Here is a 57,671-nt window from a genome sequence, read left to right as displayed (position 1 = left end):
TCGCCGGGCTGTTCCTGCAGTCCGGCAGCTTCTTCCGGCCGCGGTACGACCGGCACGAGTCCGGCTTCCGGCGCTACCTGCGCATCGTCCGGTTCACCGGCCGGGTGCTGCGCGACCCGCGACCGCATCCGGTGCCGGCCGTGCTGACCTGCGGCGTCGGCGAGGAGAACCTGGCCAACAACCGGGACATGGCGCTTGCGCTGCGCGACCAGGGGTATCCGGGCAGTCTGGAAGAGGTGCCCGACGCGCACAACTGGGTCGGCTGGCGTGACGCGCTCGACCCGCACCTGACCACCCTGCTCCAGCGGGTGTGGGCGTAGCCGTATCGACCGGGGAGGGGCGCCAATGGCGGACGTCGAGCACACCATCGGACTGCTGCTGGGCACGGAGGACGACTGGCCGCGGGCGTACGAGGCGCTGCTGCGCCGGGTCGGCGTGGTGTCCGACGACGACGGCCGCAAGCACCGCACCCGCAGCGTGCGGGTCACCATCGAGCCGTTCAACCTGCGCGACAAGCCCCGCCATGACCTGGTCATCGACCGGCTGGCGTACTGGTACTACCACCCGCGCGAGTGGCTCAAGAAGATCGCCCTGATGGACGACGTGTACCTGCTCAACAGCCCGTTCACGTTCCAGTCCATGGAGAAGCACGCGGCCTACTGCGCGATGATCCGGCTCGGGCTCAAGGTGCCCGAGACGGCGCTGGTGCCGTTCAAGAACCCCCTGGACAATTCCCGGTACGCCTACACGTCGGGCCGCTACAACCAGCCGTTCGACCTGGAGGCGGTGGCCGCGTCGATCGGCTATCCGCTGTTCATGAAGCCGTACGACGGCGGTGCCTGGGTCGGCGTCTCCAAGATCCGTAACCCGGACGAGCTGCACGCCGCGTACGACGCCTCCGGGGAACGGCTCATGCACCTGCAGGCGTCGGTCGAGGACTACGACGTGTTCGCCCGCTCGCTCACTATCGGCCCGGAGACCATGGTGATGAAGTTCCGCCCGGACCTGCCGATGTACGAGCGGTACGCGGTCGAGCACAACTTCCTGGACGCCTCCACCGGGGACGAGGTGATCACCATCTCCCGGTTGATCAACGCGTTCTTCCGCTGGGAGTTCAACTCGTGCGAGTCGCTGGTCCGCGGCGGCGAGGTGTACCCGATCGACTACGCCAACGCCTGCCCGGACGTGGCGATCACGTCGCTGCACTACTACTTCCCGTGGGCGATGTCGGCGCTGCTGCGCTGGACGATCTTCTGCGTGGTCACCGAACGCCGGCCGCGGCTGGACCTGGACACCGCCGCGTACTTCGCGATCGGCGACCGCGACGATCTGCCCTACGCGGACAAGCTCGCCGGCTACCGCAAGCTCGCCGACGAGTACTTCGAGGTGGAGCGCTACCAGGAGTTCTGCGACCGGCACCTGGGCCACATCGACGAGATCGTGTACGGGTGGATCAGCTCGGACGAGTTCCGGTCGCTGCTCGCCGAGACGGTCCGGGCGACGTACCCGGTGCACGAGCACGAACGGTTCCTCGGCCACTTCGGCGGCCTGATCGACGCCTGGGTGCGTGACCAACGCTGAAGTGTCGTACCCGCGGCCTAGAGTGCGGGGGGTGCACATCCGGATCGAGGGGACCGACCTGCCCGGCGGCCGCGGCGGCGCCGAGGCCGACCGGCTGCGCCGTGACCACGTGCACGTCGGCGTCCAGCGGCGCGCCGAGGTGGTCGACCGGGTGCCCGCCGACGCGCCGTCGGCGGTGTGGCGGCTCGAGGTGACCAGCCGGGAGATCGACGGCCTGCTCGACGTCGGTGGGCCGTGGGTGCACGGGCGGCCCGGGGCCCGGTTCCTCTACCTCAGCTGGGGCGCGGTGTCGGACGGCGGGTTCGCCATGTTCCGCCGGGCCAAGCTGCTGTTCGGCGACGTGCCGACCGGCCTGCTGCGCGCCGCCCACGACGGCGAGGCGGTGCTGGTGGGACGGCTCGGGCTGACCGACGTGGACGGCGGGCCGCGGTGCGCGCGGGTGCGGCCGCCGGACATCACCTGGTCACTGGCGTGACCGAGCCGGTGCGGCCGGCCGGGTCCGGGCTGGGTGGATCTGAGCCGAGCGGGTCCGGGCTCAGTGGGTCCGGGCTCAGTGGGACCGGGCTGGACGGGTCCGGGCTGGACGGGTCCGGGCTGGACGGGTCCGGGCTGGACGGGTCCGGGCTGGACGGGACCAGGCTGGACGGGACCAGGCTGGACGGGTCCGGGCTGGACGAGTCCGGGTCGGGCGGGTCTGGGCTGGGCGGTGACGTGCGGGTTCTGCACGGCTTCATCGCCCGGGACGGCGGCCTCGCCCTCTGGGCCGAGACCGACCTGCGACCGGTCGCGCCGCACGCCGCGCCCGGCGGCGGCGCGGAGCCCGGCCGTGCGGGCGAGCCGGTCCGGTCGCGGACCCGCCGGGGCGAGGCCCCGGCGCACCCGTTCGCGCTCCCCGCCGCCCGGCTGCCGGCCGGCGAGCCCCGCCCCGACGGCATCCTGCTGCTGCCGTCGACGTCCGCGGCGCCGCTCCCGTCACCCCAACTGGGACTCCCGCCCCGGCGCGGACGGCCACGGTTCCGGCCGTGGCGGGTGCCCACGGTGGCCGCACCGTTCGTCACCGACGACCTGGCCGACACGATCGGCGCCCGGGCCGCGCCGTCCGTGCTCTACCTGGCCGAGGTGTGCGCGTTCGCCGCCGACCTGGTCGGCCGGGGCCGGGTGCTGCCCGGAGTGCTGCCGGACGGACCCCGGCCGCGCAGCCGCTGGCGCCCGGTGCTCACCGGTCCGGACGTCACCCGGCACGCCGACCTGCTGCGCCGGATGCCGGCGGCCTGCCGCGCCGAGCGGTCCCGCCCCGGCGACGTGGCCGGGCTGCCCGCCGCCGACGCGCTGTACGCGGCGCTGGAGCGGCTGGTCGACGGCCTGGTCCGCACCCGGCTCGCGGAGGCCGGCGTCACGCTCGGCGGTGCCGGATGGCTGGCCGCGCTGACCGGAGAGGCCACGTTCGACGCGCCGCCGGACACGCTCGCCGGCCTCACCGACGCGCTGGACGCCTGGCACGCGGACGCCTCCACCGGTGCCGCGGTGCGGGTGTGTTTCCGGCTCAGCCACCTGCACGAGCTGGAACCGGACGAGCCGGACGCCACCGGGGCGCCCGCCGAGACCGGCGGCCCCGGCGACGCCGGGGACGCGTGGCTGCTGGAGTTCCTGCTGCAGCCGCTCGACGAGCCGAGCCTGCTGGTGCCGGCCGCCGACGTGTGGCGGGACCGCAGCGCGCCGCTGCGCCGCTGGACGCACCACCCGCAGGACCGGCTCCTCGCCGGGCTCGGCCGGGCCGCCCGGCTGGTGCCCGACCTGGACGCGGCACTGCGCGTGGCCCGCCCGGCCGACCTGGTGCTCGACACCGAGGGGGCGCACCGGTTCCTCAGCCAGGCGGCGGTGCTCGAACAGGCCGGGTACGGCGTGCTGGTACCGGCGTGGTGGCGCCGGCCGCAGAGCCTCGGACTGGCCCTGGAGGTGCACACCCGCGACGAGGTGCCGGCCGTGCTCCGGGACGAGGCCAGCGACCTGCGGCGGCTGGTGGACTACAACTGGGGCCTGGCGCTCGGCGGCCGGGTGCTCACCTCCGACGAACTCACCGAACTGGCCGCGGCCAAGGTCCCGCTGGTCCGGCTGCGCGGCGAGTGGGTGTACCTGGACCCGGAACGCCTCACCGCCGGGCTGGCGTTCCTGCGGCGCGGCGGCGGCACGATGACCGCCGGCGACGCGCTGCGGACCATCCGGCTGCTGCCGCCCGAGGAACTGCCGCTGCCGGTGACCGCGTCCGGCGGCACCGGCTGGCTCGCCGACCTGCTCGCCGGTGACCTGGACCAGCGGCTGGAGTTGCTCGATCCGCCGGCCGGGCTGGCCGGGGAGCTGCGGCCGTACCAGCGGAGGGGTCTGTCCTGGCTCGCCTTCCTGGACCGCCTGGGCGTCGGCGCCTGCCTGGCCGACGACATGGGTCTGGGCAAGACCGTGCAGCTGCTGGCGCTGCTGCTGCACGCCCGGCGTGGTCCCACGCTGCTGGTCTGCCCGCTGTCGGTGCTGGGCAACTGGCAGCGGGAAGCGGCCCGCTTCGCCCCCGGCCTGACCGTGCGCGTGCTGCACGGCGCCGACCGGCCCGATCCCGCCGGCCTGGTGGACGGCTGCGACGTCGTGCTGACCACGTACGCGACGGCCACCCGGGACGCCGACGCGCTGGCCGCCGTGGCCTGGGACCGGGTCGTGCTGGACGAGGCGCAGCACATCAAGAACAGCGCGAGTGCGGTGGCCAGGGCGGTGCGCCGCTTCCCGGCCCGGCACCGGACGGCGCTGACCGGCACCCCGGTGGAGAACCGGCTCGCCGAGCTGTGGTCCATCATGGACTTTCTCAACCCGGGCCTGCTCGCCTCGGCGTACACGTTCCGGGCCCGCTTCGCGGTGCCGATCGAACGGTACGCGGACGAGGACGCGGCGGCCCGCCTGCGCCACGCCACCCGGCCGTTCCTGCTGCGCCGGGTCAAGTCGGACCCGGCCATCATCACCGACCTGCCGGACAAGCGGTACGTGCGGCACCTGTGCGGGCTCACCCGGGAACAGGCCACGCTGTACCGCGCCGTGCTCGACGACATGGTCCAGCGCCTGGCCGAGACCACCGACAAGCGCCGCAACGGCGTCGTGCTGTCCGCGATGACCAAGCTCAAGCAGGTCTGCAACCACCCGGCCCAGCTGCTCGGCGACGGCTCGCCGCTGCCCGGGCGGTCCGGCAAGCTGGACCGGCTGGAGGAGATCCTGGACCGGATCCTCGCCGACGGCGAGCGGGCGCTGTGCTTCACCCAGTACGCCCGCTTCGGCGCCATGCTCGCGCCACACCTGGCCGCCCGCTTCGACGTGCCGGTCCGCTACCTGCACGGCGGCACGCCGCGCGGCGCACGGGACGCCATGGTCGCCGAGTTCCAGGCCGACGAGCGGCCCGGCATCTTCCTGCTGTCGCTGAAGGCCGGCGGCACCGGGCTCAACCTGACCGCCGCCAACCATGTCGTGCACGTGGACCGGTGGTGGAACCCGGCCACCGAGGCGCAGGCCACCGACCGGGCGTTCCGGATCGGTCAGGACCGCGACGTGCAGGTGCACACGCTGGTCTGCCTGGGCACCGTCGAGGAACGCATCGACCGCCTCATCGCCGACAAGGGCACCCTCGCCGAACGCGTGGTGGGTAACGGCGAGGGCTGGTTGACCGCACTGTCCACCAGCGAGCTGCGGGACCTGCTCGCGCTGTCCCCGGAGGCCGTCGGTGACTGATCCGTTCCGGACTCCGCCGAGCGGAGCGGTCGTACCGGCCGGCGCGCCCCGGCGATCCGGCGCGACGCCGTTCTCGGCCCCGTTCGTCGCCATGTTCGAGGCGCTGCGGATGGCACCCACGTTCGCCCGCGGCCGGCGCGACGCCCGGTCCGGCCACGTCCGCCACCTCACCGTCTCCGGCAGCCTGGCGGTGGCCCTGGTACGCGGCCCCGACGAGCCCGCCGCCCACCGGTCCCGCATCGCGGTCCGCGCCCTCGGTGCCGCCGAATGGTCCCGCGTCGAGGACACCCTCGCCTCCCAGGCCCGCTACGTCGCCGACCTGCTCGCCGGCCGGATGCCCGCGGACATCGACGCCGTGTTCGCCGAAGCCGGGCTGAGCCTGCTGCCGCTGTCCATCGGCGAGATCGCCATGGACTGCAGCTGCGAACGCTGGCCGATGCCGTGCGTCCACCTCGCCGCCACCTGCTACGCGCTGGCCGCCGCGTTCGACACCGACCCGTTCGAGGCTTTCGCCTGGCGCGGCCGTCCCCGCGACGAACTGCTCGAACGCCTGCGCCGGCTGCGCGGCGCGGCCGCCGTCGAGGCCGCCGCCCCACCGGCGGCCACCGCCACGGACCCGGCCGAGCTCGGCGACTGCGCCGACTTCTGGTCCGGGGGTACGCCGTCCGGCACCTCCCCGCCGGTCACGCCGGGTCGCCCGGACGCGCTGCTCGACCAGCTCGACCCGCCTCCGCTGGCGGTGCACGGCCGGCCCGTGACCGACCTGCTGCGTCCCGCCTACCAGGCGCTGCCGCCGGACTGACCAGCGGCGACTCCGCACCCGCCCACCCGGCTCGCCGGACCCGGCTCGCCGGACCGTCCGGCTGGAGTGGCTCGCTCGAGCGCCTCGGTGGACTCGCCTTGCGGGAGTGGCTCGCGCGCTGGCTGTCGAGCAGCGCCGAAGTGCGACCTGAGTCCCTTCCGGGTCCCCCGGATGGTTGACCGCCGAGGTTACCGTCCGATCGTGATCATCTCTGGGGTGACCGAGCGGCCCGGCCTGCTGGCGATCCGGGCGGCGGCCCTCTTCGACGGCGTGACGGAGACACTTCAACCCGACCCGTTGATCATTGTGGACGGCGTCACCATCGTCGCCGTCGACAGTGCCGTCGCTCCGCCGCCCCACGCGCGCGTCCTGGACCTTCCGGGTGCCACGCTGCTGCCGGGCCTGATCGACACCCACATGCATCTGGTGTTCGACGGGGGCGCCGACCCGGTCACCTCCCTTGCCGCCCGTGCCGGAGACGAGGACGCCGTCGTCACGGCCATGGCAGCCGCCGGCCGTACCGCCCTTCGGGCCGGCGTCACCACGGTGCGGGACCTCGGTGACCTGCACCATCTCTCGCTGCGGCTGCGAGGCCGCGACGACCTGCCCACGATCGTGGCATCCGGGCCACCGATCACCACCCCTGCGGGGCATTGCCACTTCCTCGGTGGCGAGGTGGAACCGTCGGAGGACGCGGTGCGGGCGGCCGTGGCCGAACGCGCCGATCACGGGGCCGACGTCGTCAAGGTGATGGCCAGCGGCGGCCGGATGACACCGGGTACCCGGCAGGAGCTGTCCCAGTTCCCGCCCGCCGTGCTGCGGGCCGCGGTGGACGGGGCCCACCGACTCGGGTTGCCGGTCGTCGCACACGCCCACGGGACGGCGTCCATCCGTGAGTCACTCGACGCCGGTGTGGACGGTCTAGAGCATGTCACGTTCTGGAGCGCCGACGGGGTCGACGAGCCGGGCGACCTCATCGGCCGCATGGTGCAGAGCGGGGTTGCCGTGGGAATCACCGTCGGCAACGTTCCCGTGCCAGGAGCGACGACTTCCCCTGCGGTCCGGACGCGTACGCCGGGGATCATCACCAACTTCCGCCGTCTGCACGAGGCCGGCGCGCGTCTGCTCGTCGGCACGGACGCAGGAATCGAGATCACCAAACCACACGACGTCCTGCCCTTCGCGATCGCCCAGGCGGCTGCGGTGCTACTCGGCCCGGCCGGTGCTCTGCGCGCCGTCACGTCCACCGCGGCCGCGGCGTGCGGCCTGGGATCGCGGAAAGGCCGGATCGCCCCGGGCTTCGACGCCGACATCCTGGCGGTGGACGGCAACCCCCTCACCGACATCACGGCACTGCGCCGTGTCCAGGCCGTCCTCGCCCGCGGACACCAGGTCAACCAGGATGTTCCTGACCGCGACCGGCGGAACGGCTGATATTGCCTCTGGAGACCGGACGGGCCGCGGGGATGCCACCTCGGTCCGGATGGTGCCGACCCGGTGCCACCCACCGCCGGACAGCCCTCCACCCACCGGGATCACCGCAACCGAACGGCCCCGCCACCGCCCCGGGCCGGCGCGGTGGTCAACCGTCGCGCCTGGAGCCGTTCGGTGAGCGGAACGGGGCCAGGGTGGCACGGATCGTGTCGGCCGCGCCCCAGTCGTCGTCGAACTGGGCCAGCACCGCGAGATGCTGCCGCAACTGGATGATCGGCATCCGGGCCGGCCAGTCGGCGTCCAGCGAGGTCAGCTCCGCGTAGACGGCGAAGAACCGGTGCGCCTCGGGCGGCGGCGAGGTGGACCACACGTGGGCGAGGTCGACCTCGGCCCACATGTAGGACACCGCGGGGTCGATCAGTGCGGGCCGGCCGTCCGGGGTGGCCAGGAGGTTCTGGGTCCACAGGTCGCCGTGGGTCAGGCAGGCCGGCCGGTCCGGCAGCAGGTCCGGCAGCCGGTGGCACAGCCGCTCCAGGGCCGCCCGGTCGGCGGCGTCGAGTGCGGCGTCGACGCGGGGTTGCCCAAGCCAGCGGAGGAGCCGATGTTCGGCGAAGAACGCGAAGCCGTCGTCGTTCCAGGTGTTGACCTGCCGGCGGCGGCCCAGCCAGTTGTCGCGGTGCCATCCGAAGCGGGGATGGACCGTGCCGGCGTGCATTCGGGCCAGATCGTGGGCGAACTGTTCCCAGAACGTCTCGCTGTCCGGTCTGGGCCGCAGCACCGAGAGCACGAGCAGGTCCCGGCCGGCCCGGATCACGTCCGGCGTCACCATGCCGCCGAGGTCCCGCAGCGCGGTCAGCCCTTCGGCCTCGGTGGCGAAGACGTCGACGTCCGGGGTGTCGGCGAACGCCTTGACGAAGACCGGTGGCCCGTCCCGGCGGGTGGCGATGCCGGCCAGCGCCGCGAGTCCGCCCGTCGCCGGCTCGACCGCGAGCACGTCGCGCATCCCGGCCCGGTGCAGGCGGTCGAGCAGGTACGCCGCCGAGCGCGTCACGGAAGGGCTCCTCTCGTCCGTAAGATCGCGGCCGGCCACCGGGTCGTGGCGCCGTCGGTGGGGTGACCGATCGCTCAGGCGACGCAGAACTCGTTGCCCTCGGGGTCCAGCATGACGACGTGCCCGAGGTCGTCGCCGTACCAGTGCTCACGGACCACCGTCGCACCGGCGGCCACCAGTTCGGGCACCTTCCGCCGGATCAGGCGGGCCCGTTCGGCCATGTCCCACGGGCCCGGCCCGGCCACCCGGATGTCGACGTGCACGCGGTTCTTCGCGGTCTTTCCCTCGGGCACCTTCAGGAAGGCGATGGCGGGGCCCCGGCCGTCGGGGTCGACGATGGACGCGTTGTCGGGCTCGTCGAAGCCGGGTTCGCTGACGTAGCCCAGCGCCAGCGCCCAGAAGGCGGCGAGCCGCTGCGGGTCGTCGGCGTCGGCGCCCAGGGTCCAGAAGGTGGCCACCCCGCCAATCTACGCGGGCCACCCCGCCCGGTCCCGGGAAGGCGGACCCGGGCGGCGGTCGGTCAGGTGTGCGGAGCGGGCCGTAGGGTGCCGGTGTGGACTGGGTCGACTGGCATGCGGACTACGACGTACCCGACTCGAAGCTGGCGCACCGCCTGCGCATCGTGCAGGCGCGGATCCGGACCGCGCTGGACGCCATGCCGGCCGGGCCGCGGACGGCGGTCAGCCTCTGCGCCGGGCAGGGCCGCGATCTGATCGGGGTGCTCGCCGGCCACCCGCGCGGGGGCGACGTGCGTGCCCGGCTGGTGGAACTCGACCAGCGCAACGTCAACGCCGCCCGGGCGGCGGCCCGCGCCGCCGGCCTGGACGGTGTGGAGGTGGTGCGCGGCGACGCCGGGCTGACCGACTGCTACGCCGGCGCGGTGCCCGCCGACCTGGTCGTCGCGTGCGGCGTGTTCGGCAACCTCACCGACGAGGACGTGCTCGCCACGGTGGACGCCTGCCGGGCGCTGTGTGCCCGCGGCGGCACGGTGGTCTGGACCCGGCACCGGGGCGCGCCGGATCGGGTGCCGGCCACCTGTGCGAGGTTCGAGGAGGGCGGCTTCGAGCGGCTGTTCCTGACTCCGCCGGAGGTGGGCTTCTCGGTGGGCGCGCACCGCCACGCCGGGGATCCGGTGCCGCTGCGGCCGGGCCGGCGGATGTTCACGTTCGTCGGGGCGGCGACGCTCCGGGCGATGGTGGATCCGTGACCGGCGCCCGCCGGGAGACCGTGACGCCCGCGCTGGCCAGCATGACCAGGACCAGCGCCAGGATCTCCAGCGGGCGCAGGCGCTGGTCCAGGACCAGCAGGCCGGCGATCGCGCCGCCGGCCGGTTGCAGGCTCATCAGGATGCCGAAGACCCGGGTGGGCATGCGGCGCAGCGCGTGGAGTTCCAGGCCGCTGGGCAGCACCGAGCAGAGTACGGCGACCACGGCGCCGCCGAGCAGCAGCGCGGGATCGTCGAACGCGGCACTCGCGCCGCCCGCACCGAACGGCAGGACCAGCAGCGACGCCACGGCCAGCGAGACCGCCAGGCCCCCGGTGCCGGGTACCAGCCGGCCGAGGCGCGCGCTGAGCAGGATGTAGCCGGCCCCGCACAGCCCGGCGGCGAACCCGAGCAGCAGGCCGCCGGCCGGTGCGGTGGCGCCAGGGTCCCAGCCGAGCAGCACGACGCCGACGGCGGCCAGGGCCGCCCAGGTGAGGTCCGGCAGCCGGCGGGTCTGCACCAGCGCGAGCAGCAGCGGGCCGAGGGACGCGACGGTGACGAGGATGCCCAGCGGGACGGTGCGCAGCGCCAGGTAGAACAGCAGGTTCATGGTGCCGACCGTGACGCCGAGCAGCGTCGCAGCGGTCCACGCCGCGGGGGACCAGGTGCGTACCCGCGGACGGGTCGCGACGGCCACCACCAGCGCGGCGATGGTCAGCCGCAGGACGGTGACGCCCGCCGCGCCGAGATCCTCGAAGAGGGTACGGGCGAACGCGCCGCCGAACTGGATGGACGCGATCGACGTCAGCACCAGCAGCGGCGCCGGCACCACCGGCGTCCGCACCGTCACCAGGGGATGGGCCGGTAGTCCTTCAGGAAGCAGCCGTACACGTCCTCGCCCTGTTCGCCGCGGACGATCGGGTCGTACACCCGGGCGGCGCCGTCGACCAGGTCCAGCGGGGCGTGGAAGCCCTCCTCGGCCAGCCGCATCTTGGTGGGGTGTGGTCGCTCGTCGGTGATCCAGCCGGTGTCCACGCTGGTCATCAGGATGCCGTCGGCGAACATGTCGACGGCGCTGGTGCGGGTCAGCATGTTCAGCGCGGCCTTGGCCATGTTGGTGTGCGGGTGGCCGGCCCCCTTGTAGCCGCGGCTGAACACGCCCTCCATGGCGGACACGTTCACCACGTACCGGCGCGGGAACGGCGACGCCTGCATCGCCGCGCGCAGCCGGCTGACCAGGACGAACGGGGCGGTCACGTTGCACAGCTGCACCTCGAGCAGCTCCACCGGGTCGACCTCGTGCACCCGGTCGCTCCAGCTGTTCGTGGGTGCCAGGTCGGGCAGCAGGCCGCCGGCGTCGATCGCGTTCGTCCCGGCGGTGAGCGCCAGCGTGGTCACCGCGTGCGCGGGCACCGAGGCCGGACCGCCGATCTCGCCGGTGGACCGGCCGCCGAAGTACTCCACCTCGGGCAGCGGGCCGTCCGGCAGCGGCTCCGACTCCGCCGCGGCCAGCGCCGAGTAGCTGCCGGGCGACCGGCGTACCGTCTGGGCCGCGTTGTTGATCAGAATGTCCAGCGGCCCCCGGGCCGCGACCGCGTCGCTGAGCGCCACCACCTGCGACGGATCGCGCAGGTCGATGCCGACCACCCGGAGCCGGTGCAGCCAGTCGGCGCTGTCCGGCATGGCCGCGAACCGGCGCATCGCGTCGTGCGGGAACCGGGTCGTGATGGTGGTGTCCGCGCCGTCGCGCAGCAGGCGCAGCGCGATGTACATGCCGATCTTGGCGCGGCCGCCGGTGAGCAGCGCGCGACGGCCGCTGAGGTCGGTCCGGGCGTCGCGCCGGGCCCGGTTGTGCGCGGCGCAGTCCGGGCAGAGCTGGTGGTAGAACGCGTCCACCCGGTGGTATCGCTGTTTGCAGATGTAGCAGCCGCGGGCCTGGCGCAGGATCCCCGCGGTCACGTCCTCGGTCGCGGTCCGCAGCGGCAGGCCGGCGGTCTCGTCGTCGATCCGGTTCGGCGCGCCGGTCGCGGTGGCCTCGGTGACCGCCCGGTCCGCGGCCAGGATGGCGTCGCGCCGTTCCCGGCGGCGGCGCAGTTTCGCGGTCTTGAACAGTCCCGCGGTGGCCCGGCGCACGGCGACCGCGTCCGGGTGCTCGACCGGCAGCGCCTCCACCTCGGCCAGGACGGCCAGGCACGCCGCCAGCCGTGCCGGATCCACGCCCGGCGCCTGCTCCCGGTCCTCACCCGCCGTCATCCGTGCTCCCACCACTTCCCACCGACCACTGCCGCCAGGCACTGTACTGTCCCGGCCCGGCGGACTCACCCGTGGTCCGGGTGCTCCGGGGCGCGGCGGGCGGACAGATCGACGGTGGTCGGGCCGTCCAGCACCACGGTGGCGGCCGGGTCCGGCGTGTTCTCGTCGCCGGTGAGGAACCGGACGGACGGCCGCTCGGTGCGGGGCGAGGCGGACCGGTCGCCGGTGCCGACCCGGATGGCCGACCGGTCGCGGTCGGAGACCGGCTCGGCGTGACCGGGCGCGGGGCCCGGTGCCGCCGGGCGGGGGTCCGCGTCCTCCGGCGCGGCGTGCCGGCCCACCGACACGGTCGGGAACAGTTCCTCGTCGGCGTACTCCGCCAGGCCGGCCCGCTCCTGCAGGCGGCGCAGCGGCCCCGGCGCCCACCAGGCCGCGGCGCCGAGCATCCGCAGCAGCGCCGGCACCAGCAGCATCCGGACCACGGTGGCGTCCAGCACCAGCGCGATGATCATGCCGACGCCGACGAACCGCATGGTGGTCACGGAGGACAGCGCGAACGCGCCGGTCACCACGATGAGCAGCAGCGCCGCCGCACTGATCACCCGGCCGGTGCGGGCCAGGCCGGTGGTCACCGCCTCGGCGGTGGTGGCGCCCCGGGTCCGCGCCTCGACCATCCGGGACAGCAGGAACACCTCGTAGTCGGTGGACAGCCCGAACACCACCGCGGCCATCAGCACCACGATGCCGACCTCCAGCGGTGCCGGCGTGACCCGCAGCAGGCCGGCGCCATGGCCGTCGGAGAAGATCCAGACCAGGATGCCGAACGTGGCGGTGAGGCTGAGCGCGCTCACCACCACCGCCTTGACCGGCAGCAGGATCGAGCCGAAGGCCAGGGACATCAGGATCAGGGTGGCGCCGACCAGCAGCCCGATCATCAGCGGGAGCCGGTCCGCGGTCGCCTCCAGGCTGTCCACGCTGCGGGCGGTGGTGCCGCCGACCAGCAGCTCGGTGTCGGCCGGCGGGCGCAGGGCGCGGATGTCGGTGACCGCGTCACGGGCCGCGCCGGCGAACGGGTCGGTCGCCTCCGTGGTGGCGGTGAAGACCACCACCACGTCGCCAGAGCCGGCCGGGGTCACCGCGGCGACGCCGCGCACCTGCCGCAGCCGGTCGGCGAACGTCGCCGTGGCGGCCGGTTCCGGCGCCTCGCCGCGGGTGCCGCGCAGCACCACCTGGATGCCCACGCTGCTCAGCGCCGGGAAGTCCGCCTTGAGCGTCTCGATGGCCTGGCGGGCCGGTTCGCCGGCCGGCAGCACCCGCTCGTCGGTCTCGCCGAAGTGCACCCCGCGGATCGGTGCGGCCAGCACCAGCAGACCCAGCACCAGGGGTACGGCCACCAGCACCGGACGGCGCAGCACCACGTCGGCGAGCCGGGCCCAGCCGCTGCCGGGCGGGCGGGCGGTGCGGCGCCGGGGCAGCCGGATCGGCAGCTTGTCGACCCGCCGCCCGAGGATCGCCAGCAGCGCGGGCAGCAGGCTGAGCGACAGCACCGCGGCCAGCGCGACCGCGGCCAGCCCGCCGTACGCCAGCGACTTCAGGAAGCCCTGCGGGAACAGCAGCAGCCCGGCGAGCGCGATCATCAACAGGGTGGCGGAGAACAGCACGGTCCGCCCGGCCGTCGCCACGGTACGGGTCACCGCCTCGGCGGGCGTCCGGCCGTACTCCTGCTCCTCGCGGAAGCGCCCCACCATGAAGAGCCCGTAGTCGATCGCCATGCCCAGGCCCAGCAGGCTGGCCACGTTCACCGCGAACGAGTTGACGTTGTGGGTCAGCGCGACCGCGTGCAGCACGCCCAGCGAGCCGAGCACCGCCGCGCCGCCGACCAGCACCGGCAGCGCCGCGGCGACCAGCGAGCCGAACACCAGCAGCAGCAGGATCAGCACGATCGGCAGGGAGACGGCCTCCGCCACGGCCAGGTCGCGGGTGGACAGGCGGGCAGACGCATCGCCGAGCACGGTGCCGCCGGCCACCTGGACGCGGGCGCCGGGCACCGCGAGCCGGTCGTCGATCTGCCGGTACGAGGCCAGCTTCGCCGAGTCGTCCGCACCGGCCAGGGTGAGCACGGCGACCGCGCTGCGGCGGTCCGCCGAGGCGTACCGCGGGGCGCGGTCCGCCGACCAGTACGACGTGGTGGCGCTGACCGCGTCGCGGGGCAGCCGGTCGAGCCGGTCCCGGACCCGGTCGGCCAGCGCGGCGTCGTCGATGCCGCCGGTGGTGGGGGTGTAGACGACCACCACGTCGCCGCCCTGGGCGCCCAGGCCCTGCCGGACCACCTCGGCGGCCCGGGTCGACTCACTGCCCGGATCGTGGTAGCCGCCCTCGGACAGCTGGCCGAACACGCCCGTGCCCCACACGCCGGCCCCGATCACCGCGGCGAGCGCCACCGTGAACACCGGCCAGCGGAACCGGGCCACCCACGAGCCCCAGGCGGCGAACAACCCCCGACCCCCTTGTCCCGCAGTTCAGCGCAGGGTGGCGGCCTGCAGAGCCACCCCGCCGCAGTCGGAGTCGAAGGACTCCTCGGTGGTCCAGCTGAGTTTCAGCGTGCCGTCCTTGGGCGACCGGTACGTCACCGTGAAGACCGCGGTGGCGAGCTTGTCGTCCCGTTCCTCCAGGCGGCTCACCACGGTCGCGCCGCCGGTGGAGAGCCGGGCGTCGAGGCGGCCGCGGGCGGCGAACGTGCCCACGTACACCCGCAGCGTGCGGTTGGCCCGCCCGGCCGGCGCGGTGAGCGTGAAGCCGTTGCCCTTGCCGCAGGTGCGGATGCCGGTCGTGGTGCCGTCCGAGTTCTGCACCGGGGAGCCGCCGCGCCAGGCGAACCGTTGCGGGCTGAGCGTGTGCCGGTTGCGCGGCGCGGTGGGCGCGCCCTCCAGGATCTTGAAGCCGCCGTCCGCGTCGCGCTCCAGCGAGAACGTCCCGTCCTGGCCCCAGTGCACCCAGTCCCGGTCGCCCTCGGCGGACAGGTCCACCCGGCCCGGCACCCCGGCGCGGTCGACGGCGACCGCGCCCCGGTCCGGGGCCGGCGGCTTGCTGGACGGCGGCCGGGACGTCGGCGCGGTGGTCGCCGGGGACGACGGGCTGGCCGAGGTGGACGGGCTGGGCAGCGGGATCAGTGCCTGTTCGGTGGGCGCGAGCGGGTTCGTGCCGAGCGCCGGGGGTTGCGGCGGCGGGATGGCGGTGTTCCGGTCGTCGCGCATGGCGCGGTTGATGATGAAGGCGAACGCCACCACCAGCAGCACCCCGGCGAGGATCACCGAGGCGGGCATCAGGACCTCACCCACCCGGCGCCGTCCGGCGTCGGAGAGCAGCGCCGGGGGTACGGCCGCGGCCCGCCGCCCGCCGGCCCGGTAGCCGTGGCCGGCCGGGTGCGGAGGCCGGGGCGTCCGCCCGTGCGGTGCCCCGGATCGTGACTGCCGACCCGTTCTCCGGTCGTCGTCCGGCAACCGACCCTCCCCGGTCGTACGCGGGGCTCCCGTCGCCGGGCTCCGGTGGCGGCCGGGCACGGTGAGCCGAGTTCGCTGTCGCAGTTGCCGGCGGTGAGCGCCCGCCGCCATTGCTGTGAGCGGATACACGATCTCACTTCGATCAGTGACGAACCAGAGCGGGATCGGTAACCGCCCTTACGGTCGAGGGCCACGATCGCCGGTTCGGCGGCACCGGACCGCGAATGGATCTTCGGCGCCGCGGTTCGGCCGACCACGGTGCTCCTTCGGCGAGTACGGTGTCCGGGTTCGCCCGTATAACCAGCCAGACAGTGCAGGAGCGTCGACCGCAGATGACTGACCACGTGCAGACCGCCGAGCCCGCGGCGGAGCAGCCGACCACGGCCGAGCAGGCCGCCAACGCCAAGCGCCGCGGCCAGGCCATCGCCGGAGCCCTGGCCGGCGTGGGCGTGATCGCGGTCCTGATCGCGACGTTCGTGCTGGTCCAGGTGTCCGACGACGACCCGGCGACACCGTCCGCGGCGCCCCCGTCCGCCGCCGCACCGTCCGCCGCCGCGCCGCCGGAGAACCCGGCCGCGGCGCTCGACCCGGCCCTCCAGACCGCGCCGACCGTGAAGGCCGGCAGCGGCCGGGTGAAGAAGCTCCAGGTGACCCCGCTGATCAAGGGCACCGGCCCGGCCGTCGCCGCCGGGCAGACCATCCGTGCCAACTATGTCGGCGTCACCTACAAAGACGGCAAGGTCTTCGACTCCTCGTGGCAGTCCGGTCAGCTGCTGGAGACCCAGATCGGCGTGGGCGGGCTGATCCCCGGCTTCGACCAGGGCCTGATCGGCGTGCCGGTGGGCAGCCGGGTGCAGCTCGACATCCCGGCCACGATGGCGTACGGGGAGAAGGCGGAAGGCGGGCGGCCGGCCGGCGACCTCCGCTTCGTGGTCGACGTCCTCGCCGCCCAGTAGTCACAGCTCCGGCACCACCACGTCCAGCTGCCGGGGGCGGTCCGCCGGCGCGGGCCGCTCCTCGACCGTGTGCTTCAGGTCGCGCAGCGCGGTCACCAGATCGCCGACCGAGGCCGGCTCCGCGCCGGCCTCGGCCAGCGACCGGACCAGGCGCCCCTTGGTGGCCTTGTTGAAGTGACTGACCACGGACCGCTGCGCGACCCCGCCGACGGTGCGCTCGTGCAGCACCCGGACCTGGGCGGTGCGCGCGGCCAGCGGCCCGGCCGGCGACCACATCGCCGCGTACGCGCCGGAGCGCAGGTCCAGCACCGGGCCGTCGCCGGCCGCCGCGGTCAGGACCGGGGCCAGCGCCTTCTTCCAGTGCCCGGTGAGCCCGCCGAGGCCGGGCAACGACACCGCGACCGAGCACCGGTACGCCGGAATCCGGTCGGGCAGCCGGACCACGCCCCACAGCCCGGAGAACACCACCGCCCGCGCGTCCAGCCAGTCCCGCGCGGCCGGGGCCAGGCCGGCGGCGCCGAGTGCCTCGTACAGCACGCCGGAGTACACCTCGGCGGCCGGCGCGGCGGGCGCCGAGGCCAGTCCGGCGTTGCGCACCACCTCGTCGGCCTGCCCGGCGCTCAGCCCGAGCGTGGCGAGCGACGCGGCCGTCCCGCGCGCACTGTGCCGGCGGCACATCGCGACGAGACGGGTGAGCACGCGGCGGCGGGCCGGGGCCAGGCGGGGCAGCCAGAGCTCGGCCGGGTCGACCGGATCGCCGGTGGCCGGGACGGACTTGCCCTCGCTCGGCGGCAGCAGGATCAGCACGCAGGCGAGGTTAACCGGCGCCGGATCGTCACCCCCGGGCGGCCGCCGGCACGGTGACCGTGGTCTTCACCGTGGCCTGGTCGATCTCCGAGATCCGGATGGTGAAGCGCAGGTCGTACGTGCCGGGCAGCGGGAACGTGAGCGCGCCGATGGCGTGGTGCCGCGGCAGCACGCCCAGCATCGGGGTGGTCACCGGTTCCAGGTCGCGCCCGGCGAGTGCCGAGGTGACGGTCCACTCGGCGGCCGGCAGCGGCTTGCCCTCCGGCGTGTAGACGAACGCGTGCACCGTGTTGTTGTCGCCGATCTGCAGCGGATAGATGTTGAACTGCAGCGTGTACAGCGACGAGGTGAGGGTCTGCGACACGCCGTCGTCGATCACCGTGGCCGCGTCGGTGGTGGCGCTGCGGCCCGGATTCACCTGGACCAGGACGGCGCTGAGACCGAGCACCACGGCGGTCGCGGCCACCTCGATGCCGACCGTGCGGCGCAACCCGGCCGGGGCGCCGGCGTGGTGCACCAGCCGCCGGGCGTACGCCGCCGCGCCCAGGGTCAGCGCCAGCACCGCCACCTTGGCGACCAGCAGCCGGCCGTAGTCGGTGCGCCACAGCGCCGGCACCGAGCCGACCTGCACCACGGCCTGCAGCACCCCGGCGCCGACCAGCCACACCACCGCCACCGCGGCCCACCGCGACCACACCGGCAGCAGCACGCCCAGCACCCGGGGATGGGTCCGGCGCAGCAGCACCACGGTCAGCGTGACCAGGCCGCCCAGCCAGACCGCCATGGCCGCCATGTGCACCACGTCGGCGGCCACGATCACCGCCGGCAGCGGCGCCGCGACCGCGTGCCCGGTCAGCGGCCAGGTGGCCAGACCGCCCAGCCCGAGACCGGCGAGGGTGAGCGCCCGGCCGCGCCCGGCGGTGCCGGCCAGCACCGGCGGCAGCAGCCCGGCCACCACCGCCAGGACCGCCAGGCGGGCGCCGAGCGCCAGCCCGTAGCCGTCGGTCAGCACCTGCCCGAGGGCGCCCGGTGCGACGTCCCACAGCGGGGTGCCGGACCGGTACGGCGCCTGCAGCCACAGATCCGCCAGCGTGGCCACGGCGGTCGCGGCCAGGCCCGCGCGCACCAGGCGGACCGCGCCGCGGCGGGGGGTGCGGCGGGGCCAGAGCAGCGCCAGCAGCAGCGCCGGGCCGATGGTCAGGGTCAGCCCGGCGTACCCGAGATAGCGGACCGCCGGCAGCGCGACCGCCACCGACCGGTGGACGTCGTCCGCGGTGGCCGCCGGCGGCGTCGTGGACGGCGCGCCCACCGAGAACGTCAGCGCCCCCGCCACCGGGTGGCTGTCCGCCGAGATCACCCGGTAGCTGACCAGGTAGGTGCCGAGCGGCCGGTCGGCGCGCCGGACCGCGACGGTGAGGACCGCGCCGCGGGCGGTGACCGCCCCGGAGATCCGCCGCCCGTCCGGCGCGATCACCTGGACCCGGCCGGCGACCGGCGTGACCGGTTCGCTGAACGTCACGGTCACCTCGGTCGGGGAGGTGCCGATCACGCTGCCCGGCGCGGGGGTGGAGGCCAGCAGCGCGGCGTGCGCCTCGGCCGGCACGGCCGGCCCGAGCACCAGGAACAGAGCGGACACCAGGGGTACGAGGACACGGCGCAGCCGGCGACCGTCTCGCGGCCCCCCGGCCGCTTTCGCCCCTGTCACGTCAGGTAGTTCGGATTCCGGGCCGGAAAGGTTCAATACCGGCCGCGACGGCTTACCGATCGCGTGTCCCGGGTACCGCGCAACGATACGATCCGCACAACGACCGCCGGGCGACCACGGCGCGGTTCGACGCCGCCGCCCCGGGCCGGTTCCACGCTCCGAGGAGGCCCCCGATGTCCGTAGATCCCCGTGCCGGCCGACCCGCCGAGGCCCGCGACGCCATCGACGTGCCCCGCGTGATCCTGTCGTACTACACCGAGCACCCCGACCCGGAGGTGCCGGAGCAGCGGGTCGCGTTCGGCACCTCCGGGCACCGCGGATCCAGCCTGCGCACCGCGTTCAACGAGGACCACATCGTGGCGACCAGCCAGGCGATCGTCGAGTACCGCCGGGACCAGGGCACCGACGGCCCGCTGTTCCTGGTCCGCGACACCCACGCGCTGAGCGAGCCGGCGATGGTCAGCGCGCTGGAGGTGTTCGCGGCGAACGAGGTGACCGTGCTGATCGACAGCCGGGACGGGTACACCCCGACCCCGGCGCTGTCGCACGCGATCCTGCGCCACAACCGGGGCCGGCAGTCCGGCCTGGCCGACGGCGTGGTGGTGACGCCGTCGCACAACCCGCCGGCCGACGGCGGCTTCAAGTACAACCCGCCGCACGGCGGTCCGGCCGACACCGACGCCACGAAATGGATCCAGGACCGGGCGAACGCGCTGATCGCGGCGGGACTCGCGGACGTACGCCGGGTGCCGGCCGCGCGGGCCCGGAGCGCCGCGACCGTGTCCACGTACGACTTCCTGGACGCCTATGTCGGCGATCTGGGCGCGGTGATCGACCTGGACGCGATCCGCTCGGCCGGCGTGCGGATCGGCGCCGACCCGCTCGGCGGCGCCAGCGTGGCGTACTGGGGCGAGATCGGCGAGCGGTACGGCCTGGACCTGACCGTGGTCAACCCGGACGTCGACCCCACGTTCCGGTTCATGACGCTGGACTGGGACGGCAAGATCCGGATGGACTGCTCGTCGCCGTACGCGATGGCGTCGCTGATCGAGCAGAAGGACCGCTTCCAGATCGCCACCGGCAACGACGCGGACGCCGACCGGCACGGCATCGTCACCCCCGACGGCGGCCTGATGAACCCGAACCACTACCTGGCCGTGGCGATCGCCTACCTGTTCCGGGTGCGCACCGACTGGCCGTCCGGCGCCGCGGTCGGCAAGACGCTGGTGTCCTCCTCGATGATCGACCGGGTGGCCGCGGATCTGGGTCGCCGGCTCGACGAGGTGCCGGTCGGCTTCAAGTGGTTCGTGCCCGGCCTGCTCGACGGCAGCGTCGGCTTCGGCGGCGAGGAGAGTGCCGGCGCGTCGTTCCTGCGCCGCGACGGCAGCGTGTGGAGCACCGACAAGGACGGCCTGCTGCTCGACCTGCTGGCCTCGGAGATCCTGGCCACCACGGGCCGCACGCCCAGCGAGCACTACGCCGACCTGACCGGCCGGTTCGGCAGCCCCGCGTACGCCCGGATCGACGCGCCGGCCACCCGGGACGAGAAGGCGGTGCTGGCGAAGCTGTCGCCGGACCAGGTCACCGCGAAGGAACTGGCCGGCGAGCCGATCACCGCGGTCCTGACCACGGCACCGGGCAACGGCGCCGCGATCGGCGGCCTCAAGGTGACCACCGAGTCCGGCTGGTTCGCGGCCCGGCCGTCCGGCACCGAGGACGTGTACAAGATCTACGGCGAGTCGTTCCAGGGCCCGGACCACCTGGCCCAGATCCAGGAGGAGGCGCGGGCCGTGGTCTCCGCCGCGCTGAAGGGCTGACCCGGGCCGGCCCCGGCGCGCTCAGCCCCGGGGCCGGACCACGCCGAGGTCGTAGGCGGCGATCGTCGCCTGCACCCGGCTGCGCACACCCAGCTTCGGCAGCAGCGCGTTCACGTGCGCCTTCACCGTGCCGGTGGCGATGCCCAGCCGCTCGCCGATCTCCGCGTTGGACCAGCCCGCGGCCACCCCCGCCAGGACGTCCCGCTCCCGCGGGGTGAGTGCCGCCAGCCGCGGATCGGGGCGGGCCGGGCCGGCCACCGTCCCGGCCGCGAACGCGTCGATCAGCCGCCGGGTCACCACCGGGCTGAGCATCGCCTCCCCGGCCGCCACCACCCGGACCGCGGCCACCAGGTCGGCGGGTTCGGCGTCCTTGAGCAGGAACCCGGCCGCACCGGCCTGCAGTGCCTGGAACACGTACGCGTCCTGGTGGAACGTGGTCAGCACCAGCACCCGCGGCGGGTTCTCCGCCGCGGTGAGGCGGGCGGTGGCGGCGAGCCCGTCCATGCCCGGCATCCGGATGTCCATCAGCACGACGTCCGGCCGCAGGCGCGCCGCCAGGTCCAGCGCCGCCTGCCCGTCGGCGGCCTCGCCGACCACCTCGAGGTCGTCCTCGGCGTCCACGATCGCGGACAGCCCGGCCCGCACCATGAGCTGGTCGTCCACCACCATCACCCGAATCGCGATGACGTCACCTCCACAGCCGCCGGTACCGGCAGCAAGACTTCCACAACTCCGTTGCCGGCCTCGGCCGGGTTGCCGGGCTCGGCCGGGTTGCCGGGCTCGGCCGGGTTGCTGGGCTCGGCCGGGTTGCTGGGCTCGGCCGGGTAGCCGGGCTCGGCCGGTCCGTCCGCGTAGGTGCCGCCCAGCGCGGACACCCGGGCCTGCACCGCGGCCGCCCGGGTGCCGTCGGCGTCCGCGGCCACTCCGGTGACGGTGATCCGCAGCCCGTCGGCGGACCGGGTCACCCGCACGGTGGCCGGCCCGGAGCCGCCGGTCAGCAGCATCTCCACCAGCCGGTAGGCGGACCGGTCGACGGCGGCCGGCAGGCCCTCGAGGTCGCCGACGACGGTCAGCGTGGCCGGGCGCGCACTGGTCCGCAGCAGCTCGGCGAGCGACGCGAGACCGGCTCCGCCCGGGCCGGCTCGCCCCGGCCCGTTTCCGGCCGGGGTCGCCGGGTGGGGTCCGGGTTCGGCCGGGGTGGCCGGGTGGGGTCCGGATTTGGCCGGGTCCGGCCCGTTGGTGGTCTGAGCGGCCGGGTCGGGCTCGGTTACGGGCGGGGTCGCGGAGGGCGGTCCCAGTCCGGGGCCGGGTGGCGCCACCCCGCCCGGCTGCGGTGGCTCACGCAGGCCGCTGAGCAGGCCCCGCATCGACCCGAGCGCCGCCCGGGCCGACACCAGCACCCCGTCCACGTCGCCCGCCTCGGCGGTGGTGCCGACCCGCGCGGTCTGTTCCAGCACCGCGGCGCGCAGCCCGGCCGCCACCCGGGCCCGCTCGTCGGCGGCCGAGAGCACGGCCCGGGCGGTCGCCTCGGCCAGCGCCCCGTGCTCCCGGTACCGCACCCGCGCCGCCCGGGCGGCCTTTGCGGCGCCCGCACCCCAGCACGCCGCGACGACCGGTGCGAGCAGCACCACGGTCATCACCATGAAACTCACCCCGACGAGCGCCGCGACCAGCAGCAGATCGCGCGTGGTCAGCTCGGCCGCCGCGAGGTCCGGGACGGCGGGCGGCGACCGTAAGCCGCTTTCCACGCCGCCGGTCACGGCGGTGGCCAGGCCGGTGCAGACCAGCACGGCGGGGATGGTGAGCGCGGTGATCCGGCCGCGGCCGCCGTAGGCGGCGACCGCGTAGACGGCGGCCGCGTCGGCGGCCACGCCGCCGAGCACCAGCCACCCGCCCGACTCCGGCAGGGCACCCACCAGAGTCAGCACCGGCCACAGCCAGGTGGTGCCGGCCACCAGCGCGAACACCGGCCACGGGTGGCGGCGCCGCCAGACCAGCGGCGCCGCGTGCGCGAGGGTGGCCAGGGCGATCAGGACCAGCTCCGGTGCGGTCGGCCGGGCGACGTCCTCGATCAGGATGAGGAGGCCGAGCGCCGGCAGGAACAGCATGCCGGCGACCAGACCGGCGTCGACCACGTTGTCCGCCCGGGCCCACCACGGCGGCCCGCCGGCCACTGGCCCGCCGGCCACCGGCCCGCCGGCCACCGGCCCGCCGGCGGCGCGGGCTCCGGGCGCCGCGGGCAGGAGCGCCCGTACCCGCCATCCGCCGTCGACCCGCGGACCCGCCTCGGCCGTACCGCCGAGCGCGGCGGCCCGCTCCCGCATCCCGGCCAGCCCGCGGCCGCCACCCAGCCCGGCCGTCGCGCCCCGCCCGGCGCCGAAGCCCAACGCCGTGGCCGGGGCGTCGTTCTCCACGATCAGCTCGGTGCCCTCGGCGGACTGCGTCACCCGCATCCGCACCCGCGCCCCGGGGGCGTACCGCAGGGTGTTGGTCAGGGCTTCCCGCGCGATCCCGTGGACCGCCTCGGCGACCGGCGCCGGCAGTTCCGTCTCCGGCAGCCGTACCGTCACCCGCTGGCCCAGCCGGACGAAGCCGGCCGCCAGGTCCGCGAGCTGCTCGGCCGGCGAGGCCGGCCGTTCGCCGGGCAGCTGCATCACCGACACCAGCCGGTGCAGCGCGTCGAGCGTCTCCCGGCCGGTACGGGCGGCGAAGTCCAGCGCCTCCCGCCGCAGATCGGGTCGCTTGTCACCGAGGTGCTGCGCGGCGGACACACTCACCACGATGGAGGTCAGGTGGTGCGCGGTGACGTCGTGCAGCTCGCGGGCGAGGCGGTGCCGTTCCGCGTCCGCGGCGTCGCGGCGCCGGGCCTCGGCCTCGGCCACGTCCCGGGAGGCGGCCGCCCGGTCGGCCAGCCAGCGGCGGCGGACCCGGCCGAACGCCACCACCAGGGCGTAGACCACCACGAGGGTGAGCAGGGTGAGGACGTACTCGCCGACGGTGTTCACGTCCTCGACCGCGGCCACGCCGGCCTGCCAGAGCAGCACCCCGCCGGCGGTGTACAGCGTGGTGCGCCGCGGGCAGCGCAGCGCGACGGAGTACAGCGCGACCAGGTCGGCGATGGCGATCACCAACAGCTGGTCGCTCCGTTCGGCCCAGTACGCCAGGCTGAGCGCGGCCACGACGGCCACAGCGACCGGGACCGGCGCGCGGTGCCGCCAGAGCAGGGCCACCCCGGTGACGAGCGTGGCGACCACGACCGCCGAGGCCGCCGCGGGGTTGACCGGATCGCCGGTGAGCAGCGGTGCGCCGGGCCAGAGCAGCAGTTGCCCGGCCGTCAGCACGGCGGGCAGCAGCCAGGTCCGGAATCCCATGAGCAGCAAACCTAGGGGTCGGCCGGGCCGCGCGCATCCACCCCACGGCGCGGTGCCCCTATGCCCCAGGGTGGGGGTGACATTCCGGCCGCAGCCCGATTCGCCGGGGCCGGCCGGCCGACCAGACTTCCGGTCATGACCTCGCCGAGATTTTCGCCGCTGCCCGGTGCCGCGTACCACCGGCTCGCCCGCACCCCCGCACACCGCTGGTGGCGGCACCTGCTGACGGTGCTCGCCGTACTTCTCGCCTGGTTGGTGGCGGCCGCGGTCCTGTACGGGGGAGTGGCCGTGCTGGCCGCGCTGGCGGGCCGGCCGGGCGGGCCGGACGACCTGCCGGACTTCGGCCCGCGCGGGTCGCTGGCGGTGGACTTCCTGGCGGTGGCGGCGCTGCTGCCGATCGTGCTGTCCGCGGCCTGGCTGCAGGGACGCCGGCCCGGAACGCTCTCCGCGGTCACCGGCCGGCTGCGGTGGGGCTGGCTGATGCGCTGCCTGCCGGTGGCGGTGGCGGCGCTGCTGCTGATGTTCGGTGGCAGCGCCGCGCTGCTCGCCGTCACCGGTGCCGGGGGCGACGAACTCGGCCTGGACGGCGGCTGGACCGGCCTCACGTCGTTCGCCGCCAGCATGGCGGTCCTGCTGGCGGTGGTGCCGGTGCAGGCGGCCGCCGAGGAGTACGGCTTCCGCGGCCTGCTGCTGCAGACGTTCGGCGCGTTCGCCCGTCGCCCGTGGGTGCCGATCCTGCTGCAGGCGGTGCTGTTCGCCGCGGTGCACGGGTGGGGTACGCCGTGGGGCTTCTTGGATCTGGTGGTGTTCGGGACGCTGGCCGGATATCTGACGGTCCGCACCGGCGGCCTGGAGGCGGCGGTCGCCCTGCACGTGGTCAACAACCTGGTGGCGACCACGCTGGCGGCGGCGACCGGGCAGCTCACGGTGACCGAGACCGCCGCGGACGCGCCGTGGCAGCTGGTCGTGGCGAACGTGCCGGTGCTGGTGGGGTACACCGTGGTGGTGTTGTGGCTCGCCCGCCGCCGGGGGCTCGCGGTGGCGGCACCCGAGGGTGTGCCGTCCGGGCCGGCTGTCTTCCCGGCGGCCGTGCCCTTCCAGCCGGCTGTCATCCCGGCGGCCGTGCCCTTCCAGCCGGCTGTCTTCCCGGCGGCCGTACCGTCCCAGCCGGCCGCTTTCCCGGTCGCCGGGCCGTCTCAGCCGGCCGGCTTCCCGGTCGCCGGGCCGGCCGGGCCGGCCGTCGCACCGGGACCGCGGCTTGCCGGTCCGCCCACGAGCTCCGGGGGCCGTGACTGACCGTTCCGGCGGGCCGGACCGGGCCGCTCGGCGGCGGGTCCGGCTCTTCGGACATTTCTCAGTTTTCCGGCTTTCCCGCCGACTGGTATGCCACAGGGCCAGACCGACAGGGAGCCGGACGACGTCATGACCCGATACGCCGGGAAACGCCGCCGGGGCGCTCCCCGCCGCGGGGTCCTCGTTGCGCCCGCGGTCGCGGCGGCGAGCGTGGTGGCGGTCGCGGTGTGGCTGACGCTGCACGACGGCGGATCGGCCCGCGTCGGCCACCTCGGCGGCCTGGTGGCGACGGCCGCCGCCGCGGTGGCCTGTTACCGGATCGGTTCGCAGATCGTGGTGTCGCGGCCGCTGCGGGGCTTCTGGCGCCGCTTCTCGCACGCCTCGGTCTGCCTCGGCATGGCCTGCGTGGCGTCGCTCGTGGTGCCGGACGGCAAGCCGGGGCTCTCCCCGTACGCCGCGGTGCCCGCGCTGCTCGCCGTGGTGATGGCGATGATCGGCTTCCTGCACCTGCCGCTCGGCCGGCGGCCGCTGGTCAGCTGGCTGAAGCTGCTGCTGGACGGCGCCACGGTGGGCGTCGCCGGCGTCCTCATCTTCGTGCATGTGGTGCTCGACTCCGCGACCCCCGACACGTCGTCCGTGACCGGGTTCAGCGCCGCGGTGGTCGGCATCAGCGGACTGCTCGCGGTCGTGGTCATCGGCAAGGCCGCGCTGTCGCCCACCGGCACGGTCGACCCGCTGTCGCTGCGGATGCTCACCGTCGCGCCGCTGGCCGGCGTGGTCACCTCGGTGCTGCTGATCGGCGGGTCGGACACCGCCCGGCTGGCCATGTCGGTGCTGGTCATGCCGGTCATCGGGACCGCGATCAGCGCCGCCGCGGCCCGTCAGCTGCGGGTGCTGGACCGGCCCGCCGCCGCGCCGGCCGCCCGCAACGTCCGCAGCTTCTTCAACGTCCTGCCGCCGTTCGCCGTGGTCACCACCGCGGTGCTGGTCGGCGCCGTGTCGGTACGCGACATGAGCTGGCACCAGCGCACCGTCATCATCGGCGCCCTGCTGATCGCCGGGATCGTGGTGCTGCGCCAGCTGATCGGGCTGCGCGAGAACCGCCGCCTGCTCACCGGCATCCAGGAGCAGCAGGCCGAGCTGCAACGGCTGGCCATGCACGACTCGCTCACCGGCCTGGCCAACCGCTCCCGGTTCGGTGCCGTGCTCGCCGAGCGGCTGGACGCGCACCAGCCGAGCGGCGTGCTGCTGGTCGACGTCGACGACTTCAAGACCGTGAACGACACCATGGGGCACGCGGTCGGCGACCAGCTGCTGTACGAGGTGGCCCAGCGCCTCCGCTCGCACGCCGTGGTCACCGAGCTGCCCGCGCGGCTGGGTGCCGACGAGTTCGCCGTGCTCCTGGAGTTCGACGATCCGGCGGCCGCGGACGACGCGGCGGAGCGGGTCCTGGCCGCCCTCTCGGTGCCGTTCCGGGTCGGCGAGCACCACCTGCTCGCCCGCGCCAGCGTCGGCGTCGCCCTGGCCGGTCCGGGCGACTCCGCCGACGAGGTGGTGCGCAACGCCGACATCGCCATGTACGCCGCCAAGGCCGGCGGCAAGGCCAGCTGGACCCGGTTCGAGCCGCGCATGCGCGAGGAGGTCGTCAACCACGCCCGGCTCGGCAGCGAACTGCACAACGCGCTCATCCGGCACGAGTTGTTCCTGCTCTACCAGCCCGTGTTCGACCTGGTCACCGGCCGGATCTCGGGGGTCGAGGCGCTGGTCCGGTGGACCCACCCGACGCGCGGCGTGGTGTCACCGAGCCACTTCATCCCGGTGGCGGAACGGTCCGGGCTGATCGTGCCGCTGGGCGCGTGGGTGCTGCGTCAGGCGTGCGGTCAGCTCGCCGCCTGGCAGGCCGAGTACGGCGACGCCGCGATCCGCGCGGTCAACGTCAACGTGGCCGCCCGGCAGCTGCGCGACGGCGCCTTCGTCGACCAGGTCGTGGCGGTGCTCAGCGAGACCGGGTTACGCCCGCAGAACCTGGTCCTCGAGGTCACCGAGTCGTCCGTGGTGGAGGGCCGCCAGGTCCGCGAGACCCTGGAGTCGCTGCACGAGCTGGGCGTGCGCCTGGCCCTGGACGACTTCGGCACCGGGCAGTCGTCGCTGAGCCTGCTGCGGGCGTTCCCGGTGGACGTGCTGAAGCTGGACAAGTCGTTCGTCGACGGGATCTGCGACGGTGAGGACCGGGGCCGGCTCGCGGTGGCCGCCGCCGTCGCGCAGCTCGCCGAGTACCTGCAGCTGTCCGCGGTCGCCGAGGGCATCGAGAGCGAGGCGCAGCTGTACCGGCTGCGCGAGATGGGCTACCGCCTGGGCCAGGGTTTCCACCTGGCGCGGCCGCTGCCCGCCGCCGAGGTCGGTGCCCTGATGGCCATGGTCCGGCCGGTCGTGCCGGCCTAGGCCGCCGGCCCGCCGTGGTGGCGGGCCGGCGGACCGGTCAGGCCGGGACCTCGTTGCGGTCCTCGGTGGCCCACAGCACGTGGAACGCGCCGGGCTTGTCGACCCGCTGGTACGTGTGCGCGCCGAAGAAGTCCCGCTGTCCCTGGATCAGCGCGGCGGGCAGCCGCTTCGCCCGCAGGCCGTCGTAGTACGCCAGCGCCGACGCGAACCCGGGCGCCGGGACGCCCTGCTCCGCGGCCAGCGCCACGACCCGCCGCCACCCCTGCTGGGCGCCGCTGACCGCCTCCAGGAAGTAGTCGTCCACCAGCAGCGTGGGCAGCTGCGGCGACTTGTCGTACGCCTGCTTGATGTAGTCCAGGAACTTCGCCCGGATGATGCAGCCGTCCCGCCAGATCTTGGCCATCGCGCCGGGGTCGATGTCCCAGCCGTACTCCTTGCTGGCGGCCTGGATCTGCTGGAAGCCCTGCGCGTACGCGACGATCTTGCTGGCGAACAGCGCCTGCTCGATGTCGGCCTGCAGGCCGGTGCCGCCGGCGCCGGCGGTGGCAGACGGCCCGGGCAGCCCGGCCGCGGCCTCGCGGGCCACCGGGTCGCCGGACAGCGCCCGGGCGAACACCGCCTCGGCGATGCCGCTGATCGGTACGCCCAGGTCCAGCGCCGACTGCACGGTCCAGCGGCCGGTGCCCTTCTGCTCGGCCCGGTCCAGCACCACGTCCACGAACGGCTGACCGGTCTCCGGGTCGGCCTGCTTGAGCACCTCGGCGGTGATCTCGATCAGGTACGAGCCCAGCCGGCCCTCGTTCCACCCCTTGAAGATCTCCGCGATCTCCGCCGGCGAGTGCCCGCCGGCCTGCCGGAGCAGGTCGTACGCCTCCGCGATGAGCTGCATGTCGGCGTACTCGATGCCGTTGTGCACCATCTTGACGAAGTGGCCGGCGCCGTCCGGGCCGACGTGCACGCAGCACGGCTCGCCGTCGACCTTGGCCGAGATGTCCTCCAGCAGCGGGCCGAGCGACTCGTACGACTCCCGCGAGCCGCCGGGCATGATGCTCGGGCCGTGCAGCGCGCCCTCCTCGCCGCCGGACACGCCGGTGCCGACGAAGTGCAGCCCGCGCTCCTTCAGCGCCGCCTCGCGCCGCCGGGTGTCGGCGAAGTGCGCGTTGCCCGCGTCGATCAGCATGTCGCCGGGCTCGAGCAGCGGCGCGAACTCGTCGATCACCGCGTCCGTGGCCGGACCAGCTTTGACCATGATCACCACGCGGCGCGGGCGTTCCAGGCTGGCCACGAAGTCCTGCGCCGACTCCGACGGCAGGAACGTACCCTCGTCGCCGAACTGTTCGACCAGCTCCTTGGTCCGCGCGTAGCTGCGGTTGTGCACGGCGACGGTGTGGCCGTGCCGGGCGAAGTTACGGGCCAGGTTGCGGCCCATCACTGCCAGGCCGGTGACCCCGATCTGCGCCTTCTCACTCATGTCCGCGTCCTTCCCTCACGATTCACCCGGTCATTCTTACGTGTTCGCGACGCTGGGAGTTCGACCGCGTCCGCCAAGTGAGCACCGGACGAGCCGGGCGCGGGCGAAGATCGGGCCGGCGGTACGCTCCGGGGCATGGCCGAGGGGACCGACGCTCCGATGAAGCGCGGCGAGATCTGGACCATCGGCAGCCGCACGGACCTCCGGTACCGGGTGCTCGTGCTGTCCGCGGACACCTACAACGACCGGGTCAACGCCTCGCCGTTCTGCGCGCCGATCGTGCGCCAGCGCGGCACCACCGAGCTGCCGCCGTACGCGGTGGCGCTGACCGAGCAGGACCCGATCACCGGCGTGGTGGTGGTGAACCGGATGCGCCGGCTCCCCGCCTCGGTCGGCGCCGAGCGGATCGGCATGGTCACCGGTGCCAGCATGGTCCGTCTGGCCGAGGCGGTACGGGACCTCTTCGAGATCTGATCGGCCGTTCCGCCATCGTCCGTCTGGGTGATCTTGTCCGCTCGCCCCGCGGGTCGGCGGCATCCCGGGCGATCGGGGGATGACGACCGGTGGACGGCTCGCGTATGCAGGAACACGGATACGGCGATCGGAGGTGCGGTGCTCGGCGGCAGACATGCGTACGTGGACGCGGTGCAGGACCTGAGGGCACCGGTGTCCCGGCTGACCGCCGGCGCGGGCACGGTCGAACGCGCCGTGGGCCTGCTCGCCGGCCGCACCCGGTGCCGGCTCACCGAGGCGCACGGTCACCTGCTGCGGATGGCCGCGGAGCAGCAACGTGATCTCACCGAGGTGGCGGCCGGCGTGATCGCGCTGCTCGACCTGCCGGACCCCGGGGCGGACCCGTCCGCGACGCCGCTGGCCGCGCTGTTCCCCGGCCCGGCGCCGGCCCGCCGGTCCGACCCGTGGCGGTCCGCCGTGCAGCACATCCTGGACGCGCTGCCCGGTTCGGTGGCGCTGCTCACCCCGGTCCGCGACCCGGCCGGCCGGCTGGCCGACCTGCGGTACGCCGCGGTCAGCCCGGAGGCGGTCACCCCCGACGGACGGCCCGGCCGGCACCTGCTCGGCACCACGCTCGGCGAGAGCTTCCCGGAGAGCCTGGTCAGCGACCGCTGGGCCCGTTACGCCGCGGTGCTGGACAGCGGCGACCCGGCCGAGACCGGCCCGTTCCGGCACGGCGACGGCACGTTCTCGGTACGCGCCCACAAGCTCGGCGACGACCTGCTGGTCAGCTGGACCCGGCACGACGGGGACCGGCCGGAGAGCGAACGGCTGGCCGGCACCGAACGCCTCGGCAACCTCGGCTGGGGCGAATGGGACCTGGTCAGCGGCGAGGTGCACTGGTCCGCCCAGCTGTACCGGATCTACGAGCGGGACCCGGCCCTCGGGCCGTTGAGCCGGGAGGAGTCGGCGGCGCTGACGCTGCCGGAGGACCAGGCGCTGCGGATGGCCGCCGCGGAGGCATTCGAGCGGGCCGAGCGGGTCGACATCACGCTGCGGGTCCGGATCGGCCGCACCATCAAACACCTGCGTACGGTGATCGACGCGATCCGCGACGCCGAGGGACGCCCGCTGCGCATCTACGGCATCGTGCAGGACGTCACCGCCCGTGAGGACAGCGTCCGCCGGCTCGCCGACGTGGAACAGCAGCTCGCCGAGCAGCGCCGCACCCTGGCCGCCGAGCACGACCTGGCCGCCCGGCTGCAGCACATCATCCTGCCGCTGCCGGACGGCCCGCTGGAGTTCCCCGGGCTGAAGGTGGCCCTGCGCTACCTGCCGGCCGGGCAGGAGAGCCTGGTCGGCGGCGACTGGTACCACGCCGGCAAGCTGCGCGACGGCTCGGTGCTGCTCGCCGTGGGCGACGTGTCCGGGCACGGCATGCAGGCCGCCACCACGATGGCCCAGCTGCGGCACGCGCTGCGCGCCCTGGCGGTCACCACCAGCGACCCGGCGGTCCTGCTGGACCAGCTCAACCGGCTCACCTGCGAGCTGGAGGCGGAGAACCCGGAGCTGGGGGCGACCGCGGTCATCGCCCGCTACGATCCGGTCCGCCGCCGGCTCACCTGGGCCCAGGCCGGGCACCCGCCGCCGCTGCTGAGCCGGTTCGGCCGGACCGCGCCGCTGTCCCGGCCGTCCGGCCCGATGCTGGGCGTGCTGGAGGACGCCCGGTACGAATGCGCCGAGGTCGAGATGTGCGTCGGCGACGTGCTGCTGCTCTACACCGACGGCCTGGTCGAGCACCGCCGGTACGGCCTGGACGACGGCCTGGCCACGGTGGTCTCCGCGGTGGACGAGGCGGTCGCCGCGTCGCCGGAACGCCCGCTGGGCGAACTGCTGGCCCGGCTGCAGCAGGCCAACCCGGACGACGACACCTGCATCCTGGCCGCCCGCCCGGCCACCGGCGAGACCCAGGACCTGCGGCGCTTCCTGCGTTCCCGGTCGGCCGTTTGACCGGCGTCCTGCGGGTACCACCCCCACGGTGACCGACGAAACCGTGGCCCGCCCGGCGCGCCGGTGGACGCCGCGGCGGGTGGTGGCCACGCCGGCCGCGTACGACCACCCGCACGGGCACCGGATCATGGCCCTGGCCGAGGCGCGCGGCCTCGAGGTGGAACGGCTCGCCTCGAACCGGCTCACCGGTGTCCGCGGCGCCACCGACCGGGAGACGTACGCCCGGGCCAAGGCCACCCTGGCCATCGTGGTGAGCCCGCCGTCACGGCGCCGGCTGCAGCCCATCGCGCCCAGCGCGGACTGGCGGTTCGACCTGGCCGAGGGCTGCCCCGCGCACTGCCAGTACTGCTACCTGGCCGGGTCGCTGTCCGGCCCGCCGGTCACCCGGGTGTACGCCGACCTCGACGAGATCCTGACCGGCCTCACCGACTACGCCGGCCGCGGCCAGGTGACCAGCCGCAGCTCCGCCCGCGCGGACGAGGGCACCACGTTCGAGGCGTCCTGCTACACCGACCCGCTGGCCCTGGAACACCTCACCGGCAGCTGGCGGCGCGCGGTGGAACACTTCGGCGCCTGGGACGCGCCGGTGCAACTGCGCTGGACCACCAAGTACGACGACGTGGACGGCTTCGTCGGGCTGCCGCACGCCGGGCGTACCCGGGTCCGGTTCAGCGTCAACTGCCGGCCGGTCAGCACCCGCCTGGAGGGCGGCACCGCCCGGGTGGAGGACCGCCTGGCCGCGCTGCGCCGGCTCGCCCTGGACGGCTACCCGGTCGGACTCACCATCGCGCCGATCATGCCGGTGCCCGACTGGCGCACCCACTACGGGCTGCTGCTGGACGCGGTCCGCGACGCGGTGGCCGGCGTGCCCGGACTCGACCTGACCGCGGAACTGATCACCCACCGGTTCACGCCCGGCAGCAAGGAGGTGCTGCTGGGCTGGTATCCGCGTACCCGTCTGGAGATGGACGAGGCGTCCCGCAGCCGCAAGCACGGCAGGTACGGCGCGGTGAAGTACGTCTACCCCCGCGAGACCATGGCCGAGCTGCGCGACTGGTTCGACACCGAGATCGCCCGGCGGCTGCCCGGCTGCCGCGTGCTCTACTGGACCTGACCGGCCGTCCACACCGCCAGCGCCCGCCGGACCAGGGCGGCGTTGTCGGGCGCGGGGGAGCCGTCCGGAAAGGTCAGGGTGTCCTCGAACCCGATCCGGGTGGGCAGGCCGAGCCGCCCGGCGTGCGCCACCAGCGGCCAGCACGCCGCGTCCTCGCCGTGCAGCAGCACCGGCACCCGCAAGTCGAGCCGGTGCAGCCGGTCCAGCACGGCGTCGGCCGCGGACACCGCCGCGCCGGCCGGCGTACCGATGATCTCCACCAGAATCCGGCTCACGTCGCCGGCCCGGTCCGCCTCGGCCGGCGTCCACACCCCCGCCTCGACCGCCACGCCGAGGCCGGTGAGCGTGTCCACCAGGCCGGCGTACCCCTCCTCGCCCACGTTGACGGACGCGAAGTCGGGCCGGTCGTCCAGCTCGGCCCAGCCCCGCACCAGCCGTTGCCGTGCGGCGACGTCCCCGCCGGTGATCCACAGTCCGGTCGACACGCCCACCGGCGCTCCGGCCCGGCGGGCCGCGGACACCGCCGCGCCGACGTCCGCCGCGGCCAGGGACTCGTGGCCGTCCGGGCCGCGCGGATGCAGGTGTACGGCCTCGGCGCCGGCCGCCACCGCCCCGGTCGCGGCGTCCGCCAGCTGCGCCGGAGTGACCGGTACCGGCGGGTCGGTGCGGCCGCCGTTCAGGCACGCCTTGATCCGTCTGATCACCCGTCCAGCCTGCCAGACCGCCGTGGCAGCGCGCCGACTTGCTGCGGGGAGCGCGGGTTCGGAGGTGCCGTTGGCAGGCGCGATCGGGGTGGGGCGTTGGGGTTTGGAGCGCGCCGTAGGTCGACACGGGCGGGTGGGTGCTGTCGGGTGTGGGGAGTTCGGGTTTGGAGCGCGCCGTAGGTCGACACGGGCGGGTGGGTGCTGTCGGGTGTGGGGCGTTGGGGTTTGGAGCGCGCCGTAGGTCGACACGGGCGGGTGGGTGCTGTCGGGTGTGGGGCGTAGGGGTTTGGGTGAGGGGGCCGACACGTCGCGGGGCGGGCCCGGTGCCCGAGGACGGGCGCGTCTGCGGCACCATGGCGGCGACCGTCCGCGACCGCCCGGGGAGGCGCCCGTGACCCGCAAGCCCGACGTCTCCTGTGTCTTCGTGTGCCGGGACGACGAAGGCCGGATCCTGCTGGCCCGCCGTTCGCCCGGTGCCCGGGACGAACCCGGTGCCTGGGACTGCGGCGCCGGGGCCCTGGAGTTCGGCGAGACGTTCGAGGCGGCGGTGGCCCGGGAGGTACGCGAGGAGTACGCCACCGAGCCCCTCGGCACCACCCTGCTCGGCGTGCGCAACGTGCTGCGCGAGGACCCGCCGTCGCACTGGGTGGCGATCGTGTTCGCGGTACGGGTCGACCCGGAGGCGGTGGCGATCGGTGAGCCGCACAAGTTCGACCGGCTCGGCTGGTTCGCCCCGAACGCGCTGCCCGCGCCGCTGCACTCCCAGCTGCCCGCGACGCTCGAGCTGCTCCCGGTAGGCGGGAAGCCGGCGCCGTAGGGCCGCCGCGGTCAGGGGTGCGGCCGGTGCCCACTGGCCGCCCGTGGCCAGGGGTGCGGCCGGTGCCCACTGGCCGCCCGTGGTCAGGGGTGCGGCCGGTGCCCCAGCGGCCGCCCGTGGTCAGGGGCGCGGGCCGGCCGCGAACGCCACGATGGTGTCCAGGCCGGGCGCGTAGCCGTCGCTGGTGTCCACGACCAGGGTCGGCACGCTGAGCGCGATCGGTGTCCAGTCGGCCAGCGACCGGGTGCCGTCGTCGAGGCCGCGCAGCAGTTCCCGGTCCCGGTGCGCGGCACGGTGCCGGTCGGTGACCAGACGGCGGGCGATCCGGTCGCGGGACACCCGGGCGTCGGCGGTGCACCGGATGATCCGGATGGTGGCGAGGCCGGCCAGCGGGGACAGGATCGGCCGCCACAGCCGGTCCTGGAAGGCGGACTCGGCCACCACGGTCACCCCGGCGCGCAGCAGCACGCCCAGCGTGTCGAAGAACGTGTCCAGGGTGCGGCGCATGGTGGGGTCGGCGGTGCCGGCGTGCGCCATGCCCTCGCGGATCTCGTCGCGGCAGATCGCGGGGCAGCCGACGTGCCGGGCCACCGTGTGCGCCAGCGTGGTCTTGCCGCTGCCCGGTGCGCCGCTCACCACCACCAGGGCCGGAGCGCTCACGGACGAGCGACCGGGAGGCGCATCGCCGGAGTGCGCGCCCCGTCGACGGGGATGATCAGTCTAGAAGGCATAGCGGATACGACAATACGGCGTCCGCTGCGCGATGAGGCCGGTCAAGGCGGCCACGTACCGGCCCTTGCTGCCGGTCCGGTACCGGACGTTCTCGGCGCCGTTCTGGGAGTGCTTGACCTGCTGCAGGTCGGGGCGCCACAGCACCTGTTCCGCCTTCGGGTGCCAGCCCAGATTGACCTGGTGCAGCTTCTCGTTGTGGGTCAGGAAGATCACTTCGGCGGCGAGCTGGGCCTTGGCCGCGGCGCCCAGGCCGGCGTCGAGCTGGTCGAGCAGTTCGGCCCAGTCGGCGAGCCAGCCGTCGCGCACCACCACCGGGCTGAAGTTGACGTGCACCTCGTACCCGGCGGCCACGAAGTCGTCGATCGCGGCGATCCGCTCGGGCACCGGCGTGGTGCGGATGTCCAGGAGCTTCGCGTCGGCCTGCGGCATCAGCGAGAACCGGATCCGGGTACGGCCCTGCGGGTCCCAGTCCAGCAGGTCGGTGTTGACGTGTTTGGTGGCGAAGCTGGCCTTGGCGGTCGGCATCCACCGGAACGTCTCCACCAGGTCCCGCACGTTGTCACTGATCCGGGCGTCCAGGCTGCAGTCGGAGTTCTCCCCGATGTCGTAGACCCAGGCGTGCGGGTCACACTCGTTGGGCGCCGGCTTGACCCCCTGCCGGGCGACGTGGCGCTGCACGTACCCGGTGATCTTGTCGATGTTGGCGAAGACCGTGATCGGGTTGCTGTAGCCCTTGCGCCGCGGCACGTAGCAGTAGGCGCAGGCCATCGCGCAGCCGTTGGCGGTCGACGGCGCGATGAAGTCGGCCGAGCGGCCGTTCGGGCGGGCGGTCAGTGACCGCTTCACGCCGAGCACCAGCGCCTCCCGCTTGATCCGGACCCAGCGGCCGACGTTCGTCTCGTCGCCGTACAGCTCCGGGATCCGCTGGTGGCTGGCCACCTCGACGCGCTCGGCGTCCGGCCAGCGGGCCAGCACCTCCTTGCCGCGCTGCAGCGCGGCCGCGTCCGGCTCGAGGTAGATGCGGCGGATGTCCAGTACGTCGCTCACCTGCGGTACAACGGCCGCTGAGCTGGTCGGATTCCCCTCCGAAGGGGAACGGCGGACCGGCTCGGCCGGTCTCCGCCTCGCCGGGCGGGCGCGGCGTCCACGACCACGCCGGTGTACCACCGAGTCGGCCGCACCGCCGTGCGGCCACCGCTCGTGGCGCATTCTTAATCCTTTCGGGTAATGCATCGAGGTGGCCGGGAAACAATTCACAACGCCATTGTTTATGCGGTGCATGGGCGGGCATCTGAGATCACGTACGAGCCGCTGAGCAGCGGTTTCGTGCGTTTCCATCCCCCATGGAAAGGGCTCGCATGATCACCAGGAATGACATCCAGAGGCTATTCGGCAAGGACGTCTACGAGTCCGGCGGCGGCAAGATCGGCTCGGCCGGTCAGGTCTATCTCGACAACCGCAGCGGCGACCCGGAGTGGGTCTCGGTCAAGACCGGGCTGTTCGGCACCAAGGAGTCGTTCGTCCCCCTGCAGCGGGCGTCGCTCACCGATGACCGGATCGTGGTGCCGTTCGACTCCGACACCGTCAAGAACGCCCCGCGGATCGACGCCGACGGCGACCTCAGCCCCGCGGAGGAGGACGAGCTGTACCGGTACTACGGGTACCCGGCGGCCGGCGGAGACCTGGACACCGGCACGGCCGGCTACGGCCGGGAGTCCCGCACCGACTCCCGGCACGCCGAGCACCACACGTCCTGGCCGGGGACCGACGACGCGACGGCCCGCCCGGTCGCCGGCGCCCGGACCGGGGAAACCGGCCGGGCCCGCCTGCGCCGGTATGTGGTGACCGAGCAGCACGGCTGACCCGGTACGCCGGCGTCCCGTGGCAGTCGTCACGGGACGCCCGCGTGTCACGGGGGTTGGTGAACGGCCCGACGGGGAACGCACGGCGCATGAAAATCTGGCCGGGCAACCCGTACCCCCTCGGCGCCACCTACGACGGCGGCGGCACGAACTTCGCGCTCTTCTCCGAGGTCGCCGAGCGCGTCGAGCTGTGCCTGTTCGACGACGACGGCCGGGAGACCCGGGTCGACCTGCCGGAACGCGAGGCCCTGGTGTGGCACGGGTACCTGCCCCGGATCGTGCCCGGCCAGCGGTACGGCTACCGGGTGCACGGCCCGTACGACCCGCGGGCCGGGCTGCGGTGCAATCCCAGCAAGCTGCTGCTCGATCCGTACGCGAAGGCGATCGACGGTGGCATCGAGTGGGACGAGGCGTTGTTCTCGTACCGCTTCGGTGACCCGGACTCGTACAACGACACCGACTCGGCGCCGTACGCGATGCGCTCGGTGGTGATCAATCCGTTCTTCGACTGGGCCAACGACACCCCGCTGCGGATCCCGATGCACGAGACGGTGATCTACGAGGCGCACGTCAAGGGGATGACCGCCCGGCACCCGAAGGTGCCCGAGGACGTGCGGGGCACGTACTCCGGCCTCTCCCACCCGGAGATGATCAAGCATTTCCAGAAGCTCGGTGTGACCGCGGTGGAGCTGATGCCGGTGCACCAGTTCGTGCACGACAGCACGCTGGCCGAGCGCGGCCTGTCGAACTACTGGGGTTACAACACCATCGGGTTCTTCGCGCCGCACAACGGCTACGCCTCGTTCGGCGGGCACGGCGGTCAGGTGCAGGAGTTCAAGACGATGGTGAAGGCGCTGCACCGGGCCGGCATCGAGGTCATCCTCGACGTGGTCTACAACCACACCGCCGAGGGCAACCACCTCGGCCCGACGCTGTCGTTCCGGGGCATCGACAACCCGGCCTACTACCGGCTGGTGGAGGCGGACAAGCAGTACTACTACGACACCACGGGTACGGGCAACAGCCTCAACGTGCGGCACCACGAGTCGCTGCGGCTGATCATGGACTCGTTGCGTTACTGGGTCACCGAGATGCATGTGGACGGCTTCCGGTTCGACCTGGCCAGCGCGCTGGCCCGGGAGTTCCACGAGGTGAACCGGCTGGCCGCGTTCTTCGACCTGGTCAACCAGGACCCGGTGGTCAGCCAGGTGAAGCTGATCGCCGAGCCGTGGGACGTCGGCGACGGCGGCTACCAGGTCGGCGGTTTCCCGCCGCTGTGGACGGAGTGGAACGGCAAGTACCGCGACTCGGTCCGCGACTTCTGGCGCGGCGAGCCGTCCAGCCTGGGCGAGTTCGCGTCCCGCTTCAGCGGTTCCTCGGACCTGTACGAGATCGACGGCCGGCGGCCCATCGCCTCGATCAACTTCGTCACCGCGCACGACGGCTTCACGCTGCACGACCTGGTGTCCTACAACGACAAGCACAACGACGCCAACGGCGAGGGCAACCGCGACGGCGAGAGCCACAACCGGTCCTGGAACGGCGGCGTCGAGGGCCCCACCGAGGACGGCGAGATCAACGCGCTGCGGGAACGGCAGAAGCGCAACTTCCTCGCCACGCTGCTGCTCTCGCAGGGCGTGCCGATGATCGTGCACGGCGACGAGATCGGCCGCACCCAGCTGGGCAACAACAACGTGTACTGCCAGGACAACGAGCTGAGCTGGATCGACTGGGAGGCCGCTCGCCACCACGACGTGCTGCAGCTGTTCACCGCGCACCTCACCCAGCTCCGCAAGGACCACCCGATCTTCCGCCGCCGCCGCTTCTTCCGCGGCGAGGAGGTGCCCGGTTCGAAGATCGAGGACATCGCCTGGCTGCGCCGCGACGGCGAGCTGATGACCGACCAGGACTGGAACACCCAGAGCGGCATGACCATGACCGTGTTCCTCAACGGCCACGGCATCCCCGAGCGCGACGCGCTGGGCGAGCCGATCATCGACGACTCGTTCCTGGTGCTGTTCAACCCGCTCGGCGAGACGGTGACGTTCACCGTGCCGCCGGCGCAGTACGGCAGCACCTGGGAGGCCGTGGTGGACACCGCGGACCCGCTGCTGGCGGCCCGCCGGCGCACGATCAAGGCCGGCGGCACGCGCGAGGTCGGCGGCCACACCATGGTCGTCCTGCGGTGCCGCTACTGACCCGGGCCGCGCCGCCCCGGTCCGGGCGCCCGGATGCCGCGCGATCGTCATCATTGGTACGTTCGCCGGCATGTCAGCGACCGGCACCGATCTCCTGGCCGAAACCCGCCGCGCCCTGCGCCACCGTCTCGCCACCGGTCAGGTGCAGGGGCGGGCGCCGTCGGCCGTGGCCGCCGTGGTGCGTGACGGGTGCCCGGTGTGGGTGGAGGGCTGGGGGAGCGTGGACGGGCGTCCGCCGGACGGCGACGTCCAGTACCGCATCGGCTCGATCACCAAGACCTTCGTGGCGCTGCTGGTGCTGCGCCTGCGCGACGAGGGCCGGCTGGCGCTGACCGATCCGCTGGCCGAGCACCTGCCCGGCACGTCGGCGGGACAGGCCACGATCGGTGCGCTGCTGGCGCACACCGCCGGGCTGCGCGCGGACCCGCCCGGACCGTGGTGGGAGCGGACCCCGGGCGACCTGCGGCCGGAACTGGCCGATGTGCTCGGTGCCGAACCGCAGCCGCATCCGGCGGGCGGGCGCCACCACTACTCCAATCCGGGGTACGCGCTGCTCGGCGCGCTGGTGGAGCGGTTGCGCGGCGAGCCGTGGGGCGAGGTGCTGCGCCGCGAGGTGCTGGACCCGCTGGGCATGACCCGGACCGCGCTGGTCCCGGCCGCGCCGCACGCCACCGGCTGGGCGGTGCACCCCTGGGCCGACGTGCTGCTGCCGGAACCGGACGTGGACACCGGGCGGATGGCGCCGGCCGGGCAGCTCTGGTCCACCGCGGCGGATCTGGCCCGGCTCGCGGTCCTGCTGCTCGACGGCGACGAACGGGTGCTGCACCCGGACACGGTGGCGGAGATGCGTACCCCGTCGTCTCCGCCCGAGGCCGCCACCTTGGACAGCGGCTACGGCCTCGGCACCCAGATCCTCCGCCGGGACGGGCGGCTGCTGGTCGGCCACACCGGCTCGCTGCCGGGTTTCCTCGCCACCGTCTGGGTGAGCGAGGAGGACGGGCTGGGCGCCGTCGTTCTCGGCAACGTGACCGCCGGACTCCCGGTGAGCACGATGGCCGCCGACCTGGTGGCCACGGTGGCCGAGCGGGAGCCGCGGATCCCGGCGCCGTGGCGGCCGCTGCCCGTGGTCGACCCGGACCTGCTGGATCTCGCCGGGCCCTGGTACTGGGGGCCGGCCCCGTACCTGCTGCGCCCGGTGGCCGACGGCTTCCTGGACCTGACCGGGCTGCGCGCGGTGGGCCGGGGAACCCGGCTGCGCCCGGCCGGCGACGGCAGCTGGATCGGGCTCAACGGCTACTTCGCCGGCGAACGGCTGCGGGTCGTACGGGACGCCGCCGGTGCGGTGAGCCACCTCGACCTCGGCACGTTCGTGTTCACCCGCCGCCCCTACGACCCGGCCGCCGCGGTGCCCGGCGGCGTCGACCCGGACGGCTGGCGGGTCCCCGGACCCGGCGCCGCAGGGGCACAATGACCGGGTGACGGGCAGCGGCGGGCACGGGCCGATCGTCGACGCGCTGCTGTCCTCGGCCGAGCCGTCGATCCGGTGGAAGGTCCGCACCCGGGTGCTCGGCGAGGCACCGGACGGCGCCGGCCTGGACGCGCTCCGGGACCAGATCCGCGACTCGGAACGGGTGCGCCGGCTCCTGGCGCCGTGCCGCTCGGCCGACCCGCCGGGGACGTACGCCAAGTGGCAGGGTGCGCACTGGGCGCTGGCCGCCCTCGCCGACCTCGGCTACCCGCCCGGCGACGCCGCGCTGCACCCGCTGCGCGACCTGGTCCTCGACACCTGGCTGAACCCGTCGTACGACGTCGGGTTCGTGGCGGACGCCAAGTCGGCGGCGTACCGGCGGCGCGGGGTGCCGGTCATCCGGGGCCGGCCCCGCCGGTGCGCCTCGCAGCAGGGCAACGCGCTGTGGTTCCTGTGCACGCTCGGGCTGGCCGACCCGCGCTGCGCCGACCTGGTGTCCCGGCTGCTCCGCTGGCAGTGGCCGGACGGCGGCTGGAACTGCGACAAGAATCCGGCCTCGGACACACTTGAGTACAAGATCCATTTGGCGAGGCCTCTGCTTGAATCAAGCGGAGGCCTGGCTTGTATGTGAGCTTGATTCCAAGTTGTCGGTAGACCTTGGCTTTGTCCGTGGGGTCGGCTCGCCGCAGGATCGTCGCGATACCTGCCATGGCCTCGACCAGGGTGTTGATCTCGTCAGGGGTCATGGTGCGGCGTCCGGTGATTCGTCGTAGGTCGGCCTCGGCGACAGCTTTCTCGGCTTGGACCTGGGTGATCCACTGCTGGACCAGGACCGGGTCGGTACCGGCGTCGAGTGCGGCACGGTACCGGTCGAGCTTGGTCTGACAGGTCTTGATCTTTTCCCGTGCGGCGAGGACGCGATGCTGGTCGGCGTCGTCGTGTTGGGCATCGGCCATCGCCTGCAGCGTGGTGCGCAGGTTGGCGGGGGAGAAGGCCCGGCGGATCCAGGGGTCGACGAGTTCGACGATCTTGTCCTCGCGCAGGTAGAGGCTGCGCGGGTGGGCCAGCCGGTTGGCGTCGGCGTACTCGGAGCTGTAGGTGCAGCGGTAGTGGTTGCGGCCGTTGTTGAAGCTGCCGATCATCCTGCGATCGCATAGACCGCAGAAGAGCAGGCCGAGAAGGCATAGCTGCGCTTGCTGCGTCGCGGCTTGCGGTCGACGTCGGGCCGTTTCGCGCCAGCGGCGATCATGGTCTGGACCTGTTCGAAGGCTTCGTCGTCGACGAGCGCTTCGTGTGCCCGGGTGGTGGAGTAGACCCATTCCCGGGTCGGGTTCCAACGCATCTTGGTTTCGTGCCCTAGCGCGACGTCGTCGACGTCGATGAGGATTTCGGCCTTGCGTTGTTTGTTCCAGACCTGGCGGCCGGTGTAGCGGGGGTTGGTGAGTATGACCCGGATGGCGCTCTTGCCCCAGGCCTGGATGTGGCGGTGGGAGTTGCGGGCCGGGTCGGCGGCCGAGGGCGAGAGGATCCCGTCGCGGGTGAGCCCTTCGGCGATGGCGTAGATTCCCGACCCGGCCAGGTATTCGCGGTAGATGCGTTGCACGACCGGTGCGGTGATCGGGTCGGCTTCGAGCCGGTGCAGGCGCTTACCGTCGGCCGCCTTGCCGGGATTCGGGTGCGGTCCGGCGTCGGCGAGCCGGTAGCCATAGGGCGGGCGTCCACCAAGGAAACGGCCTTCCATCGCGGCTTGGGCGGCCATCGCGGACCTCACGCGGATCTTGATGCGGTTGCGTTCACCTTTGCTCATGCCGCCGTAAAGGGCCATGACCAGTTCGTGGGCGTCGCTGCCCGGATCGACGGCCCCGCCAACTTCAGGAACCCACAGCTGGACGCGGTAGTGCTCGAAGATCGGGAAGGTGAGACCGAACTGGTTGCCGTAGAACGCACGCTGCGGTTCACCGATGACGACACCGTCGAACCCGCGCCGCGGGTCCTTCAACGCGGCCAGCAGTTCGGTGGCACGGGGCCGACGCTTCCACGGCAGCGAACGCGACGTACCGATATCGAAGAAGTCGGCGACGATGGTGTGTCCCGCGGGTTCGATGAGCCCGCGGGCACGGGTGAACTGCCAGTTGTAAGACGCTTGGGGATCTTGATTGTCTTCGGTGGACACCCGTCCGTAGAAGGCGAATCTCATGGGCTACTCCCGAGTTGTGGGGTTTGCTAGTCGTCCGGCTGGTCGCGCCGCGCTGTAGCTCGTTGGACTAGCCGTAGTAGTGCGCGAGCTGCCGCCGGGGTGATGACCGGGTCGTGCTGCGGAAGCTCGATTCGTAGGCCATCAGGCTTCTGTACGGCGGGTCCGGTCAGGGCCGGGGCAGGGTAGTTTGACTCAATTGCGGCAGGCAAGGCCTGCCCGGCGCGACTTTCCGCGATTTGCCGCGTGTCGCGGTCGCGGCGGTTCGCGTCGCCGACCGGCCGTGTCATGTCGTGGTCGCCGCGTCGGATGTCGCGGTCAGTCATCGCGGCCTGGCGGCTCGGCTGTTCGTCTCTGTCACCCGGCGACAGGTTTCTGTCACCGGGCGCCGGTGGCGTGGCAGGGGCGACAGGAACGGGCCGCCGTTCCTGTCGCCCCCGTGCCGGTTCCTGTCGCCGCTGTCGCGGGATGTCACGGTCGCCGCCCGCGATGACCGAAGACCACCAAGGTCGTGACGCCGTCCTGTCGCGGTCCGCCGGACTCAGTCACCCGGGCGGACCGCTGGCCGGTCGCATACGTGAAGGCGTCCCGGCCGTCGACGGCGTCGATGGGGACGATGTCGTGCAGGTGGCGCAGCCCGGCGGACCTTGCGGCGGGCAGCAGGACCTGCTCGTGATCGCGGTAGCTGGGCCCGCCGGTGCCCGGTGGGATGGTCGTGACGACGACGATGGTGCTGCCGTGGTCCGCGAGGTGCCTTTGGCAGCGCCTGAGAAGGCTGTTGGCGTCCGATCCCGGTTCGTCGGTGGCCGGGCGGGGCCAGCGCAGCAGGATCAGCGCGGCCGGCCCGGACGGCTGGGTCTCCGGAGCCGCCTCGCTGAGGTCGGTGATCGTCGAGTAGGTACGCCCGGTTGCCTCGGCCGCGCGCTGAAGGGTGGGGTCGGCGTCGAAGTCGACGACTGTGGCGTGGACGTCGCTGTAGATCTTGACGAGGTGGCGTGCCAGTCGTGCGGTCAGCGGGTTGTCACCGGCGTCAGGATTTCCGGTCGTGTCAGCGCTGGCATCGCTGTCCGGGCTGATCCGCCAGACGATGACGGCGGGCGTGTCGCGACTGGCGGGGGTGGTGGCAGGGGTGTCGGGCGCCGTGTCAGTCCCGGCGCCCGGGGCGACGGAAGCGTTCTTGTCATGGGCAGTCATGGGCGGGTCGCTCCCGCGCCGACGAGCCGTGTTCGCATTTCACTAAAGCGCCGCGCAGCCGGGATTCGCCGGGCTGGACGCGTCGGCGCAACTCAACGCCAACCCAACAGTCCCATCGCGTGTCCGGCGGCCTGGCCCAACAGGACTTCGGGCGAGAAGCCGGGTTTACCCAACGAGCCGTCCGGCTGGGCCCCACACGCGCCGTTCGCTCTTCTGTTGGGTGGGCATGCTATGGGCCGTTGTGGAGGTGAAGGCGGCTGCGCCGGGCGCCCGTGTTGGGTGGCGTCGCCGTGCGATCAGGCGAGGCGTTGGGTCGCGCGTCAAGGTCAGAACCTCGAGCCGATCGTGGTAGACGGCAACCGGTGGCGGCACCATGAAGCCGGGTTCTCGGGGTCAGCCATCGGGCGACGGGGTGAGAGGGTTCCGCGACCAAGGGTCTCCGACGCTCGCCGACCCGGCCGTGACCGCCGTCGTCGCGTCTTGAGTGCACAAGGCGTGTCGCCTGACGCACCTTGGACGTCGGAACGTCCCCGGCCATGCTGCCGCTGCGCCACGCCGGCTACCCGGTCGCGAGCCCGGAAGACGGCGGCCTGCCCAACCGCGCCCAACTGGCCGCCTGACCTGCGCCGTTGTCGCAGCCCTTGTTCATCGGCGCCGAGGCCGGGTTCGCGTGCCGCGGCCTGTTGGGCGGTCGTGACCTGCGCCAACAGCCGGACGCCGCCGACGGCCACTTCGGTTGATGTTGGCTGAACCTGCCTGAATGGCGGCTCACGCGCCCGGGGTCACCGTGGCGCACCCACCATTCGGGAGTTCTGCATGTCTACCTCTACCTCTTCGCCTTGGCCGTCGACGCCGCTGGAGGCGGCCGAGAAGGCGTTCACCCTGCTGGCTGAAGCGCCGACGCATGTGCCGTTCGACGCCCGCGGCTTCGACGGGCTGCCCGACCGGATCCTGCCGCTGGACGAGCTGCGCCGGCTGGTGCTGGCGGCGGGCACGAGCCCGCAGGTCCGTAACGCGGTGTGGCGGGAGCTAGTCGTGCGGGCTCGCCGGGACGGGCCGGCGTGGCGGGTCGCCGCTGTCGGAATGGCGATGCCCGGCCTGCGCCGCCAGGCGGGCATGCTGGCCGCCGGCTGGCGTGGCGACACCCACGACCTGGACGCTGAACTGCTGCTGGGGTTCATGGAGTGCCTTGCGCGGGTCGACCTCGACGCGGCGCGGATCTGCGGCCGGCTGATCGAGGCCGGGGTCCGTGCCGCCCGCAAGGTCCGTGAAGCCGAATCCGACACGATGCTGATCCGCTCCGGCGAGCTGGGGGCGGTGATGCCGATCCGGCCCTGGGATCACCCGGATCTGGTGCTGGCCCGCGCGGTGGCGGTCGCCGTGCTCGACCGGGACGAGGCCAATCTGATCGCCGCCACCCGGCTGGACGACCAGACCCTGGCCGGCGTGGCCGCGCGGATCGGGATCTCCCCGCAGCTGGCGTCGGCGTGGAGGACGCGGGCAGAGAAACGCCTCGCCGACGCGATCGGGGCGGGCGAGTTGTCGTTCGTGCCGCTGCGCTCGCGCCGCAACCGGCCCAACACCAGCCGCCCGGGGCGTGGTGTTGGGCCGGCGTTGGGTAGCGGCGCGGCGGCATAGGCCGCGTTGGGCACCCAACGCAGGGCCTTGGTGGGCAAGACATCGGACCGCAAGAGGCGGCCGGCGTCGGCGCCCCGGGATCACGTTGTGGCGCCGGCCTGACGGGGCCGTGTTCGCACCCGATCCCGCAACGGCTGGAAGGAGCACCGCTCCTGCGGCCCCACCCCTGTGATCCCGGTGGCGCACCTCAAATCCCAATTCGCCCCGCAAGCCGGGGCGGGAGGTGCCCACCATGTTGCGACGCAACATTTCCCGACTGCTCTTCCTTCTGACGGCCACCGCTGCGGCGGTGGCCGTTTCCGTTCCCGCCTACGCGGCCGACACGCACATCGAGGCGGCCCACAGCCTGCCGGTGATCATCTCCAACATCACGACGTGGATCATCGGGATGCTGCTCGGGGTCGCGACCCTCTTCTTGACGATCGGTGGGCTGCGCTACCTCGCGGCCGGCGGTGACCCGGCTGAGGTGGAGAAGGCCAAGTCGGCGCTCAAGTCCGCCCTGATCGGCTACGCCCTCGCTGTTCTGGCGCCGGTCCTGCTCGCCATCGTGAAGGGCTGGATCGGTGGCTGAGCATGGCTAACTGGTTCACCTCCGCGCTGATCGACGCCATCCTCAGACGGTTCGCCGCGGTCATCGCCGGCGGACTAAGCATCCTGTGGGACCTGCTGTCGGCAACCGCGTTCCACTCGCCGGACGTGACCCTGCTGCCGCAGGTCCAATCCTTCTCCCGCACCTCGCTGGCGATCGTCAACACCTGCTATGTGCTGGCCATCCTGTGGATGGCGATCCTGGTGCTGGGCCGCGACACCATCCAAAGCCGCTACGGCCCGGGCGAACTGATTCCCCGGTTGGTCATCGGTCTGATCGGCGCGAACCTGGCGATGCCGCTGTGCTCACAGATGATCGGCCTGGCCAACGCGTTGACGATCGCTCTGACCTCTCAGGACATCACCTCGCCGGGGTCGATGCGGCACCTGCAGCAGATCGTCGCCGACGCGTTCGCCGACCAGACGGCCACCGAGCCCGGTGGGTTCCTGTTCGTCGTGATCGGCCTGGTCATCGCGGTCCTGGTGGCGATGCTGCTGGTGCAATGGATCATCCGGCTCGGTGTGCTCATCGTGGCTGTCGGGGTGGCGCCGATCGCGTTGGCGCTGCACGGAACCCCGCAGACCGAGCCGGCCGCGAAACTGTGGTGGCGCCTCATGCTCGGCGCGCTGGGCACCGTGCTCATCCAGGCGGTCGCCCTGCACACGACGCTCACGATCTTCCTGAGCCCGCAGTCCGACCTTCCGGCGTTGGGCCTGCCCGGCAACACCGGGACGGTCATGAAACTGCTGGTCGTGCTGTGCCTGCTGTGGGCGATCCTCAAGGTCCCGTCGATGATGCGCCGCTACGTCTCGAAGTCGTCGCCGAGTCCGGTCGGGATGATCGTGCGGGTCGTGCTCGTGCAGCAGCTCACCAGAGGGCTGAGCCGCGCGGCCGGCCGAGGCGGCGTCGCACGAACCGCGGCCGCCGCTGGCCGAGGGCCCAGTGCGGGACCGGCCGCCGGTCGTACCGACCGGCCGTGGCCGACCGGCCCGTCGCGCGGCGGTGGCTCCCGCCCGTTGTCGCGGCCTGCGGCCAACCCACTGCCCGCAGCCGAACGGACGTCCCCGCCCGCCCTTGCCCGCTCGGCGCGACCGGCGCGCGTGCCGGCCCGACCACCCGCCGGTGCCGCCCCGGGCGTGGGCGGTACGGCCTACCCGAGTGGACGCCCGGTGAGGCCCTACACCCGGGATGAGATCGCCGGCGGCGTCGATGTCTACACCCAATCCCTGCGCCGTCGCGACGCCGCGACCTCGGGCCGCGGCACCGCGGCGAACCGGAGCACCACACCGAGCCGCGGCAGCGCCGCACCCACCGGAAGGAACCGGTCATGAGCACCAACACCACCAGTTCGCCTGCCATCGGACAGGTCCGCGATCACCGTGCGGTCGTCGCGATCGCCTGGCCGACCGGCCGGCCGATCTACCCGTACACGCCTCAGGAACTCGCCGACGGCGTCGACCTCTACACCTGCTATCTCAAGGGCCGCCGCGAGCGGGGCGAGCGTGGTGAGCGGGATGCGTAACAATGAGGAGGCCGGCCCGCGCGCCCGGATCCCGACGGGCGCTTCATACTGCCTTCTCTGCGTTTGTTGTTGGGGTTTGTTGGAGTTCGATGCTCTTCTGCTCGGTGCAGGCGTGGATGCAGGTTGCTGGTGTCGTTCAGCTGCTGTGTGTGCCGTTTTCGGCCCAGTCGACGAAGTCTGGATTGGCCAGCGACCGGATCAAGCTGTCGTAGGCGGCGAGGTCGGCGTCGTTGAGGACTTCTCTCCACTGGCCGGGCTTGCCGGAGCGGAAGAAGGCACTGTTGCTGGTGAACAGTCCGAGCCGCTCGTCAGGGGCCAGCTGGTGGGCCTTGGCGCGCATGGAGGTGAAGGTGGCCGCCTCGATCAGGGCTGGCCATTGCTTCCGCGGCACGTGAATGCCCAGCCGGTCGGCGAGTCGCCGCATCTGCCCTGCGAGGTCTCGAGAGAGATCGGCATGGTGCAGCAGGATCACCGCTGGTTCGTTGCGGCGTTCCCACGCCTGGCCGAGATGGTGGACCACGGTGCGCAGCGAGTCCAGGTTCTCAGTCGCCGGCCGCGGGTCATCGATCCACCGCAGCACGCGTTCACGCGTGCTTGCCGGACGCTCCGGTTTGGTCGGTGGGTCGGTGGGTGCCTGGTCGCCGGAGGCCAGGAGGCGGTGGATGACCTTGTCGTCGAGGTTGGGCCGGTGGTAAGCCATCGACACGGCGACGTCACGGGGATCGCGTCCGACAACGACATAGACGACGCCGGGCAGCTGGGGCAGACCGTCGAGCGGGGTGTGGGTCTTGATGAACCGGCGGTGTTGCTGGGCGTCCAAGGTCCGGGTGACGTCCGCGATTGGTCGCAGGAACATGTCGAGCCAGGGCGAGAGGGTGGTCAGCGCGGTGGGCAGGTCGGGGGTCTGGAAGATCAGCAGAGCACAGATCATCTGCATCCAGGTCGTACCGCATTTCGACGGCACGCTGATCACGATGTCGTCCGGCCGCAGCTGGAACTCCCGCCAGCGGCTGCTGTCGGTCAGTCCGCAGCGGTAGACGGCGGGCGCCGCGTTCACCATGTCATCACCCTATCGGCCGTAATTGTCACGGTGAGTCGCGTCCGATCCGGGGTCCCGGTTGGCAGCGAGGTTGGTCGGCTTGAGGCGGAACGACTTGGCGACTTTGTCCCGGTAGATCTCCTGCGTTGCGGGGTCCCAGGGGATGCACCACCGTCCGCCCGGGGCGCGGCGGGCCGGAACCTGTCCTTTGACCAGCCAGTTGTAGACGGCGCTGGCGGGAATGCCGAGCTGTGCGGCGGCGTGTTTGACGCTGACCTCGCCGTCTTGGATGGCCACGGTGCGCGGCGCCCAGATTTTGTAGGCGTCTCGGACGCGGGCGACCGCGCCGGCGGTGAAGGGTTTGCCTTTGCCGGTGAGCAAGCCGGAGGCGTTGAGCCGTTCGGCGAGTTGTTCGCTGGTGTGTGTGGCGCCGTAGCGGCGGACCAGTTCCAAAGCTCCGGCGGGGGTGCGGCCGGGCCCGTGCCGCAGGGCGGTGAGTTCGTCGGTGGCGCCGGTGTGCCAGCGGACACCGATCCGGACGCTGTCGTCGTCGATAGCGGGCAACAGGGTGATGTCGGCGATCAGGCTGCGCAGCAGTCGTTTGCGGTCGCGGTGGCTGGTGGTGGGGCTGTCCCACAACCGTGGCAGGTCAGCGGCCAAGGCGCGCAAGGCGTTCTGCTCTGGCGCGGGGGCGGTGGTGGCTTGTGCGGTGGCCAACGCTGCTTCGGCGTCGGCGAGCTGGACCAGCTTGGTCTCCCAGCGGCTCTCCAGGCTGCGGGCGACCAGCCGGTTGTCCGGGTCGACGTTGGTGAAGGCGCGTTCGGCGCGTTCGGCTTCGTAGCGGGCGCGTTGCACGGCCAGTTCGGCGGCCCGGTGGTTGCGGACGCGGCGGTCGGTGACCTCGTCGCTGGCGGCCAGCGCGATGGTGATCTGTTGCTCGGTGATGGTGTCGAGGAACAGGGCGCTGACGGCCGCGTCGACGGTAGTCGAAACCACGGTCCGGCACTGCGGTGTGCGGATCGCGTCTTTGACCTGGCAGGTGTAGGTCGCCCGGGCGTCGCCGCGGTCGTAGCGGGTGCCGACCCGGCCGCCGCAGACACCGCAGCTGATGATGCCCCTGACACAGGGCGGTGCCTTCCCGGGCCGGGCGGGCACCGCCTTGGGTGTTGTTCGCGGCGAGTTTGACCTCGATGTCGAGGTATTCCTGCCAGCTGATGTAGCCCTCGTGGTGATCGCGGATGGTGACCGTCCAGTCTTCGCGGGCGCGTTTGCGGCGCGAGCTGCGCACCGTCCCGTCCGGCTGGACCCGGCGCCGTTCGCTGGAGCGGCCGAAGGTGTAGGCGCCGGCGTAGGCCGGGTTCTTCAACGCCTGCAGCACCCGGGTCAGCTTGCCCCACTTCAGCGTGCCCGCCCACGCGCCGCCCCAGGTGCGTTGGGGGAACAACCTGCCCGCGGCGTCGAACGCGCGCATCACCGCGAGCGCGGAACCGCCGCGGCCGAACTCGGCGAACAGGTCCGCGACCGCGCCCTGGATCTGCTCGTCGGGGTCCTTGACGACACCGCCGTCAGCGTCGTAAACGAGGCCGACCGGCAGCGGGTGCCGCAGTTCACCGCGCTCGGCTGCCGCGAGTTTCGCGCCGTGCAGCCGGCCCATCAGAAAGTGCAGCTCGATCTCACTCATCTGACCTTTGAGGCCGAGCAGCAACCGGTCGTTGACGTTGCCCAGGTCGTAGACGCCGTCGGCGTCGATCAGCAGGGTGTCGGTGAGCCGGGCCAGCTCCATCAGCCGGGTCAGGTCGGCGTTCGAACGGCCGAACCGAGACACCTCCAACCCAAATACGGCGCCGACCTCGCCCATGCAGATCCGCGCCACGATGTCGCGGAAGCCATCGCGTTCGGAACCGAACCGCCCGGAGATGCCCAGGTCGGCGTCGATCACGACGACCTGCTCGGCCAGCCAGCCGAGCTCGGCGGCGGTCGCGGTCAACCCGTACTGCCGGGTCGTGGACTCGGTGTTCTCCCGCACCTGCGCCAGGGTCGACTGACGTACGTACACGATCGCCGACCGGCTCAGATGCGACGACGTGATCTTCGGCGACGGCTTCACCGGCCACATCCGCGTTCAGCAGCGCCTCGAGCATGTTCGCCACCGCCATCACCGCTTGGCGCAGGTCTGGCCCGCTCAACAGCCCTCGTTCCCGGCTCATCCGAGCCATCCCTGTCCTGTCCCTGCTCAGGAGGTACTTCATGAGGGCTGCCTGTCCGCGTCGCGTCGATCGCGTCGACCAACGCCCGCGCGGCGCCCAACCCATCAACAGCGAGCCGATCCGACGACGCCGGCACACCACGATCCGTCCACTCCTGACGCACCGTGACCCGACGCCTCCCGTCGACCTCGCACATGAACCACAGCCCGGTGCACTTGCGCATCGTGATCAGCACCGTAAGGCACTGACCGAACAACGGATGAAAAGGGTGGGTGATCGTCAATGAGTCCAAAGAGTACTTGGACGGACGAGCCTTATAGAGCAAGGGTTCCGACGGACGTGGACCAGCCCGACAAGATCGTTTACGGTTTGACGGCACGCCAGCTCGCGATCCTGGCGGTCGCCGCCGCGGTCGCGTACGCGGTGTTCCGCGGCCTCGGGCACTTGCTGCCACCGCCGGTCTTGATTGGGCTGCTGGTGCCGGTCGCCGGGGTCGCGGTCACGCTCGCGCTGGGCCGCCGCGACGGGCGCAGCCTGGACGCCTGGCTGCTGTCGGCGGTGCAGCAGTCCAGTAGCCAGAAGCAGCACGCGGCCGCCGCGGCCCAACCGGTGCCGGGGTGGGCGCCTGGGCCGGGCATGGCGGTGCCGCAGCTGCGACTTGCGGCCCGGGCGATAGCCGAATCCGGGGTCATCGACGCCGGCGACAAGGCGGTCGCCCTGGTCGCGGCGACGACCGTCAACATCGGGCTGCGCTCCGGTGACGAGCAGGTCGCCCTGGTCGACGCGTACGGGCGGTGGTTGAACTCGCTGACCGGGGGAGTGCAGCTGGTGATCTCGGCGCAGCGGGTGGATCTGTCGAGCCACGCCCAACGGGTCGCCGACGGCGCGGCGGGCATCGCCAATCCGGCGCTGGCGGACGCGGCGTACGACTACGCCGAGTTCCTGGATCAGCTGGCCGAGCGCCGAGATCCGCTGTGGCGCACCGTCACCATCGCCGTCACCGCCCAGGGCGACCGGGGCCGCGACACCGAAGTCCTACGCCGCGCGGACCACGCCGCCTCGGCGCTTGCCGCCCTGGGCGCACAGACCGTCGTGCTCGACGGGGCGACCGCGACCGCCGTGCTCACCTGCGCCACCGACCCCTACACCCCGGCCGACGTCACCTGGCCCCGAGCCCGTCCCGGGGCACCGGTGACCGGACAAGGAGCCGACTTATGAAACTGCTGAACCGCAAACAACAACCGCAGACAGAGACTGGTGAGAGCCCGGCAGATGCGGCCGGGCTCTCGTCCGTTCTAGGCCCCGCCGGCGTCGTCAACCTGCCCCGCCATCTACAGGTCGGCGACGGCTACGCGTCGACCCTGATCGTCACCGGGTATCCGGCTGAGGTCGGCGCGGCCTGGCTCGACCCGCTGCTGGCCTGGCCCGGCCGCCTCGACGTCGTCGTCTACATCGACCCGCTCACCCCGCAAGCCGCCGCGGGCCGGCTACGCCGACAGCGCGCCCGGCTGGAGTCCAACCGGCGCTCCGACACCGAGAACGGCCGGTTGCTCGACCCGGCTGCGGAGGCCGCCGCCGACGACGCCGCGGACCTGGCCGACCGCATCGCCCGCGGCCAATCCAAGTTGTTCCGGGTCGGCCTGTACCTGTGCGTACACGCCCCGAGCCTGGAAGAGCTGCAGGAATCAGTCGCGCACGTCCGCGCGGTCGCCGCGTCGGTGCTGCTCGACGTCCAGCCCGCCACCTGGCGCCAGCTACAGGGCTGGCTCACCATGCTGCCGCTGGCGACCGACACCATCGGCCAGCGGCGAGTCATGGACACCGAGGCCATCGCCACGATGTTCCCCCTCGCCAGCCCGGACCTGCCCGCGCCGCTGCCCGGAGAACCTGCCCCGGAAGCAGGGATGCTGTACGGGCTCAACCCGGACAGCAACGGCATCGTGTGGTGGGACCGCTGGAACCAGCACAACGCCAACTCCGTTGTCCTGGCCGACTCCGGCAGCGGGAAGAGCTACTTCATCAAGCTCGAGGTCCTGCGCTCGCTGGCCGACGGGGTGCACATCGCGGTCATCGACCCCGACAATGAATATCACCGCCTCGCCGACGCGGTCGGCGGCACCACGATTCACCTCGGAGCAGGCGGCGTCCGGCTCAACCCGCTCGACATCCCAGCCGGGGACCGCCGCGACGACGCGTTGACGCGCCGGGCCCTGTTTCTGCACACCCTCGTTGCGGTGCTGCTGGGTGAGCAGCCGCCGCCGGTCGAGCGGGCCGCTTTGGACAGGGCGATCATCGCCGCCTACGCGACAGCGGGGATTTCCAACGACCCGAGCACGTGGCAGCGGCAGGCGCCGCTGTTGCGTGACGTGTCCTCCGCCTTGGAAACCGACGGTTCCGGCCCGGCGCTCACCCTGGCCGCCCGGCTCACCCCCTGGGTGTCCGGCAGCTTCCGCGACCTGTTCGACGGACCGACCACGCATGTCCCGCACGGGCAGCTGGTGGTGTGGTCGACCCGGCAGCTGGCCGACGAGCTACGGGCACCGGGCATGCTGATGGCGCTGGACGCGATCTGGCGTGATGTCGACGTGCCACCCGCCGGCGCGATGCCGCCGCGCCGGCTGGTCATCGTCGACGAGGCGTGGGTGCTGCTCAAGGACGGCGAAGGCGCCAAATTCCTCTACCGCCTGTCCAAGAGCGCCCGCAAACGCAAGGCCGGAGTCTCGGTCATCACCCAGGACGTCGGTGACCTGCTCGGCTCGGACCTCGGGCAGGCCGTCATCGCCAACGCCGCCACCCAAATCCTGCTGCGGCAGGCAGCGCCACCGATCGCCGTCATCGCCCGCTCCTTCGGCCTCACCACAGGCGAGACCCGGCTACTGCTGTCAGCCCGCCGCGGCGAGGGCTTGTTGATCTCCGGCACCCACCGGGTCAGCTTCCAGGCCGTCGCGTCCCGCAAAGAGCACCGGCTGTGCATCGGAGACCTCGAAGTCGACGAGTAGCCCACCGCTAACCGCCGGCCGACGATCCGGCCACCACCGTCCTCTTCCCTTCCTTCTTCAGGGCCGGCCCTCTCTTCGAGCTCCACGCGAGCGCGAAGAAGGGCCGGCCCTTCTTCGCGCTCGGTGAAAGGGCCACCGTCATGTCCCGGCTCACTGCCCCGCACCCTTCTCCTTCGTCTCCTGCACCTTCGTCCGGTCCGCCGAACTTCCCGGAGCCGCCCCCGACGGTGTGGGCCGAACACCTCGCCCACACGGTCACGACCTGGTGCATGCAGCGGCCATGGCTGCTCGCCGTCGTGGCCGCACTAGCGGTCGCCGGGCACGTGGCCCGGGCGGCCCTGCTGGCCCGGCACGACGCACGAAGGCGCGAGCACGCCCGGCTGATCTGGATCAACCCACCCCCCGAGGTCGACCCGGACGGCGCCCGCGTGCTCTGGTCCACCCTCGCCGAGATCCTCCGGCCGACCGGGCGGCGCCGGCTCCGCGACAGCCGCGCGCACGTGGCCCTGGAGTACCGATGGTCCGGGCGCCAGTTGCGGATCGGATTGTGGCTACCCGACACGATCGCGTACGGCCCGGTCCTCGCTGCCATCCGCGGCGCCTGGCCCGGCATCGCCTGCAACATCGCCGATCCCAGCGACCCGGTCCCGGCCACCGCGATCGCCGAGGGCGGCGCGCTCATCCCGGTGCTGCCGGCCTGGTTCCCGCTCGAGAGCGACCACGACGCGGACCCGCTACGCACCCTGATCCAGGCCGCAGCCGAACTCGGCCGCACCGAAGCGGCATGCGTGCAGGTCCTGGCCCGGCCGGCCAGCAACCGGCAGATCCGCCGCCTACGCCGCGGTGTCCAGGCCCTGCGAACCGGCAAGCCACCGACCAGCTGGCTCGACCCGGCAGTGTGGCTGCGCGGCGTCCTTGACGTCGCGCTCAGCGTGCTCGGCCCGACCCGCCGCACCACCCCCACCGCGGGGCGGTCGGCGGCGCGGCTACCCGGCGCGGACCCGCAAGCCGACCGAGACGCCCGAGCGGCCGTCGACAAACTCGCCGGCACACCGCTGTGGGACGTCGCGGTCCGCTACGCCGTCGCGCACACCGGGCCCGGTGGCACCGCCAAGACCCTCGCGCCGCGGCTGACCAGCATCGCACAGGGCCTGGCCTCAAGCTTCGGCGTGTACGCCGGCCGTAACCGGCTGCGCCGCATCCGGATCCGCACCGGCTACCCGGGCCGGGTGCTGGCGTCGCGGGTGCTGCGCTCCGGATTCGTCTTGAACGCCGGGGAGCTGTCCACCCTCGCAGGGCTGCCGACCGACATCGCCGTCCCCGGCCTCGACCGGGCCCGGGCGAAGGCGATGCCGGCGCCGGTCGCCGTGGTCAGCGGCGGGCGCGGCACGAAAGTCCTCGGCACCGCCCAGGTCGGCGGCCACAAAGTCGCCTTGAAGGCGGCCGACGCCCGGCAGCACGCGCACGTCATCGGCAGCACCGGCAGCGGCAAATCCACCCTGCTCACCCACATGATCCTCGACGACATCCACGCGCGCCGCGGCGTCATCGTCATCGATCCCAAAGGTGACTTGATCAACGACGTCATCGACCGACTCCCGGCCGACGTCGCCGACAAACGCCTCTATCTCATCGACCCGGACCAGCCCGCCGGCGCCACGCTCAACCCCCTTGAGGGCGCCGATCACGACCTGGTCGTCGACCACATCGTGTCGATCTTCGGCAAGATTTTTGCGAAGCACTGGGGTCCGCGGATCGACGACACGATGCGCATGGCCTGCCTGACGCTGCTACGCAAAGCCAACGCCACGCTCACCCTGATCCCGTCACTGTTGCAGGACAAGCAGTTCCGGGCAGCGTTCACCAGCGACCTCGACGACCCCGAAGGACTGCTGGGGTTCTGGCAGTGGTTCGAGTCGACGCCGCCGCCGCTGCGCTCGCAGGTCATCGGGCCGGTCCTGGCCCGGCTGCGGTCGTTTCTGACGCGGCCGTTCGTCACGCAGACCGTCGGCGCGGCCCGCTCGACGGTCGACATGCGCCGCGTGCTCGACGGCGGCATCCTGCTCGCCCGGCTGCCGAAAGGGCAGATCGGTGAAGAAACCGCCCGCCTGATGGGCTCGTTCATCCTGGCCCAGGCATGGCAGACCGCCACCGGCCGCACCCGGATCGCCGAAGACGCCCGCCGTGACGCGGTCGCCTACATCGACGAGTCCCACAACTTCCTCAACCTGCCCGGCAGCGTCGGCGACATGCTCGCCGAGGCGCGAGGCTATCGCTTCGGTCTCGTCCTGGCGCACCAGAACCTGACCCAGATGCCCCGCGAGACGCAGCTCGCCCTGTCGGCGAACGCGCGCAACAAAGTGTTCTTCACCTGCGCGCCGGAGGACGCCACCCAGCTGGCCAAACACACCATGCCCGAGCTGTCCGATCACGACCTGTCGCACCTGGACGCCTTCCAGGCCGCAGCTCGCCTGGTGGTCGACGGCCGGGAGACCCCGGCGTTCACCCTGCACACCCTGCCGCCCAAACCGCCGGTGGGGGAGACGACCGCGGTCCGGCAGGCCGCCCTGGCCAACGTCACCCCCGACAGCGGCAACGGCCAGGCCGCGATCGCCAAGCTCGCCCGGATGAAGCCACCCGGCCGCAAGCGCCGGCCCGAGCCGCCCGACGACCCAACACCCACCGAAACGAGCGCCGCGTGACCCAACGGTCACGCGGCGCTCACCGTTTGTGGCCCCGAAGATTCGGGAGGTTCCCGTGAGCACGCCCAACACCACCACACCGGACATGCCCAACCGGCGGCGGCTGGCCGACCAGATCGCCAACCAGCTGTTCACCGCACGCCTGTTGGACGACCGGGTCCGGCTCATCCAAACCCATCACGCAAACCTGTCCGCCAGGCCGCGGCTGCACGACATCTTCAACGAGGCCCCGCAGATCGCCGCCAGCGGCGACCCGGACCTCATCCGGATCGCGTACGCCACCGCCGCAGGCACGCCGGCGGTGATCCGGCTGCACGGGCCCAGCTGGAGCCTGATCCTGTCCGCCGGCCGGCCGCTGCCCGACTGGGTCCTCGCGGTCCACGACGCGTACCCGCTGCACCTGCTGCCGCCCAGCAAAGCCCGCACCGGCTGGCTCCAGGCGTTCGACCTGACCGCCGACCCCCTCGCGGTGCCCGAACTGACCCGCATGTGCCAGCGCAGCCACACCGCTCTCACGCCGAGCCCCTGATCCGGGCCGTCGGCGTCGCTTACCGGCGCATGCCCCTCGCGGCCAATGCCGGTCCCTTGTCCCCGTCACTCACGGTCGGGAGACCACCATGCCGGAAAACATCGACGCCCGCACTGTTGCCGCACGTCCCCGTCAGCTACTCACGCAGAACCGCGAGTTGAAAGCTATCGGCGTCTGGAACTGGACGCTGCCCGCCTGGGCCGGCCGCCTCGACGACGGCCGCACGTTCAATACATGTCCCTCGGCTGGAATCT

The 57,671-nt window shown here is 73.0% G+C and carries 48 protein-coding genes and 1 pseudogene (2 of these 49 running past the window's edge); 28 read left to right on the top strand and 21 right to left on the bottom strand.

Annotated features, from left to right (window positions below; translation table 11 throughout):
* The 6 genes from LDL48_RS26570 to LDL48_RS26545 all read left to right on the top strand — a co-directional run.
* Positions 1-320: the 3' portion of an alpha/beta hydrolase gene (locus tag LDL48_RS26570; RefSeq protein ID WP_225257946.1), read on the top strand. Its footprint begins 727 nt before the window's first position; only the last 320 of its 1,047 coding nucleotides appear in the window; its start codon lies beyond the left edge, outside the window; it ends in the stop codon at positions 318-320.
* A gap of 25 nt (positions 321-345) precedes the next feature.
* Positions 346-1,581, top strand: coding sequence for an ATP-grasp domain-containing protein (locus tag LDL48_RS26565; protein ID WP_225257945.1), 1,236 nt, complete (start codon positions 346-348; stop codon positions 1,579-1,581).
* A 31-nt stretch (positions 1,582-1,612) separates the two neighbouring features.
* Positions 1,613-2,056, top strand: coding sequence for a DUF5990 family protein (locus tag LDL48_RS26560; RefSeq protein WP_225257944.1), 444 nt, complete (start codon positions 1,613-1,615; stop codon positions 2,054-2,056).
* The gene (locus LDL48_RS44245) at positions 2,053-5,340 is read left to right on the top strand and encodes an SNF2-related protein (protein WP_308016495.1); all 3,288 of its coding nucleotides are present in this window, start codon (positions 2,053-2,055) and stop codon (positions 5,338-5,340) included. The genes LDL48_RS26560 and LDL48_RS44245 overlap by 4 nt, the downstream gene beginning before the upstream one ends.
* Positions 5,333-6,142, top strand: coding sequence for an SWIM zinc finger family protein (locus LDL48_RS26550; RefSeq protein WP_225257943.1), 810 nt, complete (start codon positions 5,333-5,335; stop codon positions 6,140-6,142). Before LDL48_RS44245 ends, LDL48_RS26550 begins: the two co-directional genes overlap by 8 nt.
* Positions 6,143-6,343: 201 nt before the next feature.
* Complete coding sequence (locus LDL48_RS26545; protein WP_225257942.1) at positions 6,344-7,576, top strand: amidohydrolase family protein; 1,233 nt, start codon at positions 6,344-6,346, stop codon at positions 7,574-7,576.
* Between the two features lie 148 nt (positions 7,577-7,724).
* Here the strand turns inward: LDL48_RS26545 and LDL48_RS26540 are convergent, their stop codons facing one another.
* Together LDL48_RS26540 and LDL48_RS26535 are read right to left on the bottom strand one after the other, a co-directional pair.
* Positions 7,725-8,627, bottom strand: a complete 903-nt coding sequence (locus LDL48_RS26540; protein WP_225257941.1) for a fructosamine kinase family protein — start codon at positions 8,625-8,627, stop codon at positions 7,725-7,727.
* Positions 8,628-8,701: 74 nt separating this feature from the next.
* Positions 8,702-9,085 (bottom strand): VOC family protein, encoded by a 384-nt coding sequence (locus tag LDL48_RS26535; protein WP_225257940.1) that lies wholly within the window; start codon positions 9,083-9,085, stop codon positions 8,702-8,704.
* 95 nt (positions 9,086-9,180) lie between these two features.
* Between LDL48_RS26535 and LDL48_RS26530 the strand changes: the two genes are divergently transcribed.
* Entirely contained in the window at positions 9,181-9,834 is a 654-nt protein-coding gene (locus tag LDL48_RS26530) for an SAM-dependent methyltransferase (RefSeq protein WP_225257939.1), read from the top strand.
* Here LDL48_RS26530 and LDL48_RS26525 read toward each other — a convergent pair.
* The 4 genes from LDL48_RS26525 to LDL48_RS26510 all read right to left on the bottom strand — a co-directional run bounded on the left by LDL48_RS26525 (position 9,788) and on the right by LDL48_RS26510 (position 15,584).
* Positions 9,788-10,681 (bottom strand): EamA family transporter, encoded by an 894-nt coding sequence (locus tag LDL48_RS26525; RefSeq protein WP_225257938.1) that lies wholly within the window; start codon positions 10,679-10,681, stop codon positions 9,788-9,790. The two genes, LDL48_RS26530 and LDL48_RS26525, sit on opposite strands and share 47 nt — an antisense overlap.
* A complete protein-coding gene (locus LDL48_RS26520) occupies positions 10,678-12,084 on the bottom strand; it encodes an SDR family NAD(P)-dependent oxidoreductase (RefSeq protein ID WP_225257937.1) in 1,407 nt (468 codons plus the stop codon). Before LDL48_RS26520 ends, LDL48_RS26525 begins: the two co-directional genes overlap by 4 nt.
* A gap of 65 nt (positions 12,085-12,149) precedes the next feature.
* Positions 12,150-14,579, bottom strand: coding sequence for an MMPL family transporter (locus LDL48_RS26515; RefSeq protein ID WP_225257936.1), 2,430 nt, complete (start codon positions 14,577-14,579; stop codon positions 12,150-12,152).
* A gap of 24 nt (positions 14,580-14,603) precedes the next feature.
* Positions 14,604-15,584, bottom strand: coding sequence for a hypothetical protein (locus LDL48_RS26510; RefSeq protein ID WP_225257935.1), 981 nt, complete (start codon positions 15,582-15,584; stop codon positions 14,604-14,606).
* A 332-nt stretch (positions 15,585-15,916) separates the two neighbouring features.
* On the opposite strand from LDL48_RS26510, the gene LDL48_RS26505 reads away from it, so the two are divergent.
* Entirely contained in the window at positions 15,917-16,540 is a 624-nt protein-coding gene (locus LDL48_RS26505; RefSeq protein WP_225257934.1) for an FKBP-type peptidyl-prolyl cis-trans isomerase, read from the top strand.
* Here the strand turns inward: LDL48_RS26505 and yaaA are convergent, their stop codons facing one another.
* On the bottom strand, positions 16,541-17,347 hold the full coding sequence (yaaA, locus tag LDL48_RS26500) for a peroxide stress protein YaaA (protein ID WP_225257933.1): 807 nt from the start codon (positions 17,345-17,347) through the stop codon (positions 16,541-16,543).
* 28 nt (positions 17,348-17,375) lie between these two features.
* Positions 17,376-18,983: a copper resistance CopC/CopD family protein gene (locus LDL48_RS26495; protein WP_225257932.1), complete on the bottom strand. Its 1,608-nt coding sequence runs from the start codon at positions 18,981-18,983 to the stop codon at positions 17,376-17,378.
* 242 nt (positions 18,984-19,225) lie between these two features.
* Here LDL48_RS26495 and pgm point away from each other — a divergent pair, with 242 nt between their 5' ends.
* Positions 19,226-20,869 carry a phosphoglucomutase (alpha-D-glucose-1,6-bisphosphate-dependent) gene (gene pgm, locus LDL48_RS26490; RefSeq protein WP_225257931.1) on the top strand — a complete coding sequence of 548 codons (1,644 nt, stop codon included), beginning with the start codon at positions 19,226-19,228 and terminating at the stop codon, positions 20,867-20,869.
* A gap of 21 nt (positions 20,870-20,890) precedes the next feature.
* Here pgm and LDL48_RS26485 read toward each other — a convergent pair whose 3' ends face one another.
* Both LDL48_RS26485 and LDL48_RS44240 read right to left on the bottom strand, forming a co-directional pair.
* Positions 20,891-21,538, bottom strand: a complete 648-nt coding sequence (locus tag LDL48_RS26485; protein ID WP_225257968.1) for a response regulator — start codon at positions 21,536-21,538, stop codon at positions 20,891-20,893.
* Entirely contained in the window at positions 21,538-24,240 is a 2,703-nt protein-coding gene (locus tag LDL48_RS44240) for a sensor histidine kinase (RefSeq protein ID WP_272493093.1), read from the bottom strand. Before LDL48_RS44240 ends, LDL48_RS26485 begins: the two co-directional genes overlap by 1 nt.
* Positions 24,241-24,375: 135 nt before the next feature.
* On the opposite strand from LDL48_RS44240, the gene LDL48_RS44235 reads away from it, so the two are divergent.
* Together LDL48_RS44235 and LDL48_RS26460 are read left to right on the top strand one after the other, a co-directional pair.
* The gene (locus LDL48_RS44235; protein ID WP_272493092.1) at positions 24,376-25,536 is read left to right on the top strand and encodes a CPBP family intramembrane glutamic endopeptidase; all 1,161 of its coding nucleotides are present in this window, start codon (positions 24,376-24,378) and stop codon (positions 25,534-25,536) included.
* Positions 25,537-25,662: 126 nt separating this feature from the next.
* Positions 25,663-27,975, top strand: coding sequence for a putative bifunctional diguanylate cyclase/phosphodiesterase (locus tag LDL48_RS26460; RefSeq protein WP_225257930.1), 2,313 nt, complete (start codon positions 25,663-25,665; stop codon positions 27,973-27,975).
* 37 nt (positions 27,976-28,012) lie between these two features.
* Here the strand turns inward: LDL48_RS26460 and gnd are convergent, their stop codons facing one another.
* Entirely contained in the window at positions 28,013-29,446 is a 1,434-nt protein-coding gene (gene gnd / locus LDL48_RS26455) for an NADP-dependent phosphogluconate dehydrogenase (RefSeq protein WP_225257929.1), read from the bottom strand.
* Between the two features lie 135 nt (positions 29,447-29,581).
* On the opposite strand from gnd, the gene LDL48_RS26450 reads away from it, so the two are divergent.
* The 3 genes from LDL48_RS26450 (at position 29,582) to LDL48_RS26440 (ending at position 33,023) form a co-directional block, all read left to right on the top strand.
* Entirely contained in the window at positions 29,582-29,920 is a 339-nt protein-coding gene (locus tag LDL48_RS26450; RefSeq protein WP_225257928.1) for a type II toxin-antitoxin system PemK/MazF family toxin, read from the top strand.
* 138 nt (positions 29,921-30,058) lie between these two features.
* Positions 30,059-31,909, top strand: coding sequence for a SpoIIE family protein phosphatase (locus tag LDL48_RS26445; RefSeq protein WP_225257927.1), 1,851 nt, complete (start codon positions 30,059-30,061; stop codon positions 31,907-31,909).
* Positions 31,910-31,937: 28 nt separating this feature from the next.
* The gene (locus LDL48_RS26440) at positions 31,938-33,023 is read left to right on the top strand and encodes a spore photoproduct lyase family protein (RefSeq protein WP_225257926.1); all 1,086 of its coding nucleotides are present in this window, start codon (positions 31,938-31,940) and stop codon (positions 33,021-33,023) included.
* Here LDL48_RS26440 and LDL48_RS26435 read toward each other — a convergent pair.
* The gene (locus tag LDL48_RS26435) at positions 33,011-33,727 is read right to left on the bottom strand and encodes a 3-keto-5-aminohexanoate cleavage protein (RefSeq protein WP_225257925.1); all 717 of its coding nucleotides are present in this window, start codon (positions 33,725-33,727) and stop codon (positions 33,011-33,013) included. The genes LDL48_RS26440 and LDL48_RS26435 overlap by 13 nt on opposite strands.
* A 391-nt stretch (positions 33,728-34,118) precedes the next feature.
* On the opposite strand from LDL48_RS26435, the gene LDL48_RS26430 reads away from it, so the two are divergent.
* Positions 34,119-34,544, top strand: coding sequence for an NUDIX domain-containing protein (locus tag LDL48_RS26430; protein ID WP_225257924.1), 426 nt, complete (start codon positions 34,119-34,121; stop codon positions 34,542-34,544).
* A 120-nt stretch (positions 34,545-34,664) separates the two neighbouring features.
* Here the strand turns inward: LDL48_RS26430 and LDL48_RS26425 are convergent, their stop codons facing one another.
* Both LDL48_RS26425 and LDL48_RS26420 read right to left on the bottom strand, forming a co-directional pair.
* Complete coding sequence (locus LDL48_RS26425; protein ID WP_225257923.1) at positions 34,665-35,204, bottom strand: P-loop nucleotide/nucleoside kinase family protein; 540 nt, start codon at positions 35,202-35,204, stop codon at positions 34,665-34,667.
* A 60-nt stretch (positions 35,205-35,264) separates the two neighbouring features.
* Positions 35,265-36,323, bottom strand: coding sequence for a spore photoproduct lyase family protein (locus LDL48_RS26420; protein ID WP_225257922.1), 1,059 nt, complete (start codon positions 36,321-36,323; stop codon positions 35,265-35,267).
* A gap of 311 nt (positions 36,324-36,634) precedes the next feature.
* Between LDL48_RS26420 and LDL48_RS26415 the strand changes: the two genes are divergently transcribed.
* From LDL48_RS26415 to LDL48_RS26400, 4 genes are all read left to right on the top strand, one after another.
* Positions 36,635-37,138 carry a PRC-barrel domain-containing protein gene (locus LDL48_RS26415; protein WP_225257921.1) on the top strand — a complete coding sequence of 168 codons (504 nt, stop codon included), beginning with the start codon at positions 36,635-36,637 and terminating at the stop codon, positions 37,136-37,138.
* Between the two features lie 89 nt (positions 37,139-37,227).
* Positions 37,228-39,336: a glycogen debranching protein GlgX gene (glgX, locus tag LDL48_RS26410; protein WP_225257920.1), complete on the top strand. Its 2,109-nt coding sequence runs from the start codon at positions 37,228-37,230 to the stop codon at positions 39,334-39,336.
* Between the two features lie 70 nt (positions 39,337-39,406).
* Positions 39,407-40,807, top strand: a complete 1,401-nt coding sequence (locus tag LDL48_RS26405) for a serine hydrolase domain-containing protein (protein ID WP_225257919.1) — start codon at positions 39,407-39,409, stop codon at positions 40,805-40,807.
* A 4-nt stretch (positions 40,808-40,811) separates the two neighbouring features.
* Positions 40,812-41,435 carry a hypothetical protein gene (locus LDL48_RS26400; protein ID WP_225257918.1) on the top strand — a complete coding sequence of 208 codons (624 nt, stop codon included), beginning with the start codon at positions 40,812-40,814 and terminating at the stop codon, positions 41,433-41,435.
* A 442-nt stretch (positions 41,436-41,877) separates the two neighbouring features.
* Here LDL48_RS26400 and LDL48_RS45155 read toward each other — a convergent pair.
* The 3 genes and pseudogenes from LDL48_RS45155 to LDL48_RS26385 all read right to left on the bottom strand — a co-directional run.
* Positions 41,878-41,946 (bottom strand): annotated as a pseudogene (locus tag LDL48_RS45155) (hypothetical protein); the annotation flags it as partial.
* Positions 41,943-43,001, bottom strand: coding sequence for a recombinase family protein (locus tag LDL48_RS26390; RefSeq protein WP_225257916.1), 1,059 nt, complete (start codon positions 42,999-43,001; stop codon positions 41,943-41,945). The pseudogene LDL48_RS45155 and the gene LDL48_RS26390, both read right to left, overlap by 4 nt.
* A gap of 468 nt (positions 43,002-43,469) precedes the next feature.
* On the bottom strand, positions 43,470-44,192 hold the full coding sequence (locus tag LDL48_RS26385; RefSeq protein WP_225257915.1) for a hypothetical protein: 723 nt from the start codon (positions 44,190-44,192) through the stop codon (positions 43,470-43,472).
* An 816-nt stretch (positions 44,193-45,008) separates the two neighbouring features.
* Here LDL48_RS26385 and LDL48_RS26380 point away from each other — a divergent pair.
* The 4 genes from LDL48_RS26380 to LDL48_RS26365 all read left to right on the top strand — a co-directional run bounded on the left by LDL48_RS26380 (position 45,009) and on the right by LDL48_RS26365 (position 47,941).
* On the top strand, positions 45,009-45,830 hold the full coding sequence (locus LDL48_RS26380; RefSeq protein ID WP_225257914.1) for a hypothetical protein: 822 nt from the start codon (positions 45,009-45,011) through the stop codon (positions 45,828-45,830).
* Between the two features lie 232 nt (positions 45,831-46,062).
* The gene (locus tag LDL48_RS26375) at positions 46,063-46,401 is read left to right on the top strand and encodes a pilin (protein WP_225257913.1); all 339 of its coding nucleotides are present in this window, start codon (positions 46,063-46,065) and stop codon (positions 46,399-46,401) included.
* Positions 46,402-46,403: 2 nt separating this feature from the next.
* Positions 46,404-47,750, top strand: coding sequence for a TrbL/VirB6 family protein (locus tag LDL48_RS26370; protein WP_225257912.1), 1,347 nt, complete (start codon positions 46,404-46,406; stop codon positions 47,748-47,750).
* Positions 47,747-47,941, top strand: a complete 195-nt coding sequence (locus LDL48_RS26365; RefSeq protein WP_225257911.1) for a hypothetical protein — start codon at positions 47,747-47,749, stop codon at positions 47,939-47,941. Before LDL48_RS26370 ends, LDL48_RS26365 begins: the two co-directional genes overlap by 4 nt.
* Positions 47,942-48,077: 136 nt before the next feature.
* On the opposite strand, the gene LDL48_RS26360 is transcribed toward LDL48_RS26365, so the two are convergent.
* From LDL48_RS26360 to LDL48_RS45150, 4 genes are read right to left on the bottom strand one after another with little or no spacing between them, the layout of a single operon-like run.
* Positions 48,078-49,001 carry a sulfotransferase domain-containing protein gene (locus tag LDL48_RS26360; protein WP_225257910.1) on the bottom strand — a complete coding sequence of 308 codons (924 nt, stop codon included), beginning with the start codon at positions 48,999-49,001 and terminating at the stop codon, positions 48,078-48,080.
* Between the two features lie 9 nt (positions 49,002-49,010).
* Positions 49,011-49,697, bottom strand: coding sequence for a hypothetical protein (locus tag LDL48_RS26355; protein WP_225257909.1), 687 nt, complete (start codon positions 49,695-49,697; stop codon positions 49,011-49,013).
* A complete protein-coding gene (locus LDL48_RS26350) occupies positions 49,630-51,087 on the bottom strand; it encodes a recombinase family protein (RefSeq protein WP_225257908.1) in 1,458 nt (485 codons plus the stop codon). Before LDL48_RS26350 ends, LDL48_RS26355 begins: the two co-directional genes overlap by 68 nt.
* Complete coding sequence (locus LDL48_RS45150; RefSeq protein WP_225257907.1) at positions 51,084-51,566, bottom strand: DUF5372 family protein; 483 nt, start codon at positions 51,564-51,566, stop codon at positions 51,084-51,086. Before LDL48_RS45150 ends, LDL48_RS26350 begins: the two co-directional genes overlap by 4 nt.
* Between LDL48_RS45150 and LDL48_RS26340 the strand changes: the two genes are divergently transcribed.
* The 5 genes from LDL48_RS26340 to LDL48_RS26320 all read left to right on the top strand — a co-directional run.
* Positions 51,470-52,405, top strand: coding sequence for a PrgI family protein (locus LDL48_RS26340; protein ID WP_225257906.1), 936 nt, complete (start codon positions 51,470-51,472; stop codon positions 52,403-52,405). The genes LDL48_RS45150 and LDL48_RS26340 overlap by 97 nt on opposite strands.
* Positions 52,402-54,186, top strand: coding sequence for a VirB4 family type IV secretion system protein (locus LDL48_RS26335; RefSeq protein WP_225257905.1), 1,785 nt, complete (start codon positions 52,402-52,404; stop codon positions 54,184-54,186). Before LDL48_RS26340 ends, LDL48_RS26335 begins: the two co-directional genes overlap by 4 nt.
* A 140-nt stretch (positions 54,187-54,326) precedes the next feature.
* Positions 54,327-56,888 (top strand): type IV secretion system DNA-binding domain-containing protein, encoded by a 2,562-nt coding sequence (locus LDL48_RS26330; RefSeq protein WP_372472201.1) that lies wholly within the window; start codon positions 54,327-54,329, stop codon positions 56,886-56,888.
* Positions 56,889-56,943: 55 nt separating this feature from the next.
* Positions 56,944-57,417, top strand: coding sequence for a hypothetical protein (locus LDL48_RS26325; RefSeq protein WP_225257903.1), 474 nt, complete (start codon positions 56,944-56,946; stop codon positions 57,415-57,417).
* Between the two features lie 88 nt (positions 57,418-57,505).
* Positions 57,506-57,671, top strand: partial view of a GP88 family protein gene (locus LDL48_RS26320; RefSeq protein WP_225257902.1) — the 5' end (the start) only. The gene runs 620 nt beyond the window's last position; the window shows 166 of its 786 coding nt (coding positions 1-166); it begins with the start codon at positions 57,506-57,508; its stop codon lies off the right edge, out of view.

The organism is Jidongwangia harbinensis (assembly GCF_020216025.1).
In the GTDB taxonomy this organism is placed as follows: Bacteria; Actinomycetota; Actinomycetes; order Mycobacteriales; family Micromonosporaceae; genus Actinoplanes; species Actinoplanes harbinensis.
The sequence above is the reverse complement of the archived record's forward strand: the minus strand, read 5'-3'. Positions and strand labels throughout refer to the sequence as shown.

Coding starts and splice junctions, on each gene's coding strand:
- pgm (WP_225257931.1), top strand. CDS start 19,226: ATGTCCGTAGATCCCCGTGCCGGCCGACCCGCCGAGGCCCGCGACGCC.
- glgX (WP_225257920.1), top strand. CDS start 37,228: ATGAAAATCTGGCCGGGCAACCCGTACCCCCTCGGCGCCACCTACGAC.
- LDL48_RS26340 (WP_225257906.1), top strand. CDS start 51,470: ATGAGTCCAAAGAGTACTTGGACGGACGAGCCTTATAGAGCAAGGGTT.
- LDL48_RS26335 (WP_225257905.1), top strand. CDS start 52,402: ATGAAACTGCTGAACCGCAAACAACAACCGCAGACAGAGACTGGTGAG.
- gnd (WP_225257929.1), bottom strand. CDS start 29,446: ATGAGTGAGAAGGCGCAGATCGGGGTCACCGGCCTGGCAGTGATGGGC.
- LDL48_RS26365 (WP_225257911.1), top strand. CDS start 47,747: ATGAGCACCAACACCACCAGTTCGCCTGCCATCGGACAGGTCCGCGAT.
- LDL48_RS26485 (WP_225257968.1), bottom strand. CDS start 21,538: ATGGTGGTGGACGACCAGCTCATGGTGCGGGCCGGGCTGTCCGCGATC.
- LDL48_RS26565 (WP_225257945.1), top strand. CDS start 346: ATGGCGGACGTCGAGCACACCATCGGACTGCTGCTGGGCACGGAGGAC.
- LDL48_RS26405 (WP_225257919.1), top strand. CDS start 39,407: ATGTCAGCGACCGGCACCGATCTCCTGGCCGAAACCCGCCGCGCCCTG.
- LDL48_RS26460 (WP_225257930.1), top strand. CDS start 25,663: ATGACCCGATACGCCGGGAAACGCCGCCGGGGCGCTCCCCGCCGCGGG.
- LDL48_RS44235 (WP_272493092.1), top strand. CDS start 24,376: ATGACCTCGCCGAGATTTTCGCCGCTGCCCGGTGCCGCGTACCACCGG.
- LDL48_RS26360 (WP_225257910.1), bottom strand. CDS start 49,001: ATGGTGAACGCGGCGCCCGCCGTCTACCGCTGCGGACTGACCGACAGC.
- LDL48_RS26450 (WP_225257928.1), top strand. CDS start 29,582: ATGGCCGAGGGGACCGACGCTCCGATGAAGCGCGGCGAGATCTGGACC.
- LDL48_RS26385 (WP_225257915.1), bottom strand. CDS start 44,192: ATGACTGCCCATGACAAGAACGCTTCCGTCGCCCCGGGCGCCGGGACT.
- LDL48_RS26415 (WP_225257921.1), top strand. CDS start 36,635: ATGATCACCAGGAATGACATCCAGAGGCTATTCGGCAAGGACGTCTAC.
- LDL48_RS26370 (WP_225257912.1), top strand. CDS start 46,404: ATGGCTAACTGGTTCACCTCCGCGCTGATCGACGCCATCCTCAGACGG.
- LDL48_RS26390 (WP_225257916.1), bottom strand. CDS start 43,001: ATGAGATTCGCCTTCTACGGACGGGTGTCCACCGAAGACAATCAAGAT.
- LDL48_RS26505 (WP_225257934.1), top strand. CDS start 15,917: ATGACTGACCACGTGCAGACCGCCGAGCCCGCGGCGGAGCAGCCGACC.
- LDL48_RS26520 (WP_225257937.1), bottom strand. CDS start 12,084: ATGACGGCGGGTGAGGACCGGGAGCAGGCGCCGGGCGTGGATCCGGCA.
- LDL48_RS26375 (WP_225257913.1), top strand. CDS start 46,063: ATGTTGCGACGCAACATTTCCCGACTGCTCTTCCTTCTGACGGCCACC.
- LDL48_RS44240 (WP_272493093.1), bottom strand. CDS start 24,240: ATGGGATTCCGGACCTGGCTGCTGCCCGCCGTGCTGACGGCCGGGCAA.
- LDL48_RS26380 (WP_225257914.1), top strand. CDS start 45,009: ATGTCTACCTCTACCTCTTCGCCTTGGCCGTCGACGCCGCTGGAGGCG.
- LDL48_RS26330 (WP_372472201.1), top strand. CDS start 54,327: ATGTCCCGGCTCACTGCCCCGCACCCTTCTCCTTCGTCTCCTGCACCT.